Annotated in this window: 35 protein-coding genes and 3 tRNA genes; 12 read left to right on the top strand and 26 right to left on the bottom strand. The window is 70.4% G+C overall.

What is annotated here, in order from left to right; all coding sequences use genetic code 11:
• On the top strand, positions 1-270 hold a 270-nt coding region (locus C503_RS0125675; protein ID WP_026316698.1), incomplete at its 5' end, for an ISAs1 family transposase.
• Positions 271-483: 213 nt separating this feature from the next.
• On the opposite strand, the gene C503_RS0125680 is transcribed toward C503_RS0125675, so the two are convergent.
• The 6 genes from C503_RS0125680 to C503_RS0125705 form a co-directional block, all read right to left on the bottom strand.
• Complete coding sequence (locus tag C503_RS0125680; RefSeq protein WP_156893479.1) at positions 484-1,272, bottom strand: serine hydrolase; 789 nt, start codon at positions 1,270-1,272, stop codon at positions 484-486.
• Positions 1,273-1,507: 235 nt separating this feature from the next.
• Positions 1,508-1,981: a thioredoxin-dependent thiol peroxidase gene (gene bcp / locus C503_RS0125685; RefSeq protein WP_018685094.1), complete on the bottom strand. Its 474-nt coding sequence runs from the start codon at positions 1,979-1,981 to the stop codon at positions 1,508-1,510.
• A 21-nt stretch (positions 1,982-2,002) separates the two neighbouring features.
• The gene (locus tag C503_RS40835) at positions 2,003-2,539 is read right to left on the bottom strand and encodes a hypothetical protein (protein WP_018685095.1); all 537 of its coding nucleotides are present in this window, start codon (positions 2,537-2,539) and stop codon (positions 2,003-2,005) included.
• A 192-nt stretch (positions 2,540-2,731) separates the two neighbouring features.
• A complete protein-coding gene (locus C503_RS40840) occupies positions 2,732-2,914 on the bottom strand; it encodes a hypothetical protein (RefSeq protein ID WP_018685096.1) in 183 nt (60 codons plus the stop codon).
• Between the two features lie 31 nt (positions 2,915-2,945).
• Positions 2,946-3,431 carry an SsrA-binding protein SmpB gene (gene smpB, locus C503_RS0125700; RefSeq protein WP_018685097.1) on the bottom strand — a complete coding sequence of 162 codons (486 nt, stop codon included), beginning with the start codon at positions 3,429-3,431 and terminating at the stop codon, positions 2,946-2,948.
• Between the two features lie 313 nt (positions 3,432-3,744).
• Positions 3,745-3,818: transfer RNA gene (locus tag C503_RS0125705), tRNA-Leu, on the bottom strand.
• Positions 3,819-3,919: 101 nt separating this feature from the next.
• On the opposite strand from C503_RS0125705, the gene C503_RS0125710 reads away from it, so the two are divergent.
• Positions 3,920-4,141 carry a DUF3618 domain-containing protein gene (locus C503_RS0125710; RefSeq protein WP_018685098.1) on the top strand — a complete coding sequence of 74 codons (222 nt, stop codon included), beginning with the start codon at positions 3,920-3,922 and terminating at the stop codon, positions 4,139-4,141.
• Here the strand turns inward: C503_RS0125710 and C503_RS0125715 are convergent.
• Entirely contained in the window at positions 4,138-4,476 is a 339-nt protein-coding gene (locus tag C503_RS0125715; protein WP_018685099.1) for a hypothetical protein, read from the bottom strand. The two genes, C503_RS0125710 and C503_RS0125715, sit on opposite strands and share 4 nt — an antisense overlap.
• Before the next feature lie 118 nt (positions 4,477-4,594).
• Positions 4,595-5,230, bottom strand: coding sequence for a TetR/AcrR family transcriptional regulator (locus tag C503_RS0125720; RefSeq protein WP_018685100.1), 636 nt, complete (start codon positions 5,228-5,230; stop codon positions 4,595-4,597).
• Positions 5,231-5,307: 77 nt separating this feature from the next.
• On the opposite strand from C503_RS0125720, the gene C503_RS40845 reads away from it, so the two are divergent.
• Positions 5,308-6,819 (top strand): flavin-containing monooxygenase, encoded by a 1,512-nt coding sequence (locus C503_RS40845; RefSeq protein WP_018685101.1) that lies wholly within the window; start codon positions 5,308-5,310, stop codon positions 6,817-6,819.
• Between the two features lie 29 nt (positions 6,820-6,848).
• On the opposite strand, the gene C503_RS0125730 is transcribed toward C503_RS40845, so the two are convergent.
• The 3 genes from C503_RS0125730 to C503_RS40855 all read right to left on the bottom strand — a co-directional run bounded on the left by C503_RS0125730 (position 6,849) and on the right by C503_RS40855 (position 11,717).
• Positions 6,849-7,307, bottom strand: coding sequence for a helix-turn-helix domain-containing protein (locus C503_RS0125730; protein ID WP_026316700.1), 459 nt, complete (start codon positions 7,305-7,307; stop codon positions 6,849-6,851).
• A gap of 145 nt (positions 7,308-7,452) precedes the next feature.
• Positions 7,453-9,087: an LCP family protein gene (locus tag C503_RS40850; protein ID WP_051114940.1), complete on the bottom strand. Its 1,635-nt coding sequence runs from the start codon at positions 9,085-9,087 to the stop codon at positions 7,453-7,455.
• Positions 9,088-9,596: 509 nt separating this feature from the next.
• Positions 9,597-11,717: a phospholipase A2 family protein gene (locus tag C503_RS40855; protein ID WP_018685103.1), complete on the bottom strand. Its 2,121-nt coding sequence runs from the start codon at positions 11,715-11,717 to the stop codon at positions 9,597-9,599.
• A 501-nt stretch (positions 11,718-12,218) separates the two neighbouring features.
• Between C503_RS40855 and C503_RS40860 the strand changes: the two genes are divergently transcribed.
• Positions 12,219-15,698 (top strand): BTAD domain-containing putative transcriptional regulator, encoded by a 3,480-nt coding sequence (locus tag C503_RS40860; RefSeq protein ID WP_018685104.1) that lies wholly within the window; start codon positions 12,219-12,221, stop codon positions 15,696-15,698.
• Positions 15,699-15,888: 190 nt separating this feature from the next.
• Here the strand turns inward: C503_RS40860 and C503_RS0125750 are convergent, their stop codons facing one another.
• On the bottom strand, positions 15,889-17,112 hold the full coding sequence (locus C503_RS0125750; RefSeq protein WP_018685105.1) for an MFS transporter: 1,224 nt from the start codon (positions 17,110-17,112) through the stop codon (positions 15,889-15,891).
• 561 nt (positions 17,113-17,673) lie between these two features.
• On the opposite strand from C503_RS0125750, the gene C503_RS0125755 reads away from it, so the two are divergent.
• Together C503_RS0125755 and C503_RS46920 are read left to right on the top strand one after the other, a co-directional pair.
• Entirely contained in the window at positions 17,674-18,585 is a 912-nt protein-coding gene (locus tag C503_RS0125755) for an SDR family NAD(P)-dependent oxidoreductase (protein WP_033401068.1), read from the top strand.
• 1,832 nt (positions 18,586-20,417) lie between these two features.
• Positions 20,418-21,617, top strand: a complete 1,200-nt coding sequence (locus C503_RS46920) for a GGDEF domain-containing protein (protein WP_169514612.1) — start codon at positions 20,418-20,420, stop codon at positions 21,615-21,617.
• A 158-nt stretch (positions 21,618-21,775) separates the two neighbouring features.
• Here C503_RS46920 and C503_RS0125765 read toward each other — a convergent pair whose 3' ends face one another.
• The 4 genes from C503_RS0125765 to C503_RS40875 form a co-directional block, all read right to left on the bottom strand.
• The gene (locus tag C503_RS0125765; protein ID WP_026316702.1) at positions 21,776-23,242 is read right to left on the bottom strand and encodes a S1 family peptidase; all 1,467 of its coding nucleotides are present in this window, start codon (positions 23,240-23,242) and stop codon (positions 21,776-21,778) included.
• A gap of 232 nt (positions 23,243-23,474) precedes the next feature.
• Positions 23,475-24,470 (bottom strand): LysR family transcriptional regulator, encoded by a 996-nt coding sequence (locus C503_RS0125770; protein ID WP_018685109.1) that lies wholly within the window; start codon positions 24,468-24,470, stop codon positions 23,475-23,477.
• A gap of 531 nt (positions 24,471-25,001) precedes the next feature.
• Complete coding sequence (locus tag C503_RS43600; RefSeq protein WP_018685110.1) at positions 25,002-25,832, bottom strand: DUF4184 family protein; 831 nt, start codon at positions 25,830-25,832, stop codon at positions 25,002-25,004.
• 129 nt (positions 25,833-25,961) lie between these two features.
• On the bottom strand, positions 25,962-26,927 hold the full coding sequence (locus tag C503_RS40875; RefSeq protein WP_033401058.1) for a M28 family metallopeptidase: 966 nt from the start codon (positions 26,925-26,927) through the stop codon (positions 25,962-25,964).
• A gap of 609 nt (positions 26,928-27,536) precedes the next feature.
• Between C503_RS40875 and C503_RS0125785 the strand changes: the two genes are divergently transcribed.
• Entirely contained in the window at positions 27,537-27,956 is a 420-nt protein-coding gene (locus C503_RS0125785; RefSeq protein ID WP_018685112.1) for a hypothetical protein, read from the top strand.
• Positions 27,957-28,534: 578 nt separating this feature from the next.
• Here the strand turns inward: C503_RS0125785 and C503_RS0125795 are convergent.
• Positions 28,535-29,908 carry a helix-turn-helix domain-containing protein gene (locus tag C503_RS0125795; protein WP_156893480.1) on the bottom strand — a complete coding sequence of 458 codons (1,374 nt, stop codon included), beginning with the start codon at positions 29,906-29,908 and terminating at the stop codon, positions 28,535-28,537.
• Between the two features lie 251 nt (positions 29,909-30,159).
• Here C503_RS0125795 and C503_RS46210 point away from each other — a divergent pair, with 251 nt between their 5' ends.
• Together C503_RS46210 and C503_RS48615 are read left to right on the top strand one after the other, a co-directional pair.
• On the top strand, positions 30,160-30,474 hold the full coding sequence (locus C503_RS46210; protein WP_156893481.1) for a hypothetical protein: 315 nt from the start codon (positions 30,160-30,162) through the stop codon (positions 30,472-30,474).
• Positions 30,475-30,530: 56 nt separating this feature from the next.
• Entirely contained in the window at positions 30,531-30,662 is a 132-nt protein-coding gene (locus C503_RS48615) for a hypothetical protein (protein WP_281170535.1), read from the top strand.
• 294 nt (positions 30,663-30,956) lie between these two features.
• Here C503_RS48615 and C503_RS48945 read toward each other — a convergent pair whose 3' ends face one another.
• On the bottom strand, positions 30,957-31,133 hold the full coding sequence (locus C503_RS48945; protein ID WP_018685116.1) for an NUDIX hydrolase: 177 nt from the start codon (positions 31,131-31,133) through the stop codon (positions 30,957-30,959).
• Positions 31,134-31,485: 352 nt separating this feature from the next.
• A tRNA-Lys gene (locus C503_RS0125810) sits at positions 31,486-31,558 on the bottom strand.
• Between the two features lie 160 nt (positions 31,559-31,718).
• Between C503_RS0125810 and C503_RS0125815 the strand changes: the two genes are divergently transcribed.
• A complete protein-coding gene (locus C503_RS0125815) occupies positions 31,719-32,927 on the top strand; it encodes a L,D-transpeptidase (protein ID WP_084477320.1) in 1,209 nt (402 codons plus the stop codon).
• Here the strand turns inward: C503_RS0125815 and C503_RS0125820 are convergent.
• The 4 genes from C503_RS0125820 to orn form a co-directional block, all read right to left on the bottom strand.
• Positions 32,924-33,136, bottom strand: coding sequence for an RNA-binding S4 domain-containing protein (locus C503_RS0125820; protein ID WP_018685118.1), 213 nt, complete (start codon positions 33,134-33,136; stop codon positions 32,924-32,926). The two genes, C503_RS0125815 and C503_RS0125820, sit on opposite strands and share 4 nt — an antisense overlap.
• Before the next feature lie 62 nt (positions 33,137-33,198).
• Entirely contained in the window at positions 33,199-33,975 is a 777-nt protein-coding gene (locus tag C503_RS0125825; protein ID WP_018685119.1) for a S1 family peptidase, read from the bottom strand.
• Between the two features lie 392 nt (positions 33,976-34,367).
• Positions 34,368-34,440, bottom strand: a tRNA-His gene (locus C503_RS0125830).
• 73 nt (positions 34,441-34,513) lie between these two features.
• A complete protein-coding gene (orn, locus tag C503_RS0125835; protein ID WP_018685120.1) occupies positions 34,514-35,119 on the bottom strand; it encodes an oligoribonuclease in 606 nt (201 codons plus the stop codon).
• 141 nt (positions 35,120-35,260) lie between these two features.
• Here orn and C503_RS0125840 point away from each other — a divergent pair, with 141 nt between their 5' ends.
• A complete protein-coding gene (locus C503_RS0125840) occupies positions 35,261-36,736 on the top strand; it encodes a glutamate-cysteine ligase family protein (protein ID WP_018685121.1) in 1,476 nt (491 codons plus the stop codon).
• 24 nt (positions 36,737-36,760) lie between these two features.
• Here C503_RS0125840 and C503_RS0125845 read toward each other — a convergent pair whose 3' ends face one another.
• The 3 genes from C503_RS0125845 to C503_RS0125855 are packed head-to-tail and all read right to left on the bottom strand — an operon-like array spanning position 36,761 to position 39,009.
• Positions 36,761-38,260, bottom strand: coding sequence for a PH domain-containing protein (locus C503_RS0125845; protein WP_018685122.1), 1,500 nt, complete (start codon positions 38,258-38,260; stop codon positions 36,761-36,763).
• Positions 38,257-38,781 carry a PH domain-containing protein gene (locus tag C503_RS0125850; protein ID WP_018685123.1) on the bottom strand — a complete coding sequence of 175 codons (525 nt, stop codon included), beginning with the start codon at positions 38,779-38,781 and terminating at the stop codon, positions 38,257-38,259. Before C503_RS0125850 ends, C503_RS0125845 begins: the two co-directional genes overlap by 4 nt.
• Before the next feature lie 9 nt (positions 38,782-38,790).
• Positions 38,791-39,009 (bottom strand): hypothetical protein, encoded by a 219-nt coding sequence (locus tag C503_RS0125855; RefSeq protein WP_018685124.1) that lies wholly within the window; start codon positions 39,007-39,009, stop codon positions 38,791-38,793.
• Between the two features lie 380 nt (positions 39,010-39,389).
• Between C503_RS0125855 and C503_RS0125860 the strand changes: the two genes are divergently transcribed.
• Entirely contained in the window at positions 39,390-40,763 is a 1,374-nt protein-coding gene (locus C503_RS0125860; RefSeq protein WP_063710845.1) for an NsdA family TPR-like regulatory protein, read from the top strand.
• The last annotated feature ends 107 nt before the right edge of the window (positions 40,764-40,870 follow it).

Raw genomic sequence — 40,870 nt, forward strand, 5'->3', positions numbered from 1 at the left:
ACCCAACACGCACACCCCACCAGGGTCGCCACCTACATCCGCAACCACTGGCACATCGAAAACCGACTCCACTGGGTCCGCGACGTCACCTACACCGAAGACGCATCCCACGTCCGCACCGGCAACGCACCCCGCGTCATGGCCAGCCTCCGCAACCTCGCCATCAACACCCTGCGCCACCACGGATGGAACAACATCGCCCAAGGCCTACGCCACATGAGCCGCAACCCACACCGACCACTCACACTGCTCGGAATCCCCACCCACTAACAAAACGACTTTGCCGACCCCCTGCCCCACCAGGGGGCGGGCCGACTAACGGGACGCTAGGCGATCATGGAGGCTGTCGATATCCCCCGATCGGGACCTGTGGATGAATCGGAGGGATTGTGGACAACTCCCCGGGAACCCCCGATTCCAATCCTACCGGGCACCCCCGACCAGCAAAAGCACGAACGATCTTGCCTGTGGACAGACCCAAGCTCACCGCAGCAACGGCGCCAACACCTTCATCCCCGCCGTAACCGACCGAGCCCCAGTCCCGAACCGGACACTCAACGGATGGGACGTCAGCACGATCACGATGTACCGCCAATCCCGCCCCACCAACCCCGTACTGTGCAACACGATGTCATTCGTACTATTTGACCACCCCTGCTTGATAGCCCACGGCTCCACCCCCGCCGACGGAATGCCGAAATACTGGTCGAACCCATCGGCCGCCGAACGCGGAGCCGCCGCCAATGCGTCGACGATCAGGGAGCGGTCGTCGGCAGGCAGATCATGGAGAATGTACTGATAGACCGTCGCCACATCATGGGCGGTCAGGATGACGTCACCCCAGCGGCCGATGATGGCCGGGGGTTTGGTGGCGCGCAGGCCCAGTTTTCGGGCGGTCTTGGTCACGAGGGCGGCCCCGCCCTCGCGTACCCACAGGGCGCTGGCGATGTCGTCGTCGGAGAGGCTCAGCATGCGGGCGATCTGTTTACGGGTCAGCGCGTCCGCGCCGTCGGACAGGGTGGCGATGGCGATGAGGAGTTTCACCACGGACGCCGAGCGGAACTGGCGGTCCGGGTCGAGCGAGACGATCTCGGCGCCGGTGGTCCGGTCCACGACCAGCGCGCTCACCTTGGCCGACCGGTCCACCGCGCGTACGGCGGCGGTGATGTCGCCCGTCGCCGGTGCCGCCGCGGGGGCGACGGCGGGTCTGGCCGGGTCGGTCGGGACCACGGTGGGTGACTCGGCTGTGGGCTGTGGTGGTATCTCGATCAACTGTGGTGGTATCTCGATCAATTCGGGTGCCGCGGAACCTACCGCGGTCGGGCTGCCACAAGCTGTGGCGAGTACGGCGATGAGACTGAGTAACGCGAGTGAACGGCGCACGTGGGGAATACGAGGGTTCCGAACGGGAAAGTTGACCCGCTCGGCTGCCAACTTTCCCGGTCGGAACGACGTATACGGCGCTCGCCCTATTCAGGTTGCCTGGCGTCTGGAATATCCCGGGAAATCAGATCTTCAGGTCCTTGCGCAGTTTCGCCACGTGCCCGGTGGCCCGCACGTTGTACAGCGCGTGCGAGATCACACCATCGGCGTCGATCACGAATGTGGACCGGATGACCCCGGTGACCGTCTTGCCGTAGAGCTGCTTCTCGCCGAACGCGCCGTACGCGGTCAGGACCGCCTTGTCGACGTCCGACAGCAGCGGGAACGTCAGCCCCTCCTCGGCCACGAACTTCGCCAGCTTCGCGGGCTTGTCCGGGGAGACGCCGAGTACCGCGAAACCGGCGTCGTTCAGCTCGGCCAGGTTGTCCCGGAAGTCGCAGGCCTGCTTGGTGCAGCCGGGCGTCGACGCGGCCGGGTAGAAGTACAGCAGCACGGAACGGCCGCGGAGGTCGGCCAGCGTGACGTCGTTGCCCTCGCTGTCGGGCAGCGTGAAACCGGGCGCCGGGTCGCCGGGGGAGAGGCGGTTCTGGTCAGTCATGCGGCTGACGCTAGCGCGGGTTCAGACCTGGCCGTCGAACACGGTCGCCACGGCCGCGCTCGACGGGTCGGGTTGGGCGCTGACCAGCATGTTCACCCGTTCCTCCGGCACCGCGAACGCCACCGAGAACCGCACGCTGCGGCCCGGCGGCACATCGTCGGTGCCGACCGCGCCGGTGTAGCCCTGGGTCGCGTCGATCACCTGGCGGATCTGCAGGCCGTCGGCCGTCGCGGTCAGCGACAGCAGCGTCGGCCGGTACGAGGTGGTGCCGTCGTTCTGCACGGTCATGTCGAACCCGACCGCGCGCGGCGTCTCCGGGGACGGCGGCTGGGTGGGCGCGAACGCGCGCGGCGCGGAGATGGTGAGGGTGAGACCGTTGCCCAGCGGCTTGCGCTCCTCGGCGCGCGAGGTCGGCACCTCGGCGCGGGCGAGGTTGTCGCTGGGGCCCGCCGCGGTGGGCGGCCGCTGCGGCGCCTCGGAGTACGCGGTGCCGCTGCCGCACCCGGCGACGGCCACCAGGAGGGCGCAGGCTGTCACCGCCGATACGACGGTCTTCACGGTCGTGTGCCTCTTTCATGTGCGCGGCCTGTTCCTGGCCGGGGGACTCGGGGGAGGTACGACTCCACCATGACGGCCCACCCCCCGCGTCGCCGAGCCGAATGGGCCGTTGAGTCGTACCTGGTTCCGCACTGTGGCCGAGCCGTGATCACCGGTATACCGGCGGTGACCGCCGACACTGCGCCGGACGGCTCAGGCGGCCAGCGCGAAGAACAACACGAAGAACCCGATGGCCAGCAGCCAGATGGCGAACAGCCAGCCGAAGTCGCGCAGCGGGCTGATCGGACCGGTGTCCTCGCCCGGTACGTGGACGCCGTGCTCCTCGAACTTGTCGACCAGGCCCAGTAGCGCGCCGAGCAGTCTTGGCACCCGCACCGAACGATGGTGACACAGCGGGCCAACCCGGCTACGCCCTGCCCTCGACCCGGCGCCTGCCCTTGAGGTGCCGCGCGAACGCCCGCTCGACCTCGCGCCGCGCGTCCCGGGTGGCCAGGTCCTGGCGCTTGTCCCAGGTCTTCTTGCCGCGCACCAGGCCAAGCTCGACCTTGACCCGCCCGTCGGAGAAGTACATCGACAGCGGCACCAGCGACAGCCCGCTCTCCCGTACCCGCGTGTCCCACTTGTCGATCTGCCTGCGGTGCAGCAGCAGCTTGCGCACCCGGCGCGGCGTGTGGTTGGTCCAGGTGCCCAGCGCGTACTCGGCGATGTGCAGCCCGCGCAGCCAGACCTCGCCGTCGTCGATGGTGGCGAACGCGTCGACCAGCGACACCCGCCCCAGCCGCAGGCTCTTCACCTCGGTGCCCACCAGCACGACCCCCGCCTCGACGGTGTCCAGCACGGCGTAGTCGTGCCGTGCCCGCCGGTGCGTGGCGATGGTCCCCTTGCCGCTCATATCCCCGAGCTTAAGCGCGGGCCGCAACCGAGATTATGGTCATGACGGCCACGCGCATTCCCACGAACGGGCGGGGAGCGGCCGCGGACCGCTGCTCCCCATGGACCGGATCCGGATCGTGGTCGGACCTGTTCTCACTGGTCGGACCATCACGTGGACCTTCCAGGGTCTTACTCGAACCCCTCCCCACCAGACGCAACCACAGCAGGGGGTCCGGGGGCTCGCCCCCGGCTGGGGTTTGGGGGCTCGGCCCTCAAAGAACACACGAAACAAGAAAGGCTCGCGCTCTCCGCGAGCACGAGCCTCCCACTTGTGGGGCCGGAGAGACTCGAACTCTCACTGGCACGGACCTAAACCGTGTGCCTCTGCCAATTGGGCTACGGCCCCGTCGGGGTGAGACAAGCCTAATCGGCGTGGCCCGTGCGCGGCCGGGGTGGTGGGTGATCTACCGTGGTCCACGCCGACGGCGTGCTGTGCGAGGAGGACAAGTGGCCCGCGATCCCGACACCATCCAGCGTGAGATCGAGCAGGCGCGGGACGCCCTGGCCGCGACGCTGGACCAGCTGGGCGCGAAGGCGAGTCCAAAGCGGCTGGTGGACAGCGCGAAGTCGAGCGCGCGGTCGCGGCTGGACGACCCCAGGGTGAAGTACGCGCTGGTCGGCGTGGGTGTGCTGGTGGGTCTGCTGGTCGTGCGCAGGCTGTTCCGCTAGGTGAGCGCGGCGGGCGGCGGCGCGGCCTCCTGCCGGTCGTCCTCCCCGGCCGCCTGCGGCGGGATCGCCGGTTCCGCGGGCTCCGCAGGTTCCTCGGCCGGGCTGTGCCGGGCGGCCAGATAGGCGGCGGTGAAATCCACCGCGTCGCCGTTGAGGGTGTGCACCACGGTGCGCTTCTTGTCCCCCGCGGCGATCTTCTCCACCAGCTGGTCGGCGCGGTCGCGGGCGGCGATCAGGCCGGGCGCGGTGCCGGTGAGGGTCTGGCCCTTGCCCTTGACCTCGACGGTCCAGTCGTCGCCATCGGGGATGTAGTTCGCCAGGATCGGTTCGTACATGACTGGCCCCTCCTTGCCGTGGGCTCGGCTGCCCCACACCTGGCAGCTAACCCGCAGCAGGCCGATTCCGCTCGCCGATTTCCGTCACCCGGGTCGGGCATCCCACCCGGGCGGGCGACTACCGAGCGGTACCCCGGCCGGGTGTGTCCACGGTCACCCCGGCAGCCAGTCCGGTCCACAGTGTCCGCATGAGGTGGTCGGCGGCCTGCTCGGCGCTGACATCCGCCCGGGTGACGTACCAGAGCGAGAGCCGCTCGCAGGCCCCCACCACGATGTGCGCGGTGGCCTCCAGCGCGGCGGGCGGCGCGTCCGGCAGGTACCCGGCGAACAGCGCCATGTCGATCTCCACCTGCTCCCGCCGGGCGGCCTCCACCTCGGCGACCGCGGCCGGACCGGCCACCGCGGCCTCGTTGCGCAGGATCAGCGCCCAGGACCGCCGGTGCGCGTCGGTGAACTCGAAGAACGCCACCAGCCCCCGGCGCAGCGCCTCGGCCGGGCCGGACGCCCCGGACGCCGCCGCGGTGGTGGCCCGCGCCAGGTCGGCGCGTGCCGCCCGGATACAGGCGACGAGCAGGCCTTCCTTCGACCCGAAGTACTCGTAGAGCATGGGCTTGGACACCCCGCACCGCTCGGCGATCTCGTCCATCGAGGCGGCCAGGTACCCGCGCTCGGCGAAGATCTCCTCGGCGACCGCGCGCATCTGCCGCTCCCGCTCGGCGCGGGGCATCCGGCGGCGGGGCGCGGTGTCGGTCACGGACCGGACTCTACCGAAAGTAACCTACTTGAAGTAAGGTTGACTCCCGGTAACACCTGAGTGAGGGAGGGGCCGCCGTGGGCGAGCACATCCACACCGGCGTGGTGATCGTCGGGACCGGGTTCTCCGGCCTGGGCATGGCCATCCGGCTGCGTCAGGCGGGCCGCGCCGACTTCGTGCTGCTGGAGAAGGCGGACGAGGTCGGCGGCACCTGGCGGGACAACACCTACCCGGGCTGCGCCTGCGACATCCAGTCGCACATGTACTCGTTCTCCTTCGAGCAGAAACCCGACTGGACCCGCTCCTACGCCCCCCAGCCCGAGATCCGCCAGTACCTCCACGACGTCGCCGCCAAGTGGGAGCTGCCCCGCTTCACCCGCTTCGGCGTCGAGGTCACCGGCGCGCGCTGGGACGAGCAGGAGAACCGCTGGCACGTGGCCACGGCGAACGGCGACACCTACGTGGCCCGGTTCCTGGTGGCGGGTATCGGCGCCCTGCACATCCCGTCCGTCCCCGCCCTGCCCGGCATCGAGCGGTTCCAGGGGCGCACATTCCACTCGGCCCGTTGGGACCACGACTTCGACCTCACGGGCAAACGCGTCGCGGTCATCGGCACCGGCGCCAGCGCGGTCCAGTTCGTCCCCGAGATCGCGCCGAAGGTGGCGGAGCTGACCCTCTTCCAGCGGACACCCCCCTGGGTGATGCCCAAGCCGGACCACCCCATGCCGGACTGGTCCCGGCGCCTGTTCGCCCGGGTTCCCGGCACACAGCGTGCCTACCGGCACTTCCTCTACTGGGTGAACGAGGTCCGCGCGGTCGGCTTCAACGGCCACCAGGGCATCCTCAAGTACGCGTCCAAGGTCGCCGCGCACAACATCCGCCGGTCGGTGCGGGACCCCGAGCTGGTCCGCAAGCTCACCCCGGACTACGTGATGGGCTGCAAACGAGTCCTGATCTCCAACGACTACTACCCGACCTTCAACCGCGCCAACGTCCACCTGGACACCACCGGCATCGCCGAGGTCCGCGAACACAGCGTGATCGGCAACGACGGCCGCGAACACCAGGTCGACGCCATCATCTACGGCACCGGCTTCCACGTCACCGACTCCTACGACTACCTGTCGATCACCGGTGTGAACGGCCTCGACCTGGCCGGACACTGGCGCGCGCACGGCATCAACACCCACCTTGGCATCACCGTCGCGGACTTCCCGAACCTGTTCTTCCTGCTCGGCCCGAACACCGGCCTCGGGCACAACTCGGTCGTCTTCATGATCGAGTCCCAGGTCGGCTACATCGCCGACGCGATCCGCCTGACCGACCGCCACCGGGCCGCGGCACTGAACACACGGCACAGCGCGCAGGAGTCGTTCAACGCCGACATCCAACGCAAGCTCGCCAACGGGGTGTGGAGCAAGGGCGGCTGCACCAGCTGGTATCTGGACTCGCACGGCGTCAACCGGACTGTGTGGCCGGGCTTCACCTGGCGCTATTGGCTACGCACCCGAAAGCTCGACCCGGCGGACTTCGAGCTGACGGTTCAGGCACAGGGCCGGAACAGCACTCAGGCGCTCACGACCCACTAGCGTCGGCCCAGCCCGTGGTGCCCACGGACTTATCGAGCGGACAGCTCCCGCAGCTCCTCGACCAACACCCCGGTCTCCATCCCGCACAGCTCCGCCAACCGATCCAATGCCACCTTGTCCAGATGCACCTCTTCCTGGCCCGTCAACAACTCCGCCGCCCACCTCCGCAGCGGCAACAGCTCCGGCCGCGTATCGGCCACCGCACGCTTCAGATCCACCCGCACCCGCCCGATTGGCGTGTCCGCGAACACTCTGTCGTGCACCCGCGCCATCAGGTCGTGCGGTAGGGCGTCCAACGCCACGCAGATCTCCACGAACCGCACCACCGAGCACTGCCGTGTGCCCAGCTCGTACGTGGCCAGGGTCTGCAGCGAGATGTCGCTCTGCAGCTTGCTGTTGAGCTCCTTGCGGGTCCACCCCCGCTGCTTGCGCAGCTTGCGGATCTCGTCGCCGAGCACCTTCTGGTAGGTCGCCCCATCGATGCGCACGGTCCGCCCCTTCTCGACGATCGGCCCCTGGTCCGATCCCTCGACAGTGGAAGTGGCGAACCGACTGCCCATTACGCGAATACGGGTGAAGTTGCTCCGAACGGGTGAGGAAAACCGGTCGAAATCCTCAGGTCCGCCCGTCGGCTCAGTTCACGCAGGGCGGGCCGCCCTGCAGCGCCGCCAGCCGCGGCCCCGGGTCCAGGTCGAGCAGGGCGTCGCCCGCCAGCCGCTGGCCCTGGGTGCCGGTGGTCGGGAAGTCCTTGCCGATCAGCACGGTGACCTTGCCCTTGCCCAGGTTGGCGTCCGGCTCCGCGGCGATCTTGCCGCCGAGCGCCTTGACGACCGCGGTGCCGTTGGCGTCCTCGCCCGCGGCGTATCGGATCACCGACTTGGCCCTGGTGGCCGCGGTGCCCGGCTCGCCGGTCTTGAAGCCCTGGCCGGACAGGGTGTCGGTGACCTCGGCGGCCAGGCCGCTGTGGCTGGTCCCGTTGAGCACGGTCACCGTGGGCTTGGCCGCCTGCTGGTCCGTGCCGGGCGCCGGGGCGCCGCTGGTGGTGGTCGGCTGCGCGCCACCGCCGAGCAGGCCCTGCACGAAGTTGCGCACCTCGGTCGGGTTGATCTCGATGGCGTCGCCGTCGCCCGGGGTCTTCAGGTCGGGCCTGCCGGTCGGGATGGTGTCGAAGGTCAGGTTGCCGCCGGTGATCTTCAGCATCTGCTGGGCGAACCGCATGATGTCCCAGTTGCGGTCCAGCACCACCGACTTGGCGATGGCCGCCTGCAGGTTGTCCAGGGTGTCCGAGCCGGGCGAGAGCGCGTCCCCGGAGATGACCTTCTTGGCCATCCCGCTCATGAACACCTGCTGCCTGCGCACCCGGTCGAAGTCGCTGTTGGGCAGGCCGTGCCGCTGGCGCACGAAGGCCAGCGCGGGCGCGCCCTGCAGGGTCTGCACGCCCGCCGGGAAGTTCGCGCCGGAGTAGCTGTCCTTGACCGCCTTGTTCAGGCAGACGTCGATGCCGCCGATGGCGTTGGTGATGTCGTAGAAGCCGAGCAGGTTGACCTCGGCGTAGTGGTCGATCGACACGCCGGTGAGCTTGTTGACCGTGGTGATCAGGTTGCGCGCGCCGTCCTTGTTGGACTCGACCTCCAGCTGCGCCTGGTCGGTCATGCCGTCCTTGCGCAGCCGCTTGAGCGCGTCCAGCTTGGCCCGCAGATAGGCCGAGTTGATCTTGTGCTGGCCGTAGCCGGGGATGTCCACGTAGGAGTCGCGCGGGATGGACACGCCGACGGCCTTGCCGCCGTCGTTCGGGATCCGGATCAGGATCAGCGTGTCGGTGTTGAGCTGGCCGTCCTCCTTGCCCGCGTTGAGCATGGCCAGCTGCTCCTTGGACAGCGGGTGCCCCTGCGCGTCGACCCGGCTGTCCATGCCGACCAGCAGGATGTCCACCGCGCCGTCGGCGGGCTTCTCGCCTGCCGGGGTGTCGATCAGGTCGGCCTTGGTGACGCCGTTGGCGAACGAGTCGGTGATCCGCCAGTAGTAGCCGGTCGCGATCAGGACCGCCGCGGACAGCAGGCTCAGGAACACCTTCCCGCCGATCCGGCGCGACCGTTCCGGCGCGCGTTCCCGCGGCGGCGTCGACCGCGGGCGTGGCCGTGCTCGCTCGGCCTCGGCGGCCGACTCGACGACCGGACGGCGCCGTGGACCGGAGTCCTCGCGGCCGGGCGCGCTCTGCAGCCGGGTCGCGGCCGGGCGCTCGGCCCGCGCGCGATCCGGGCGGGGCACCGGGGCGCCGCGCTCTGGCCTGGGTCGGGGGGTCTCGCGGCCTGCCTGGTCCCGGCGGCCACGGTCGTCGCGCGGGTCGCGCGGGTCGCGGGACGGACGCGGCGGCTCGCGATCGGGCCGGGGGGCACGGCGGCCGTCACCCCCGCGCGGCTGGTCGTCGCCTCTCGGGTCGCGCGCGCCGCCGGGTGGGACGCGGCGCGCGGGGCCCGGGGTGCGCGGCCCCGGGCGGTCGCCCGGTCCCGTGCCTTGCCCTGCCCTCGGCGGCCGGTGCTCCACGCCTGCTCCTCCCTGTCGCGCCGCGAACGGCCGGTGCTCCCGGCCTGGCCCGTACCTACCCCCGGACGGTCGGACTCGACCGGTTCCGGGCGGACCGGGAACGCCGTGAGCGCATGGGTGCTCTCCGGTATGAGACGTGCGAGACCGTTCCCGGGTTGTCCCGTAGCGTGGCACACGGCGCCGAGTCGCCGGTCACGGCACGCGCTCCCGGCGACACGCACCGCCCTATCGAGTCACGCCCGCGAACCCGGCCGAGCGGGCCTGAGCAGGCGGATCCGGCGGGCCAGCCGGGGCGCGGCGCAGCCGCAGGCGGCCACCAGCGCCACCGCCGCGGTCGTGCCGTAGAGCACCACCGCGGGGCCCTCGGCGGTGGACATCGGCGGCACGCAGGCGAGCGCGGTCAGCAGCCACGGCCACGGGGTGGCCGAGCCGCCGGTGCGCACCGAGTGCAGCAGGTACCAGCCGAGCAGCAGGTGGATGATGCTGGTCATCGGGTCCATCGGCAGGCCGAGCAGGACCGGGCCGTGGTGCGTGCCGGTGAGGCCGCTCACCGCGAACCCGATGATGCCGAGCGACCCGTAGCCGGTGCCGACCGCGGCCGCGACCGGGTCCCAGCGGTGCACCGGCCGGTCGCCCGGCCGCACCAGCCCCGGCTCGGCCCGCGCGCGCCACTCGAACAGCAGGAACGCCAGCGCGGTCGGCACCCCGAGCAGGGCCAGCGCGAGCAGCGTGCGCGGCCGGATCAGCCAGTCGACGGCCGAGGCGGGCAGGCCGACCGAGGTGGCCGCGCCGACCAGCCCGGCGAGCAGCAGCATCGCCCACAGGTACACCAGGTAGACGGTCATCGGCGCGGTCCGCACCCGGCACACCGCCAACGCCAGCCGTCCGTGGGCGATGGCCCGCACCCGATCGGGGCCGGGCGCCACCACCAGGCACAGCTGGGCCAGGCCGAGCAGCAGCACGCCCAGCGCCGACGGCACGAAGCTGGCCGTGCCCGTGGGCTCGGCGATCAGCTCGCGGGTGTGCCCGCCGACCGTGGTCACCAGGACCAGGCAGACCAGCGCGCCCAGCCCCACCGCCAGCAGCGCCCGGCGCGGCAGCCCGGTGAACGCGCCGTCCGCGTAGTGGAAGGACAGCTGCCCGAATAGGCAGGCCAGCACGATCCCGCCCGCGTAGGCCGCGATCGTGCCCGAACCGAACAGCCCCAGCCCCACCACGACCAGCAGCAGCGCGGCGGGCGTGGCGACCGGCAGGTGCCGGTGCAGCCAGTGCTGGACCGGGGTCACGCCCACCACCAGCAGGTACAGCCCGAGCAGCCACAGCGGCTGGGCGACCAGCCTGCCGAACGCGTCGATCCCGGCGTCGGAGGCGTTGAGCAGGTCCAGCGACAGCGGCACCACCAGCCACGCGGTCACGAACGCCAGCACCGGCCGGATCAGCCAGCACACCCGCCCGGCCAGGTAGCCGCCGTAGCCGGAGCCGTCGGCCACCGCGGCCCGCCAGGCCAGCAGGTTCGAGTCGCCGCCCGCGAAGAAGAACAGCGGCACCAGCTGCAACACCCAGGTCAACGGCCACAACGCGCCGATGTCCACGCCCAGCACCGGCGCGAACGCCAGCACCGACTCGGCCAGCAGGAACGCGCTCAGGCTCGACACCCGCAGGAAACCCAGATAGGCCGCCCTGTCCCCGGCGCGCGCGTCCAGCGGAGGCACTGCACGCGGGACTCCCGTGCGGCGACGGGCGAACGCGGGCACGCGCACCGCCAGCAACACCGCGACCACCAGCAGCGCCAGCGCCCAGGTGCCGATCGGCTCCGCGCGCGGCGGACCCCAGCGCTGGTGCCACGAGTTGGCCACCAGGCCCGCCGAGAAGAACGAGGCGACCAGTTGGCACGTGCCCGCCGACCCGCGTGGGTTGGTCCCGCAGCGGGCGTGCATGTCCTGGGAGAGCCGGTCGTCCAGCGCCCGCCGCACCGCGGGCGCCAGCGGCTGGCCCTTGGTGGCGGCGTAGCGGAGCAGGTCGTAGCCGAGGTCGTGCGCCTTGCACCCGACCGAGAAGTCCCACCGGGTGTTGTCGTCACCCCACGGTGTCGAACAGCCACCGTCCACATGCACCGCGCGGATTGTCCCGTCCGGCGCGGGCAGCCGCCCCGGGGCCACACCGGACACCCGGGTGAAGTCGGCGGGCAGCAAGGCGATCGGGTCGACCCCGGAACCCGGGTGCAGCAACGCGTCCACCGCGGCGGCGGCACGGGCCACGTCCCCTGTGGGCGGCCGTGTCGGCTCGTTCGGGGCCCGCGAGGCGACCACCCCGAACCCGCCCGCGACCAGCACCACCAGCAGCAGCCACCCCACCCGGCCGCGCAGTCTGATCGGCAGCCGGTGCTCCGCCCGTGATCCCGTCGCAGCGGACGGTGTCGCCGTGGACTTTGCTGTGGACTGTGTAGTCGTCAGGATGTCGTCCCCAAACCCACCGAGCGGTCATCGCGTGCCCCCACCGGGGGAGGCTACCCGGCCGGGGTGGCGGCAGCGGGCGGACGAGCGAACCGGGTACGTGGTCCGGGGTGGACCGGGGGGACGTGGCACGGCGCACCCCCAGGACGCCGCGCCACGGTGGTCCCCCCTGGTCCTCCGCGGACCCCCGGTCCCCCCGAGAACACACGCTACGGCCTGACCTGGCAGCCGGCCTGTACCGCGCATAGATCCGGGTACACGCCGAGAAGACCCCGCCCACCTGGGCCAATTCGGGTAGCCGATGCACTACGATGAGGAACCGGCAACTCTGTTGCCGGTGCGGCGGCAAGTTCGGCCGCACATCCGTGCGGTATACCGGCCGACGCCGGGGGAGGGGGCGGCATGGGCGACCCGCCCGGCGCGTTCGGCGAGCTGCTCCGCTCGCACCGCACCCGGGTGGGCCTCACGCAGCAGCAACTGGCCGAGCGGTCCGGGGTCAGCGTGCGCGCACTGCGCTACATCGAGCGCGGCGAGGTCGGCATGCCCCGCCCGGACTCGCTGCGCAGGCTGGCCGACGCGCTCGGGGTCACCCCGGAGGCGCTGGCCGACGGCGCCGCCGCGGCCCCGGTCCGGGCCCCGCGCGCCGAGCTGACCGTCGGCGTGCTCGGCCCGTTCGACGTCGCCCAGGGCAGCCGGGAGATCAACGTGGGCGCGCTCAAGCAGCGCGGCCTGCTGGCCCTGCTCGCCCTGCACCCGAACCGGGCGGTGGGCCGCGAGGAGATCATCGACGTGCTGTGGGGCGACGACCCGCCGGACAGCTGCCACGGCCTGATCCACAACTACGCCTCCCGGCTGCGCCGCGTGCTCACCGAGGCGGGCAAGCGCAACGCGGGCGCGATCACCACCACCCCGGCCGGCTACCGGCTCACCGTCCGCCCCGACCAGCTCGACGCGCTGCGCTTCGACGACCTCACCCGGCAGGCCCGGCTGGTCCGCGGCACCGACGCGGAGACCGCCGCCGAGCTGTTCGCCGCCGCGCTGGCCACCTGGCGCGGCCCGGTGCTCGCCGACCTGCCCACCCGGCTGCGCAAGCACCCGGCCTCGGTGGCGCTGGCCGCGCGCAGGCGCGAGGTGGCGCTGGCCTACGCCGACGTGGCGCTGGCCCTGGGCAAGCACGCCGACGTGGTGGCGGGCATCCGGCCGCTGGCGCACGAGGAGCCGCTGCACGAGGGCCTGCACGCCCGGCTGATGCTGGGCCTGGCGGGCACCGGTGAGCAGGCCGAGGCGCTGCGCGTGTTCGCCGACATCCGCACCCGGCTGGACGAGGAGCTGGGCGTGGAGCCCGGCCTGGAGATCCAGGACGCGCACCTGCGGGTGCTGCGCGACCGGCCGCCCGCGCCGCTGCCCGAGCCGGTCACCCAGCGCCCGCCCGCCCAGCTGCCCGCCGAGACACCAGGGTTCGTCGGCCGGGCCGCCGCCATCGCCGAGCTTGACGAGCTGCTGGACCGGGTCGGCGAGACCCCGGGCGTGCTGATCGCCGTGCTGTCCGGCACCGCGGGCGTGGGCAAGACCGCGCTGGCGCTGCGCTGGGCGCACCGGGCCCGCGACCGGTTCCCGGACGGTCAGCTCAGCGTCAACCTGCATGGCTACGCCGCGGCCGCCCCGCCAACCACCCAGGAGGTGCTGGTCCGTTTCCTGCACGCGCTGGGCGTGCCGCCGGAACGCGTGCCGATCGACCCGGACGAGGCCGCCGGCCTGTACCGCACACTGCTCACCGGCAAACGCCTGCTGGTCGTGCTGGACAACGCCGCCACCGCCGAGCAGGTGCGCCCGCTGCTGCCCGGCTCGTCCGGCTGCTTCGTGCTGGTCACCAGCCGCGACCGGCTCACCGGCCTGACCGCCCAGGACGGCGCCTACCAGGTGCCGCTGGATGTCCTGGACGCGGGCGAGGCCATCGACCTGCTGGGCAGGCTGGTCGGGGTGGGCCGGATGCGGCGCGAGCCGGACGCCGCCGCCGAGATGGCCGCCATCTGCGGGCACCTGCCGCTGGCGCTGCGCATCGCGGGCGCCAACCTGGCGATCCGGCCGCTGATCAGCATCGCCGACTACACCCAGGAGCTGCGCGAGCGCGGCCGGATGACCGGGCTGGCGGTGGCGGGCGACGAGTCCGGCGCGGTCCGCGCCGCCTTCGACCTGTCCTACGAGAAATTGGTGCCCGCCGCGCGCAGGCTGTTCCGGCTGCTCGGCCTGGTCCCCGCCACCGACGTCGACCCGGCCGCGGCGGGCGCGCTCAGCGGCCTCTCCCCCGGCGACGTCACCCGGCTGCTGCGGGTGCTCGACCACGGCAACCTCATCCGCGAGCACAGCCGCGGCCGCTACACCTTCCACGACCTGCTGCGCGAGTACGCCTCCGGCCGCGCCGCGGCCGAGGACGCCGAGCCGGAGCGCGCCGCCGCCGTGGTCGCCCTGTTCGACCACTACCTGCGCGAGATCGAGGCCAACAGCGCGGTGCTGTGGCGGGTGGTCGGCACGGTGCCCGAGCAGGGCGCCGAGGAACGCGCCATGGCCTGGCTGGACGCCGAGCGGGCCAACCTGGTCGCCGCCGCCACCGCCGCCTCCGGCCTCGGCCTGCACCGCTACGCCTGGCGCTTCGCCGAGGCCATGCGCCAGTACTTCTGGAACCGCGGGCACGGCGCGGACGGCCTGGCCGTCGGGCACGCCGCGCTGGCCGCCGCCCGCGAGGCGCGCAACCTGGACGCCGAGGCGTCCGTGCACGACCTGCTCGGCCTGATCCACACCAACCTCAGCGACTACGTGGCCGCCATCGAGAGCCACCGCTGGGCGCTGGAGCTGAGCCAGTCCACCGGCAACCGCATCGTCGAGGCCGCCGCCCTGCACAACCTGGGCCGCGCGCACTCCCAGCTCGGCCAGCCCGCCCAGGCGTCGGCGTTCTACGAGCAGGCACTGGAGCTCAACCGGGTCATCGGCAACCGGTTCGGCGAGGCGGGTGCGCTGAACTACCTGGGCAGCACAGCGCTGTCGCTCGGTCGCCCGCAGGAGGCCATCGACCGGCACACCGAGGCGTTGGAGCTGAGCACCCGGATCGGCAACCGGCACGTGCAGGCCGCCGCCTGCCAGGGCCTGGGCCTGGCGCTGTGGGCGATGGGCGAGCTGCCAAGGGCCGCCCGCCGCTACCGCGAGGGCATGGCCATCTGCCGCCGCTACGGCTACCGACACGGCGAGGTCAGCATGCTCATCTGCCTGGCCGAGACCGGCTGCGACGCGGGCGACTACGCCACCGCCGCCGCCCAGGTCCGACAGGCCATGGAGGCGGGCAGGCAGCTCGGCGAGCGCAGGCACGAGGTCAGCGGCCTGGACATCCTGGCCACCATCCAGCAGCGCACCGGCGAGTGGTCCTCCGCCGCCATCCACTACACCCGGGCGCTGAGCCTGGCCCGCGAGATCCGGTTCGGCTACGGCGAGGCGTCCATCCTCACCGGCCTGTGCGCCCTGTACCGCCGCACCGGCGACCCGCGCTCGGCCATCGAGCACGGCATCGGCGCGCTGGCGTTGATGCGCGACACCGGCATGCGTGCGCTGGAGGCACGGGCACTGACCGAGCTGGCACACGCGCAACTGGACAACGGCGACACCGAGGCCGCGGTCGAGCACATCGAGCAGGGCCTGGACATCGCCGTCCGCACCGACCAGACCCTGGCCGAGGCGCGCGCCCGACACGTGCGCGCACTGGCCCGTCAGGTCACGGGGGACCGGGCGGGTTCCTTCGCCGACTGGCAGGGCGCGCTGCCCACGTTCGAACGGCTGGGCGTACCGGAGGCCGCACACGTGCGCGCCCTGTTGGCAGCCCTCACATTGGACTAGTGGTGCGACCCAGAACGTCGACCGCGTCTCGACCCGCCCACGACGTGCCTGACGGCACCGCCGAAACGACCAAGTACATCCAGTACGAGGCCGTCCCGGCGGCACCGCCAGACACGCCGTGGACCCGCCGATACACGGCCGACGTTCTGAGTCGCACCACTAGTTACCGGGACTAGCTACGCGGGACTGGCTACGCGGCTTCCGGCTGGTCGGCCGAAGCGGAAGTGGACCGTCGTGGTGTGCCGGTCGTCTCGTGCATCCCCGACCACACCATCGACATCGGCACCGCGATCAGCACGCCGAGCAGGCCCGCCAACGCCACCGTCTGCATCGCCGAACCCAGCAACTCGGCCACCGCGCCACCCAACGCCACACCCAGGCCCTGCGACACCCGCAGCCCGGTGCGCGCGGCCCCGAACGCGGCACCGCGGATCTCGTTCGGCACCAGTGTGTTGAACACGGCCATCACCGTGATCTGGTACGCGCCCACCGCGCCCGCCAACGCGAGCAGCAGCAGCGCGAGGATCAGGCTCGGCTTGAACACGAACAGCACCAGCACGCCCACCGACGCCGTGGCCAACGCGCCGATCAGCCGCGGCCGGTGCCGCGCGGGCACGAAGTGCGAGATGACGAACGTGCCCACGATGAAGCCCAGCGGGTCGGCGGCCAGCAGCCAGCCCACCGCCTCCGGGGCCGCGCCCGCCTCCCTGGCCAGCGGCGCGGCCAGGCCTTCCGGGATCACCGCCAACCCGACCAACCAGGACAGTGTCAGCAGCACCCGCAGCCTGCGGTCGCCGAACACCCACTTGGCGCCGTCGAACCAGCGGTCGTTCTTGGACCCGGCGGGCGGCCGGTTGCGCACGTCCCGCCACACCAGCACCGCCGACACCGCGAACGTGCCCGCGTCGATCAGCAGCGCCGGGGTGATGCCGATCGCGGTCACCAGCACGCCGCCGCCGCCCAGGCCCAGCAGCATCATGGTGTTCGTGGTGATCCCGCGCAGGTCCTGGCTGCGCAGGTAGAGCGCGTCGTCCGGGAACACCTCGCGGGTGGTGGCGTTCTGCGCGGCCATCGCGGGCGCCTGCACCATCGGCACGATGATCACCAGCACGAACAGCGCCCACAGCGGCATGTGCGGGATCGCCATCAGCCCGACCACGGCCGCCTGCACCACCGCGCAGATCACCATCAGCGTCCGGCGTCGGTAGCGGTCGGCCAGCCAGGACAGCCCGAGCCCGCCCGCGAGCGCGGGCAGGAAGGTGAGCGCGTAGATGCCCGCGGAGTAGAACGCCGAGCCGGTTCGGTTGTAGACGAGGATGGCCAGCGCCACCCGGGTCAGCTGGTCGCCCGCGACCGAGATCGCCTCGGTGAACCAGAGCGCGCGGAACTCCCGGTCCGCGAGTACCGCGGACATTCTCGGCGCTGCTCTGCCCACGTGTGCTCCCGTCCGGCGGGCGGGTGGCCCGCTCGGCTGACTCCATCCTCCGCCCCCTGGGTCTGGGCGCGGTGAACCCGGTGACGCCTGCCGCAGGGTCATCGCGGCGTCGCACAGAGTACCGGCAAGTTCGGCCGGTATCGGTACTGGTGAAGGTTCCCAGTTCCACAAAACCGACCGATGCGCCCGTCCGGCGCAATCCCGGTGACCTGTGGGTGTCAACCGGCGAGCTGAACGGCTCAGCGCGTTCGGCGCACGCCCTCGGCCACTCGGCGCCGCCCCCGCCGGGCGACCCGGGTGGCGACGGATGGTGACCAACACTGTCGGTAGCCGGTGGTGGGCTCACGGTTCACCGCCGCGGCCGGTGGGATCCGGTCGCGGGACAGGGGCCGGCGACGGGCGAGTCGGGGTGACACGGGTATGGACGGCTTGGACGGCAGGGGCTTGGACAGTGCTGTGGACGGCGGGAGCCTGGACAGTGCTGTGGACGGTGGGGGCTTGGACGGCATGGACCGGAACGGCCTGGACGGCCTGGCGGGGATGGTGTCGGCGGGGGCGGGCGGCGCGGGCCTGACCGGCAAGGCGGTCGTGGTGACCGGTGCGGGCCGGGGGCTGGGCGAGGCGTTCGCGGTGCACCTGGCGCGGGCGGGGGCGGCGGTGGTGGTCAACGACGTGGACGCGCCGCAGGCCCGGCGGGTCGCGCGGCTGATCCGGGACGCGGGCTTCCCCGCGGTGGCGAGCACGCATTCGGTCGCCGACCCGGCGGCGGCGGCCGCGATCGTCGAGCTGTGCGTCGCCGAGTACGGCGGCATCCACGGGTTGGTCAACAACGCCGGGCTCACCTACGAGGCGCTGCCGTGGGAGGACGACCCGGCGCGGGCGCGCGCGGTGGTCGAGGTGAACCTGCTCGGCGTGATCCACACCGGGTTGGCCGCGATCCGCCGGATGCGCCCGGCGGGCGGCGGCTCGATCGTCAACATCTCCTCCGGCGCCTCGCTCGGCCAGCGGACCATCGGCGTCTACGCGGCCACCAAGGGCGCGGTCTGCACCCTCACCTGCTCGTGGGCGCTGGACCTGGAGGACTGTGGCATCCGGGTGAACGCGGTCTGCCCCAAGGCCTACACCAGGATGGTGTGGACATCCGAACGCGCCGCCCGGCACACGCCGCCGGACCGCACCCCGGACCGGGTCGCGCCGCTGGTGCACTTCCTGCTCGATGACGACCGTTCGGCGGGGATCACCGGACAGATCATCCGGTGCACCGGACCGGAGTTGCACATCGTCGGACAGCCCTACCTGAAGGCGCCCGTGCTGTATCGGGACGAGTGGGACGTGGACGCGGTGACGACCGCCTTCGCCGAGGTGCTCGGCAGCCACCTGGAACCGTACGGCCTGGAGAAGCGTTCACCTTCCAGGCTGCGGAAATGGCTCGCGCCCGCGCGCACCGCCTGAACCCGGTGAGTTCGATCACGCCCGGACGGTCGGTGTCGGGAGACCGCCTGCGTGGGGCGCGCGGAACACACTGCGGTACCACGGTTGGATCTCCGCGGGCTACGACGAACGCCGCAACGGCTTCGGCGACACGTCCGAGTAGTGTCATGCTCCATTCGGGCGCTGCTTGGCGTAGCGGGGTCGCTACTGTCGGCGCAGGACGTACGGTGGAGACAGTGCCGCGCCCCCGCTGGACCGGCTCACGGCGGGGCGTGACACACGGCAGGAGCGGGACGCGATGTCCTGGGCAGCACGCGTTATCGAGCGGCAGGCGTGATCGGGAGAGCCGATCGGCCGGGGCCCGCCGGGCCCCGGGAGGGAATCCGGACACACGGGACCGTCACGGTGGACAACCGGCGGTCGGACCCGGGCGTCCCACGGGACGCGGGAACGGAAGGGAGGCACCGATGGATCTCACCCGGCACGGGAACACGGGCACGCCTCCCGGCGGCGTTCCCGGGAACCCCGGTGGGGACACAGGGGACAGTACGGTCGGGATCACCGGTCACGGGACATCGCGGGCTCCTTCGGACGATCCGGTCGACGAGTCGGCTCCGGACGGGGCGGGGGTCACCAGTCGCGAGAGCGCATCGGCTGCTCCTTCGGTCTCCGGGGGTATGGGGGACGGCGGGCTCACCAGTCGCGGGAACGCATCCACGGCTCCTTCTGGCTCGGCTCGGGCGGGGACTCTCGGGTTCACCAGTCACGAGACATCAGGCGCTCCTCGGGGATCGAGTGACGGGGCGGGGACTGATCGGGTAGGGACTACCGGGTTCACCAGTCGCGGGACATGTGCGGCTCCTCGGGATTCGGGTGGGGTAGCGGGGACTCTGGGGTTCACCAGTCGCGGGACATTCGAGACTCCTTGGGGGGCTGATCGAGTGGCGGGGACGGACGGGTTCACCAGTCGCGGGACATCTGCGGCTCCTCGGGGATCGACGGACTCGGCGGGGGCTTCCGGTCTCACCAGTCGCGGGACATCGGGGACTCCTCGGGGATCGAACGACTCGGATCGGGCGGGGACTGATCGGGTAGGGACTACCGGGTTCACCAGTCGCGAGAGCGCATCTCGGGTTCCTTCCGGGTCGGGCGGGGCGGTCGAACGGGACGGTCTCACCAGTCACGGCTGCGCATCGGGTGCTTCTCCTCGGATTCCGGTCGGTACGGACGATGCACGGTCCACTGAGGCGGGACCGGACCTGCGGGTCACCAGTCGCGGGACATTCCGGGCTCCTTCGGACGGTCGGATCGGCGGTGTGAACATGGGCGGGGAGGGGGACCTCACCAGTCGCGAGAGCGCATCACGGGCTCCTTCCGCTGCGGCGGGCTTCGGGCTGACGGACTGTGGACCGGTGGACTGCGGATCGGCTGACTGCGGGCCGGTGGACGTCGAGGGCGGTGTCACCGGTCACCGGGACGCATCGCTCGCGGCTCCTTCGCTCGATGTGGACGGTCGGTCGGCGGACACCGGTCCCCGGGCCGCGTCGGGCACACCGCCGCGGGGATCCACGCTGGACGAAACGGCTGACGGACCGGAAGGTGACGCCATGGCCGCGGATCGCAACCAGGACGACGCCGACCACGTACCCGCATCGGGGCCACCTCCTCGTGACGACCCGCGCCCCGAGACCGACCGGACCCGGGCCGCGCGCGCCGGGGCGCGGGTGTGGCGCGGGCGGTGGTTCCGGTCACGGCCAAGTGTGACCGACTCGCTCCGCAGTGAACACCCTCCGGCATGGCTCCGGTTCCGGACCTGGGGGCTGTGGACGCTTCCTCCCGCCGCCAGACGCTACGTGATCATCTTCGAGCTTGGCACGCTGGTCGCGGTTTTCCTCGCCTGTGTCACCGCGCGGGCCGCGGGCGAGTTCGACTGGCGCAGGCTCGCGGTGCTGGTCGGCGCGGGCGCGGCGCACCTGTGGCTGTCCCGGCGCACCGAGGAGACGCGCCGCGACAGCGGGCCCGGCCCGCACATGGACACCAGCGTGGTGTGGATCCTGCCCGCGATGGTGCTGCTGCCCGCGTGGATGGCCGTGCTGTCGATGTTGCTGCTGCGCGTGCAGCTGTACCCGGTGGCGCGCCGACCACTGTTCCGCTACACGTTCGGCACGGCGGCCATCCTGCTGGCCGCGATCACCTCGTACGGCGTCATCCGCTGGGGCGGGGTGGACGTGAGCGCCGAGTTCGGTGCCCGCGACGCGGCGGTGCTGGCGCTGGCCGGGCTGGCCTACTTCGTGGTCAACGCGATCGCCATCGGCGGCGTCATCGCGCTGTCCACCCCGCAGCCCACCTGGACCGCCGTGGTCGGCGGCAGCCGGGACAACGCCATGGCCGCGCTGACCACCTGCCTTGGCGCGCTGGCCGCGCTGGCCATCGCGCACGCCTGGCTGGCCCCGCTGTTCCTGGTGCCGCTGCTGTGCGCGCTGGACTGGGGCGCCCTGCAGATCGAGAACCTGCGCGGCGACGCCCGCACCGACCACAAGACCCAGCTGCTCAACTCGCGCGGCTGGCACGAGCAGGCGGGCCGCGAGCTGGCCCGCGCGCACCGGCTGGGCACCACGCTGTCCGTCGCGGTGCTCGACCTGGACTACTTCAAGCAGGTCAACGACACCTGGGGCCACCCGGCGGGCGACGCGGTGCTGCGCGCGGTCGGCAAGGTCCTGCGCGAGACCACCCGCCAGGGCGACGTGGTCGGCCGCTTCGGCGGCGAGGAGTTCGTGCTGCTGCTCCCGGACACCGACGCGGCGGGCGCGGTCCAGGTCGCCGAGCGGATCCGCCAGGGCGTCGCGGCGATGACCGTGGCGGCCACGGACAAGCGCGGCCAGCCGGTCGTGATCTCCGGCCGCACCACCTCCATCGGCGTGGCCGCCGCCCCGGGCGCGCTGGCCGACCTGGAGCTGCTGCTTCGGCATGCCGACGCGGCGGTCTACGAGGCCAAGCACGCGGGCCGCGACCAGGTCCGCTGCGCCGAACCCCCGGCCGACGTGGCCGTCTGAACGCCGCGACGCGACGGTGCACCCCGCGGGGGATTGGCGCACCGTCGTTCGGCGCGACAGCCCGAGTGGAGGTATTCCCCCGAACCGCATTCGGACAGGGGTGAGGGGGAGGTCCGTGTGGACCTCCCCCTCACCCCTGTCATGAGCCGGTCGGCGGACTACGGGCGCGAGGTGCGCAGGGTGTAGCTGCCGCCGCCGCTGTAGGCGTGGACCTGCCAGCGGTAGTAGCCGGAGGTGCCGGAGTACGACACGGACTCCGCGTTGGTCGGCGTGGTGCCACTGGCCACGTTGGCCCACGTGCTGCCGTTCCACTTCTGCAGGTACAGGTCGAAGTCCGTCCCGGCGGGACCGCTCAGGCAGCCGCGGTGGGTGCCCGACGCCGTGGTCTGGTAGTAGCTGTTGTTCGGCTGGATCGCGGTACCGCCGCCTGCCAGCGTGCCGGTGTAGGACGCGCCGGTGCAGTTGCCGGTGGGCGGCGTGCTGGTGGGCGGGGTCGTGGTCGGCGGGTTGCCGCCGTTGGTCACCAGGGTCAGCCCGTACACCTGGAGAATCTCGTTGACCGGCTGAAAGTACGTGGTGCCGCCGGAGGTGCAGTTGCCCGAGCCGCCGGAGGTCACGCCCTGGGCCTGGCTGCCGGAGATGGCCGAGCCGCCGGAGTCACCGGGCTCGGCGCACACGTTGGTGCGGATCAGGCCGGTGATGGTGCCCTCGGCGTAGGTCACCGAGGCATTGCGGGCCTGGATGGTGCCGCAGTGCCAGCCGGTGGTGGAGCCGGAGCGGCAGATCGACGAGCCGACCGGCGCGTCGGTGGAGCCCGCCACGGCCACCCGGCCGCCGGAGTAGTTGTTCACGGCGCCGACCGGCGTGTTGCCCGCGGCGACCCGGACGAACGCGTAGTCGTTGCCCGGGAAGCTGGACCCGGCGAACGAGCCGCTTGGCTGCGTGGTGCTCGCGCCGGAGGTGCCGCAGTGCCCGGCGGTGACGAACCCGCCGTTGACCGAGAAGCCGACCGAGCAGCGGGTGCCGCTGCCGATGTAGTAGGCGTTGCCGCCGACCACGTCGATCAGCTTGCGCGGCGCCTCGTCGGAGGCGACCACGCTGACCGCGTCCGCTGGCACGCCGCTGGCGGCCACGAACGCGCGGGCCGCGGACAAAGCGTTCCCGCGGGACTGGACGACGATCTTGTTGCCGGTCGGGTCCACGTACCAGCCGGGCACGGTCCGCGGGCTCTTCGCCAGGTTGGCGTCCAACCTGGCCTTCAGCTCGTCCAGCTGGGCCTCGGTGCGGCCGACCACGACGGTGTCCGCCCCGGCTGCCCGCGCGGTGGCCGCGGCGGCGTTGTCGGTGACGGCGACGACGAGCCTGCCCCGGCCCGCGTCGTACCAGGTGCCGCCGAGCCGGTTCGCCAGCTGCTTGCGCAGGCTCCGGTCGGCCTTGCTCGCGCGGTCCTCACTGGACAGCCGGGTGTCCGCCTGGGCGGCCGACAGCCCGAGGTCGCGCTGCATCGCCACGCGCATGCCGTCCTGGGCAGCCGGTGCGGCCTCGGCGGAAAGGGTGATCGCCACCGCCGTGCTCGCGACCGCGGTGGCGACCGCGAGCACAGCGGGGATTCTCGTTCTGGCCATGCCGTTCTCCTCGTGCAGGGAAGGTGTACGGATGGCCTGCGAACCGGCGCGTCGAAGCGGACCGGGTGGCTGGTCCGGTCTGGGAAGGTGCCTCGGATACGCGTCCGACGGATCATGATCAACCGGACGAAACGGTCAGCAGGGTGCCTGCGACAGTAATCCGGGTCACACACTTTTCGGACATAACATTTCGCCATAGCGGTGCGCGCTGCGCGCAGCGGCCCGCACCGGATCACATCGGCGGCACCTGCTGCTCGGGGCGCTCCACCCCGAAGCCCGGGTGGTCGCGGAGGAACTCGGTGTAGCGGCTGCTGCGCGCGATCACGTCCGCGTAGGCGGTGCTGGCCAGCTTGACCAACTGGTCGGAGAACGCGGCGGTGGCCCCGTCCGGGTGCCACCCGATCAGGTTGCGCCAGCGTAGCGGGTTGCCCGCGATCGGCACCGCCACCACACCCGGCATCTGCCGGAACATCGGCTGGCAGAGCACCACGGCGTCGCCGGACTCCACCAGGTCGATGCAGCTCACCACGTCGGTCTCGTAGAGCGTGCGCGGGGTGAACCCGGCGCGCGCGCAGGCCGCGGCGAAGCAGTCGGCGAAGCAGCCGTCGCCGGGGGTCGCGCCCCACTGGGCGCCCGCCAGGTCGGCCAGTTCCACCTCGGGCTGCTGGGACAGCGGGTGCTTGTCCGAGAGCAGCACGAACACCGGGTCGGTGGCCAGCGTCCGCCAGATCAGGCCCGGCTGGGACGGCGGCGGGGCGTCCCCGCACACGCCGACCAGGGTGTAGTCCACCCGGCCGTCGGCGACCATCGCGGCCAGCTCCTCCGACGACCAGGACACGTGCGTGGTCACGTGCAGGTCCGGGTAGGCGGCGTTGAGCTGGTGCACCAGGCCGCCGAGCACCGGTCCGGTGGCCGACCCCAGGCGCAGCCGGGACGGGGTGTCCCCGGGCAGCGCGGCGTTGTTGGCGAACCGGGCGGCCTCCTCGCGCAGGCCGGAGACCGCGGGCAGCAGCAGGCGGGCCCGCTGCAGCACCAGCTCGCCCAGCGGGGTGGGCCGGGCTCCCTTCCGGTCGCGCTCGAACAGCGGCCCGCCCAGGGCCCGCTCGATCCGGTGGAGCTGAGCGGTCAGTGCCGGTTGGGCGAGGCCGAGCGTGGACGCGGCCTTGGTGATGCTGCCCGCCTCGGCGACCGCAACGATGATTTTGAAGTGGCGCAGCTCCAGCTCCATAGGACAAAGCTAGGCCGAAGGATCACCGACGCCAAGCTTTAGGACCAGGGCGCACGAGTTCTGTCGATTGTTGAGCGCGGGTGCGCTGAACGGTGCAACTCTGAACACACAGAATACGTCGGACGGTGTTAAGCCGCTGCGCACCGTCTCCGGGCCGTCATCGGGGGTATACGTCCGTAGACTATCCCGAATCTGCAAGTTGCACGATGGAAGTCGACGGATTGCATGCTCCCGGCTGCCACTGTCGCGTTCCGCGATCCGTTGGCGCGCGGGCGTAACCGGGAGTGGCGAACTGCTTCGTGGCGAAGCAATCGACCGGCACGCCACCCGTCCACACGCGTTGACCCGGTGTTGGTTCAGACAACTGGGAGCGTGTGTCCGGCTGTTCGCGCTGCGTGACCACCGGAGTTGTCGATCAGCGCACAGCTGCTTGCGGCGCCTGGGTTTTCGGTCGTACACAGCACGGAGAACGGCGTGAGAGCGCTCCACCGGAAGACCGCAGTGGACAGTCCACCCCAGACCGACCGCTACCTACTTCCCGGTCGGTTCCGGCCCTCGGCGGGCGCGCAGGTAGCCGCCGACGATCGCCAGGGCGACGAAGATGCCGGTCACCACGCAGATCGACACCTGGATGAGCCCCTCGCGCAGCTGCGTCGAGCTCGGTGCCACACCGGCGGCCAGCGTGCGCGCGAAGCCGCCGACGGACACGTCCGCGGTCGACGCCATCACCGTCACGGCCCGCACGGCGGCCAGCGCGAGTCCCGCAGCGACCACGCCGACGACCGTCCGCCACGGCCGCCGCGGCGGCGCGTAGCGGGGCGGGATCGTCTCCACCGGTAGGCGTTTACGGAGGTTGCGGGCGGCCCACCAGGCGAGCACCACGACGCCTACAACGCTGCTCAGGTACTGCAGGAAGTTGTACCGGGGCATGCCGACCCACAACCATTCCCGCAATGACGGAAAGTGCTCGACACCCCACCCGTAGTGGTGCGTGAAAGAGTCCCAGACGATGTGGGTGACTCCGCCGAGCAACACCGACACCACTACCCACAGCACACCCATGGGGTTCAGCCGGGGCGCGGGCGGCAGCGGCAGCATCCGCGACCGCAGCCAGGCCGGGGCCAGCGCCACCACGGCGGGCAGGACGAACGCCCAGTACAGCGCCAGCACGACCAGCGCGACCGGCAGGTCGTTGGTCACCAGCCCGAGCCAGGTGTGCGACCGCTCGTCGACGCCGGGTTCGAGCGCGATGAAGTACAGCAGATCCGGCGACATGGACCCGACCACCAGGGCCGACCCGACGAACGGCGTCCGCCGGACCAGCGGCAACACGGCGGCGGCATGCGAGATCGTGTACGGCACACCTTCACCATGCCGGCGCCCCGTGTCCCCGATGGGGTCGAGTGGTGGACATCCTGTGCAGGTGGTCCGGGCAAAGGAAGCGGGCCGCCCCTCCCGGTGGAGGAACGGCCCGCGACCGGTTTCCGGTGCTTACGCGATGCCCGCGAGCTTCCAGATCGCGTAGGCGATGGCGTCGGTGTGCCGGTCCAGCGACTGCACGTTCACGTTGCTGATCTTGTCGCAGGACTTGTGGTAGCAGGCGTCGAACGCGGTGTTCGCCGTCCCACCCCACTTGCGCGCCTGCGCGGCCGTCTTGCGGTCCTCGGCCCCGCTGAACAACCCACCGGTCGGCACCCCGGCCCGCGCGAACGCCGCGTGGTCCGACCGCCCGCCGACGGTCACCGTCTCGGTCTGCACGTTGATCCCGACGAAGTACTCCTCCAGCGTCTTCTGCAGGGTGGTGGAGCCGGTCGGCTGCCCGCTGGACGAGTACACGAAGTAGCCCGGGTTCGGCGACCCGGTCATGTCGAAGTTCAAATATCCCTTGATCTTCGACTTCTCCGCCGCGGACAACGAGTTCACATAGGCGGTGGACCCCACCAACCCCAGCTCCTCCCCACCCCACCACGCGAACCGCAGGTGCTTCGTCGGCTTCGCCTTCGCCTGCGACACCGCCAACGCCACCTCGATCAACCCGGCCGACCCGGTCCCGTTGTCATTGATCCCGGGCCCCGCGGGCACGCTGTCCAGATGCCCGCCTGCCATCAGGATGTTGTTCGCGTCCCCACCGGGGTAATCGGCGATCAGGTTGTACCCGGTCGCCCCCTGCGACGAGAACGTCTTGATGGTGGTGGTCCACCCGGCCCCGTCCAGCTTCCCCTTCACATAGTCGATGGAAGCCTTATACCCACTACGCCCATGCGCCCGGTTCCCTCCATTCGAATTGGCGATACTCTGCAACTGGTTCAAATCGGCCTGCACAGCCTGCACAGAGATATCCGGCGCCGCCACCACACCCTGCCCGGCAGCGGAAGCCCCACCCCCCAACGGCACCACGACCCCCGCCGCCCCGGCAGCCACCGCCGCGACCACGACCCCGATCCGCTTCGTTCGCATATCCCCGACCTCCTCAGGATGGAAGGAACAACCCGTCCATCCTGGGTCCCGAACGCGGCCGCCCGAAAGAACTGTTAATTACCCTTCTTCCCACTCCATAACAGACCCCACAAAACCCCAAGTCAAACCCGCTGCGGATGTTGACATTGGCAAAAGTGAACAACTCAAAGGCTTGGCAGGCTGCCTGCGCACCCCGAGTTCCGACTCTTGGGCGCTCTTCGCATCTCGATCGTCGGGCCTCGATGTCATCTGTTGGGCCGCGAGGACGCAGACCTCATGTCGTCCGGGTGGCAGTCTTGCCTGCGCGGAATCTCTGCGCCGCAACCAGAGGTGGTGCATGGCGCGTTGATTGTGGCCACTCGCTCTGGATAAGGGGTATCCCGCCCGAAATATCGCGCCGCCCGCGCGGTTTTTGTTTCACCGCAGTCCTGCCTGGTAACCGATCGGGGTACTGGTTGAGCCGATCGTGTATGGCCTCGGCATCGTCTGGACGGAAACCGGTCGATCTTCGACCATGGGTGTTACGGGTGCGAAGGAGAGTGCGATGTGGGTGTCGGGTCGACAGCAGGATGTCGTGCACCATGCGGGGCGGCACGGAGGTTACCGACATTGCAAGAGGTCGCAATCACGATCGCTTTGGCGGTGGGTACCGCCTTGATGCAGACGTTGATGAAGGGGATAAGCAGGACCAACCTGCCCGGAAAAGCTCACGGGCTCACCCGAGACGATGCATTGTTCTGGACGGATTGGACGGTCGCGGCCATGGTCGCCTTGTCCGGGTCGGTGATCGCCGCCGCAGTGCAGAACAAGGTCGTCCCGTGGAAGCAGCCGCTGGCGATGGCCATCGTGTTCCTCCTCAGCTGCAGCGTCCTGCCGTTCTGTCTGCGGGTATTCGCCTATGAGAAGCACGCTCGACTTAGGAAATGGGGATACAAGGGGCTCGGGTGGATCTTCGTCTGCAATTCGATCGGTATTCTGATCCTGCTCGGCGCGGTATTCGCGGGAGTGAATGTATATGAATTCAAATGATCCTGACGAGATCGGCAGGGGCGAGGGTGCGTCAGAATGTGATCCGACACCTCGGCATTCACGCGCGATCGAGGTCACGGCGGCGATCGGTGGTATCTCGACCGTGGGTGCCGCGGTCGCTGCCGTGGTGCTGGCCGCAGGCGTGGACGCGGTCCCTTCGATCGCGGCCACCATCGCTGCTGCCGGGGCCATCACGGCCGCTGTGGAATCCCAGAGGATTCTCCGAATGAAGAGAAGGGGCGAGGGCGAGGGATAGCCTTCCGCCTGGGACGACCCTGGTCATGCTCCCTTGAGTGGTGGGCGCCGCACGACAGGTCGTCGGACCCAGGGCACACGCCGCCATCGACGCATGACCTCCGTAACGCCCCACGCACTTGCTGTCGTGCTGCCGAGTGAAGCATCTGTGTGCAACTTTGGAATCATATGGTGCAGTTTCTAGGAAACCGAGGGTTTGCGGACCTTCCTCAGGCGCCGGGGTTCTCGATAGTGCCGCTTGCTGTTTATCGTACGATTCGCGTTGTTGGTGGAAAGGCTGAACTATCTCACCTGAATCCGACAACGGTGTGAATCCAGGTGGGTTACTTCTGGATTGCGCCAATTCGGTCGGCGAGCTCTGCGGCGTCTGAATTGTTCGGCTGGCGGCCGGTCGCGTCGCGTAGAATGGTGAGGTCATCGATAAGACGTTTGGAGCGAATATTTGCGGCCAAGTCGGCAGCCTGGTGGCCCATATGAATGCCGGTTACGGCGTCTCCGCCCGTGAGGTGGCTCGTGGCAAGGGAAGCGAGAAGAAAGGCGAGGCGTTTGGTGCGACGACTGTGGGGTTGGTTAGTGGCTTCGGTGAGGGTGTCGATGGCTTGGGTGGCGTGGGCAGGGTTGTGAGTTGCAAGGATGGTGTGGACTAGGCCGGTTTCGCCGGTGAGGAGGGTGCGTGTATATGTGCGAGGTGCGGGAAGTGGATTTACCGTCAGGTTGTCGAGGGCTGATTCGGCCCGGGCGAGGGTGTCTACGGCGAGAGTGGGGTTGTTCGTTTCGGCGTGAACTCGTGCGTGGGAGGCCAGGATGAGCGCGCGAAGTTCGCCGGAACTAGCGTGGTCGGCTGAGAGAGTGGCGAGTGTGAAGGCGCTGTGAGCATCGGTGTAGTGGCGTTGTTGGGTATAGATGCGGCCGATTTGATTGAGAGCCAGGGCAGCGCGCATGTGGTCGTCGGCCTGACGGGAGATGGCCAAGGCTTGGCCGGAGTAGCGGAGGGCCGGGCCAGAGAGGCCCACACCGTGGGAAGACCAGCCTGCCAATGTCAACAGATCAGCGAGGACGGCGCGGAGTTGGTCGCCTACTTCGTCTGAGTGGCTTGCCCCGAGGAGGCTGCGAGCCCAGCCAAGTTGAGCGATGACCGCGTCGCGGACGGCGCCACCGCCTAGTTGTTGTTCCTGGGTCCAGAGGACGCGGGTAAGTTCGCGGAGCTGGTCGACCTCGGTGTTGCCGACGCGGGACGGTGCTGGCGTGGCGACGGCGGTGCTGGCGAGCAGGGCGAGGTCGGCGCCGGTGAGAGTGGCGCCCATGGCGATCTTGGCGAGCATGCCCATGAATTCTCGGCGGTCGGGCACAGTGGACACCGCCTCTCTCGGGGTAGGTGTGTTGTCTGCGGATGTGTGCGCCAGCCCCATGAGACCACGGGGGATGGCCAGGCCGTCAGCAATGCGGGCGAGAAGGTCGTAGGTGATGACCTTGCGCCCGCGCATGATCAGCGAGACCTCGGGTTGCGCTTGGCCTGCGAGAATCGCGATGCGACGTTGAGAAATTCCGTGTCGCTTGAGTAGCTGGTACACCGTGGTGATGTCGCGCTCGGCCAGTGCGGAGCGCATGACCGGGTGGTCCCAGATCACTGGGTCGGGTTGTTCAACCGGGTTGCCCCATGTCTTCATGGCTGATTGCTCCGCGTCTGCCCTGGTCATGCTGTTGGTAGCACATCTAGTACCCACGGTAACCCCAGCGCGGGCGGCAGGTCATCCGCAAGGTTCCGGCCCTATATGTCGGGCATATCAGTTGGTGGTCTTAGGTCGATCGCATGCTCGCGGGCGCTTGCGTGCCACCTGTTTGCGTAACCCTGCGTAATACCCTATATGGCCATGGGGCTGGGCTCTCCTCTAGCCCGCCCCCTTCTCCAAGCTCGGTGTCCTAACCGACAATCCCTTTGGAGACAGGCATGACCGAGCAGCAGCGCCCGCGACCAGTGGCCCCCAAAGGGGGTGCTGATTACCTCCTGTCCCGCCTACCGCAGGCCACCGCCGAGATCGTCAAGAACGCCGACCCGACGCAACCATGGCCGGTGGGGGTGCCCTCGCTGGTCGACGATCTCAACGACCTGATCAAGTACGCCGAGGCCATCAATCGAGTCTTGGAACTCGGTAGCCTCGGTGACGGCCTTGAGGTCGCCTTCCGTCCGGCCGCGTGGAAATCCACATCGCAGGCGATCGCGCCGAATCCTGTTCACACCTGCTGGCCTGGCGCGACACGCTGACCGATACCTCGCTCTATCTCCAGCTCGGCGACGGCTTGGCCGAACCCCATGTCGACATGTCCGGACGCTTCTGCGACGGAACCGCTGTCACCATCACCGCGCCGCTCGGCGAGGACGACGTCACCGATCTGACCAGCAACCAGGTTGGCGACCAGGTACTGAGCTGGCTCACCACGCACGCACTCTGAGAGCCTTGCCCCCACCCCACTGGGATTCGAGGGGTTGGGGTGGGGGCATTCCTCAGGTGTAGAAGGGCGTCGCTGCTGAGTCGCGGGCGTGGCCGAGTCGGAGGCGAATCGAGGGGTGGATCGCGTCCCCCAAGCCGTCAATGTCGCTCTGGGAAATCCAGAGGGCTTCCTTGCTCTCGCTGCTGGTGCGCAGCTCCCCGCCGAGAGCGTTGGCGCGGAAGCAGATCGAGAACTCTTGGCGGACTTCGCCGTCGGTGTAAGCGACGACGTGGTGGGGGTTGCTGTAGATGCCGATCAGGCCTCGATGTCGCCGAGTTCGTGGGTGCCGCCCGGGATCGAGTACAGGTTGTTGTCGGAGCGGCGGATCATGAGGACACGGCCTTGGTCGTCCTCGACGTAGGCGCTGCACGCGATGGCGATGCTGTTGGCCTGTGGGGCGTCAGGGGCGTTGAGGTAGTCCTTGCGGGCCAAGAGGTGCCGTCGGCGGCCTTGGCTGCTGGCTGTTTGATGAACTTGGGGCGTTCCACCAGGAACAATGCCGCGTGCATCAGCAGTTCGACGTGTTCGGTGGCGTCCTCGATGACCCACGACGTCTACATGGGACGGGGTGCGGTGAGTCGTGACCCGGCCGTGGCGTTGGAAAAGGCCTGCGGGCAAAGTGGCGAATAAGTGGAAACTTTGATCATGGACACCATCGCGCGCACAGCCCGGGGGTCCGGGGGCGAAGCCCGCCGGGCGGGGTCCGGGGGCCGCGCCCCCGGAAAACACAAGAGACCGAGGACGGTTCGCGCTTTACCGCGAACAAGCCTCGGCCACTCGGTCGTGCGCCGCCAGGGACTCGAACCCCGAACCCGCTGATTAAGAGTCAGCTGCTCTGCCAGTTGAGCTAGCGGCGCCCGCGAGGTTCGCTCCTGGTGGAGGTCCCCTGCTGACGGGTGAAAAGTTAGCACAGGGTGTCGCGGAGGCTGAAATCCGGGGGTGGTGTCGGCCGCCACTCCTTCGTGTCTGGGCGGTCGGGCACACTGTTCCCAGAGGTCGGGGCGAGTAGGGAGCGGTATGTCGAGGGGTGGGCGCGCGCTGGGGTGGGGTGCGGGGTTCGTGGTGGCGGGCCTCGTGGTCACGGGCTGTTCGGTTGAGGAGGGGCCGGTGTCACCCGGTCCGGTGAGCGCGACCGCGTCCGCGACATCCGCGGCGCCCGTGCCCGCCCCGGTTCCGTTGGCGTTGGCGTTGACGCCGGTGGACAAGGCGGCGGATGTGGCGCCGGGGGAGCCGGTGACGGTGGCGGCGACCGGGGGGAAGCTGACCGAGGTCGTGGTGACGGGGCAGGACGGTCGGGCGGTCGCGGGTGCGTTGGCGGCCGATGGCGGGTCGTGGCGGAGTACCGAGGTGCTCGGGTACGGCAAGACCTACACCACCACCGCGAAGGCGCAGGACGGTTCCGGCAAGCCCGCGACGTCCACGTCCACCTTCAGCACGGTCAAGCCGAAGCGGCAGACCGCGCTGTCGATGAACCCGTTGGACGGGCAGAAGGTCGGGGTCGGGCAGCCGTTCGCGTTCTACTTCGATGCCGCGATCGCGGACAAGGCCGCGGTGGAGAAGTCCATCCGGGTCACCGCGTCGCCCGCGGCGGAGGGGGCGTTCTACTGGTTCGGGGACAAGGAAGTGCACTGGCGGCCCAAGGATTACTGGAAGCCGGGCACGACGGTCACCGTGGACGCGGCCGTCTACGGGAAGAACCTCGGCAACGGCGTGTTCGGCAAGGAGGACCGGAAGGCGACCGTCACGATCGGCGACTCGGTGGTCGCGGTGGCCGACGGCGGCACGCACCAGATGACGGTCACGGTCAACGGTGTCGTGGCGCGCACGATCCCGGTGTCGCTGGGCAAGAAGGGCCACGAGACCCCGTACGGCACGTACACGGTCATGAGCGAGCACACCGACTACACGATGGACTCCTCCACCTACGGCGTCCCCGCCGACGCCGCGGGCGGCTACCGCACCAAGGTGGCGGTGGCCAGCCGGATGTCCAACAGCGGCATCTTCTACCACTCGGCGCCGTGGTCGGTGCGCGACCAGGGTGTCCGCAACGTCAGCCACGGCTGTATCAACATGTCCACCGAGAACGCCGCCTGGTTGCAGAGCATCTCGACCAAGGGCGACGTCATCGTCGTGCAGAACTCCGGCGGACCCGCCCTGGAGGCCTGGGACGGCCTGGGCGACTGGCAGATCCCGTGGGAAACCTGGCAGCAGGGCGGCAAACGCTAACGAGTCACGACGCGGAGCTCGTCCCGGCCGACCGTGACGTGGTCGCCGGGGTGGACCTGGCGGCCGCGCCGCTGTTCCGGCTCGCCGTTGACGGCGACCTCGCCCGCGTCGAGAAGGTCCTTGGCGTGCACCCCGTCCTCGGCGATCCCGGCCAGCTTGAGCAGCTGGCCGAGGCGGATCATGTCGTCGCGGATCTCGATGTCACGCATGCACCGACCCTAAACGCAGGTGCGGGCCGCCCGGTGCTCGGGCGGCCCGCACCCGGTTCGGCCTACAGCGCGCCGGTGTAGCCCTGGATCCAGGACCGGTGCGCGACCACGTCGGTGTAGATCGACGGCGCCTGCGCGCACTGCGACCCGCCGCCGGACCGGCTGGTGGCGCCGGTCAGCTGCCAGCCGCCGCCCGCGGAGATCACCTGCGGGCCGCCGGAGTCGCCGTAGCAGGCGCCCGCGCGGCCGCCGGGGTTGTTGGTGCAGATCTCGATGGAGCCGGAGATCCCGCCGCACCGGCTGTCCGCCACGACCGAGGTGTCCAGCTGCTGCAGCTGCACCGGCGCGCCGCAGCCGCCCGCCGCCGGGCAGGTCTGGCCCCAGCCGATGATCCGGCTCGCCTGCCCGGTCGCCCCGGAGCTCGCCGCGATAGCGACCGGGGCCTGCGTCACGCTGCTGCTGAGCTGCAACAACGCGATATCGTACGACGTGCGGTAGCTCGGGTGCACGATCACCCTGGACACCCGTGCGAGCGTGCCCCCGCTGGTCCGGTTCGTCGTCCCGACCCGGACCTGGATGCTCGCCGCGGACCGGCCCTGCACGCAGTGCGCCGCCGTCACGATCCAGTTCGCCTTGATCAGCGACCCGCCGCAGAAGTGGCCGCCACTCGTGCTCTGCAACGACGCCATGAAGCTGTAGGTCTGGCTCGCCGGGCTCCCGCCCACGATCGCGGGCGACATGACCGGCCCACCGTCCGCCGCCGCGTCCGCCACGGCGGGCGCCGAGACCACCGTCGCCACCGCGGCCACGAACCCGAGCAACAAGCTGCGCACCTTCATCGGGACTCCCTTCCGCGCCGGGGCCCTCACCCAGCGCCGAACCCCCAAATTAGGTACATACCGGACACTCTGACCACACCCCGGCACTCATCCCCAGTTGCCAGACGCGATGTACCAGTTACCAGACAGCTCGCCCGAAACATGACCTAGTGTCCGAATAACAACACCCATCAGCCCATATACCGAACACCAGCCCCAACATTGGCTCACCCATGAGCCGCGCCGGCTCACCCGGCGGCTCTGCGCCAGGCCCTGCTGGTTCCCCGTCGACTTTCGATGCCCGCCAGGGCGAGAAGCCCGCACCGTGGGGGTCTGGGGGCTCGGCCCCCAGAAACGACGAACGGGCGATCCCCGCTCGCGCTTTCCGCGAGCATGGATCGCCCAATCGCCCGGGTGAGTGACGGGACTTGAACCCGCGACTTCCTGGACCACAACCAGGTGCTCTACCAGCTGAGCTACACCCACCATCGCTCCACGAGGGCTTGGCCCCGTGGTGCTGGAATATCGTAGCGTGCCTCCCGGCCCGGGTTGAACCGGGTTACCGGTTCTCGGCGAGCAGGGCGCCCGCGACGGCCTTGGCCTCCTCGGTGCTGGGGCCGGGGTCGGGCACGAACACGGTGCCCCGGTAGTAGCGCAGCTCGCGGATGGACTCGCGGATGTCGGCCAGGGCGCGGTGGGCCAGGCCCTTCTCCGGCTGCGCGTAGTACACGCGCGGGTACCAGCGGCGGCACAGTTCCTTGATGGAGGAGACGTCGACCATGCGGTAGTGCAGGTGGGCGTCGAGCAGCGGCATGTCGCGGGCGATGAAGCCGCGGTCGGTGGCGATGGAGTTGCCGCAGAGCGGGGCGGTGCGCGGCTCGGGCACCCACTGGCGCACGTACTCCAGGACCTGCGCCTCGGCTTCCTCGATGGTCAGCGTGGAGGCGCGGACCTCCTCGGTGAGGCCGCTGCGGCCGTGCATGTCGCGGACGATCTCGGGCATGCCCGCGAGCCGGTCGTCGCCGGTGTGCACGACGAGGTCGATACCGTCGCCGAGGATGTTCAGTTCGGAGTCGGTGACCAGGGCGGCGATCTCGATCAGGGCGTCGTGGCCCAGTTCGAGTCCGGTCATCTCGCAGTCGATCCATACCAGGCGGTCGGTCACCCGGCGAAGCTTAGTCCGACACGTCGGATGTTCGGCCCGCTCACCCGCGCGCCGCGCCGGACCGGGAGTGTCGCGGGTGGACTGGGCCGCTTGGAGTAGGCCCTGTGGCGGCGGGCCCGGGGATGGATCACGCTGGTCGCCATGGGCAAGGATGTCGAGCCGACGGAGTTCACCGGAGCGGACCGGGCACGGTTCCGGCAGAAGGTGCGGCGCTGCCTGGACGTGTTCGCGCAGATGCTGGCGGAGTCCCGGTTCGAGGCGGACCGCCCGATGGCGGGCGTGGAGATCGAGCTGAACCTGGTGGACGACGCAGGCGAGCCGTCGATGCGCAACGCCCAGGTGCTCGACGCCATCTCGGACCCGGCCTTCCAGACCGAGCTGGGCCGGTTCAACATCGAGATCAACCTCCCGCCGCAGCGGCTGGGCCCGGACGGCCTGCGCCGGTTCGAGGACCTGGTCCGCGCCGACCTGAACGAGGCGGAGGCGAAGGCGGCCAGGGTGGGCGCGCACATCGTGATGGTCGGCATCCTGCCGTCGCTGCGCCCGGAGCACACCGGCTCGGGCGCGCTGTCGGCGAACCCGCGCTACCGCCTGTTGAACGAGCAGGTCCTGGCCGCCAGAGGCGAGGACCTGCAGATCAACATCGGTGGCGCCGAACGCCTGGTCACGGCGGCCGACTCGATCGCCCCGGAGAGCGCGTGCACGAGCGTGCAGTACCACCTGCAGGTCGCCCCGGACGACTTCGCGCGGTTCTGGAACGCGAGCCAGGTGGCGGCCGGTGCCCAGGTGGCGGTGGGGGCGAACGCGCCGTTCCTGTTCGGCAAACACCTGTGGGCGGAGACCAGGGTGGCCCTGTTCGAGCAGGCCACCGACACCCGCCCGGACGAGCTCAAGGCCCAGGGCGTCCGCCCGAGGGTGTGGTTCGGCGACCGGTGGATCACGTCGATCTTCGACCTGTTCGAGGAGAACGTGCAGTACTACTCGGCCCTGCTGCCCCTGTGCGACGAGGAGGACCCGGCGGAGGTCCTCGACCGGGGCGACATCCCGCAACTGCACGAGCTGCGGCTGCACAACGGGACGGTCTACCGCTGGAACCGCCCGATCTACGACGTGGTGCGCGACCGGCCGCATCTGCGCGTGGAGAACCGGGTGCTGCCTGCCGGGCCGTCGGTGGTGGACACGATGGCGAATGGGGCGTTCTACTTCGGACTTGTGCGGGCGTTGGTGGACCAGGATCGTCCTATCTGGACTCAGATGAGCTTCGCCGCTGCCGCGGACAATTTTCATGCTTCTGCGCGTAATGGGATTGACGCGCGGATGTATTGGCCGGGGGTGGGGGAGGTGCCTGCCACGGAGCTGGTGTTGCGGAAGTTGCTGCCGTTGGCCTATGAGGGGCTCGATGCGTGGGGGGTTGCGACCGCGGATCGGGATCGGCTGCTGGGGATCATCGAGCAGCGGTGTCTGACGGGGCGCAATGGTGCTACTTGGCAGGTGGATGTGGTGCGCTCGTTGGAGCGGGGGGACGTGGACCGGCGGGAGGCATTGCGGGAGATGACGTGTCGGTATCGGGATCTGATGCATACCAACGAACCTGTGCATACGTGGCCGGTCGACTGAGCTTGTCCACAGCGGAGGGATGCCTCAGGGCTTGATCAGGAATTGGCGGATGAGGTCGGGAACGGCCTCGTCCGCCACCGCCAGCCCCTGTGCGTCGCCAAGATCCCGGATCGGGTAGGCGCCGTTGCCCGCGGCGGTGATGGCGGTGAGGGTGAAGAGGTGGGCGCGGCGTTGGAAAAGGGTGCGAGTGAGCTTCCAGCCGATGATGCCGGTGCGTTGCAGCGCGACCGTACGACGATCCAGCGTCCCCGAGCGGGAGATCAGGTAGCGGTCCGTGAGGGCGTGACCGAGCACGCGGTACCGGTCAAGTCCGACAAGGACCGACAGCGGCAGCAGTACCAGCGACAGCAGCCACACCCAGCTCGGCCAGTCCGCAACGACGTGCAGTCCATACAGCACAGCCACGAACACCACCGTCGGCACGACCGCACGCACGATCCGGCGGGTGCGTGCCCGCAGCGGGTGGCTGGTGATCGGTTCGGCGGTCGGTGTCGTGGATACCGCGAGTACGTCGGCGGCGACGCGTTCGGCTTCCGTGCGTGGAGCGGGTGGGACCAACAGGTTGCTGCCGCCCTGCCGGTTCAGGCCCGTGGTGATCGCGGTGAGCCGCGCGCCGTCCGCGGTGCGCAGCAGCAGTGGTTGGTGCAGGGCCACCCCGCGCAGCCGCTTCTCCTCGATTGACACCGAGCGGGTGGTGAGCAGGCCGCGGCGGACGCGGACTGTGCCGTCGTGGTGGCGGGTGAGGTTGTAGTTGTGGTTCTGCAGCAGATACCCCAACAGCGATGCGAGCACGGACAGCACAACCACCACCCCGGCCGTCACCGGCACGAGAGTGGTCCAGTCCGTGCGGCCGAGCCAGCCGAACACCCTGCGGATCAGGCCGACCTCGGAGAAGCGCAGGTTCAGCTCGTTGGCCAGGTTCATCAGGAACCCCACCAGGATGCCGATACTGACCAGCCCCGACAGCGACAACGGCGCGTACCGGCACCAGCGTTTGTCCAACGTGGACAGCCGAGTGCCCGCGTCCCCCTGCGGTGCCTGCACGCTCGTGCGTTGCAGGAACACCTTGCGGAGGCGGTCGGCCTCGGCGGCCGTGACCGCGTCCAGGACGACGACGCCCTCGCCCGGTTTGCGCTCGTGTTGGCCGGTGCCGACGCGCACGGCGGACAGGCCGAACAGGCGGTGGCCCAGCTTGGCGGTGAGGTCGACGGTGCGGATGCGGTCGCGCGGGATGGAGCGGCGGCGGCGGACGATCACGCCGTGGTGGAGCTCGACCTGGGTGTCGGTGATCCGGTACTTGGTCGTCAGCCAGGACAGCAGGCCGAACAGGATGATCACCCCGGCGGCGGCCGCGCCGACGATCACCCGCCAGGTCTCCGCGTTGCCCAGGAAGATCAGCGCGAACAGCGCGGGCAGCAGGCCGAGCAGCTCGTTGAGCGGCCGCACCACGATCATCCGCGGGTCCAGCCTGCCCCACTCCGGCGCCGCCTCCACGTACTCCGGCGCCGCGGGCAACGACGTCACGTCGCGTCCCCTGGCGTGGCCTGCGTGGTGGCGCTGAGCTCGTCGACGATCCGGGCCGCCACGTCCGCGTCCAGGCCCTCGATGGTGACCGGCCCGCGCGCGGACGCGGTGGTCACGGTGACGGTCGACAGCTTGAGCAGCTGCTGCAACGGCCCACGCCCGGTGTCGACGGTCTGGATCCGCGAGATCGGCGCCAGCCGCCACTCCTGGGTGACCCACCCGCTCCTGGTGAACACCGCATCCGCCGTCGTCTCCCACCGGTGCACCCGGTACCGCCACAGCGGCATCACCACGATGTGCGCGACCCCCACGACGGCGGACACCACGGCCGTGTAGCCCAACCACCGCGGCGGCGAGTCCGACACCGCCCAGACGACGCCCTGCGCCCCCAGCAGAACCACCCACAGCACCACGGCCTGCAACGCCCAATGCGCCACGGCGCGCTTGCTGACCAGGTTCGCTGGCGCCCGCAGCCCCCACTCCGACTCACTCACAAGTACCAGTGTGTCCCCGGCGGGCATGATCCCGCATCAAACCTGGGACGTACCTGGCAGCCGAACCCCACGCGCCCGCGCCCAGGCCCGCGTCGCGTCGAAGACCCAACCGGTCGCCCAGCCGGGGTCGACGTGGTCGATGTAGGTCAGGATCCCGGACAACGCGACCGCGAACGCCGTCGCGTGCGTCTCCCGCAACGGCCCCACCAGCCGTTCCGCCGCCAGGGGGTGGTGTCCGGCGGCGATGAGCGCCAACGCCAGGTAGGCGCGGTCGAGCCAGGGCGCGGCCCGGCGCGGCCTTGGTGGCAGCCGGTGGGTGGCCGGGGGTCTCGTTGCGGATCGGCTCGGCCTGGCGTTTCTCGGTTGCGCCGTTGTTTCGCAAGTAGCGCACGAGGCGTGTGCAGACCTGTGCCCGCGCAAGGCATCGTCCATTGCCGCGGGGAGTTTCATTCGTTGTCACGTGGCCAGCGAACCGGTTTCCGCGAGGGCGCGGGAGTGTGCGAGCGATGCTGGACGCGGGCCGAGGCGGGCAAAGGGTGTCACTTGGGGTGCTACTTGGCCGAAGCCCGGCTCGCCGGTTCTTCCCGGCGCTACCCTCGATTCCTGGTCGGCTACCGACTGCCGGAGAGGTACGTATGGCCGCAGGTCAGGGTAATCGGGCGCTGCGTGGATTGCTCGCCGAGGCCGAGACCAGCAACTCCGCGCTGGCGCGGGCGATTGTCCGCTCGGGTGCCGCCGAGGGATACCACCTCGGTACCTCGGCCGGATCGGTCCGGCGCATGCTCGACGGCGCGCAGCCGCGGTCGCCGGTGCCGAGGATCGTGGCGAGAGTGCTATCGCGCAAGCTCGGTTACCGGGTCTCGGTCGCCGATTGTGGGTTCGTGGTTTCCTCGGAAGTGGTAGACACGTTCGACGGGTTCCGCACCTCGCCGACCCTGGATGGCACGATCGCCATCGTGACCGAGCTTTCGAAACGTGATCTGCACCGGCGCAACTTCATGCTCGGCTCGGTCTTCGCGGCCGCCGCCTTCGCGGGGCCCGCGTGGTTCGCGATCACCGCGGCGGCGCCGGGGGACCTGGCGCGGGCGGGCGGCGCGCGGGTCGGCCCGGCCGATATCGAGGTGCTGCGGGACACCGTGCGGCATTTCGAGGCCATGCACCGCAGGCACGGTGGTGGGCTGGTACGCGGCCAGGTCGTGCAGTTCCTGCACCAGCAGGCCAGGATCTTCGGCGACGCGAGCTACACCGACGCCGTTGGCAGGCAGATGGCCGGGGTCCTGGCGGAGATGGCGTTCCTGGCGGGCCTCACCACGGTCGACAGCGGGCGGGCGGCCCTGGGGCAGCGGTACTACGCGCAGGCGCTCGGGTTGGCCGTGCGCGCGGGGGATCGGTCGTTCGCGGCGAACCTGCTCGCCGAGATGGGGCGGGAGACCATCGATATCGGCATGAACAGCGGCGACATCCCCGGCAACGGGCAGCACGCCGTCGCGCTGGCCAGGTCCGCGCTCCAGGTGATCGGCGACCGGGCGACGCCCGCGAGCACCGCGTACTTCCACGTCATCGAGGCGCGGGCGCTGGGGATGCTGGGTGACACGCGGGCGACGGTCCACGCGCTCGACCAGGCGCGGCGGGCGTTCGACCAAGGGCCCGCCGAGGAACCCGCCTGGCTCGGGCACTACACGGAGGTCGACCTCGCCTCGGACGTCGGCCAGTGCCTGCGCGACGCCGACCGGCCGCGGCAGGGGTTGGCCCTGCTGGAGCGGGCGCTGGCGACATTGCCCGCGGGGCGGGTGACCTCGAAGGCCAAGACCCGCATCCACATCGCCGCGGCGCACATCGAGCTGGGGGATTTCGACGCGGCCGACCACGCCACGGTCATCGCACTGGACGCCGTCAACGCGTTGTCGTCGGAGCGGGCCGTGGAGCGGGTGCGGGCATTGCAGAAGCGGGCGCGGAAGGCGGGCGCTCGTCAGGTGGACGAGCGTATCTCCGCCTTCCTCGCCACCTAGTGGTGCGACCCAGAACGTCGACCATGTCTCGACCCGCCCACGACGTGCCTGACGGCACCGCCGAAACGACCAAGTACATCCAGTACGAGGCCGTCCCGGCGGCACCG

Source organism: Actinokineospora enzanensis DSM 44649 (genome assembly GCF_000374445.1).
Taxonomy (GTDB): Bacteria; Actinomycetota; Actinomycetes; order Mycobacteriales; family Pseudonocardiaceae; genus Actinokineospora; species Actinokineospora enzanensis.

Excerpts from the sequence above, each read along its gene's own strand:
- bcp (WP_018685094.1), bottom strand. The coding sequence starts at position 1,981 with ATGACTGACCAGAACCGCCTCTCCCCCGGCGACCCGGCGCCCGGTTTC.
- smpB (WP_018685097.1), bottom strand. The coding sequence starts at position 3,431 with ATGAGCGGCAAGGGGACCATCGCCACGCACCGGCGGGCACGGCACGAC.
- C503_RS0125715 (WP_018685099.1), bottom strand. The coding sequence starts at position 4,476 with ATGTACGAACCGATCCTGGCGAACTACATCCCCGATGGCGACGACTGG.
- C503_RS40860 (WP_018685104.1), top strand. The coding sequence starts at position 12,219 with ATGGGCGACCCGCCCGGCGCGTTCGGCGAGCTGCTCCGCTCGCACCGC.
- C503_RS0125750 (WP_018685105.1), bottom strand. The coding sequence starts at position 17,112 with ATGTCCGCGGTACTCGCGGACCGGGAGTTCCGCGCGCTCTGGTTCACC.
- C503_RS0125755 (WP_033401068.1), top strand. The coding sequence starts at position 17,674 with ATGGTGTCGGCGGGGGCGGGCGGCGCGGGCCTGACCGGCAAGGCGGTC.
- C503_RS0125765 (WP_026316702.1), bottom strand. The coding sequence starts at position 23,242 with ATGGCCAGAACGAGAATCCCCGCTGTGCTCGCGGTCGCCACCGCGGTC.
- C503_RS0125770 (WP_018685109.1), bottom strand. The coding sequence starts at position 24,470 with ATGGAGCTGGAGCTGCGCCACTTCAAAATCATCGTTGCGGTCGCCGAG.
- C503_RS40875 (WP_033401058.1), bottom strand. The coding sequence starts at position 26,927 with ATGCGAACGAAGCGGATCGGGGTCGTGGTCGCGGCGGTGGCTGCCGGG.
- C503_RS0125795 (WP_156893480.1), bottom strand. The coding sequence starts at position 29,908 with ATGACCAGGGCAGACGCGGAGCAATCAGCCATGAAGACATGGGGCAAC.
- C503_RS46210 (WP_156893481.1), top strand. The coding sequence starts at position 30,160 with ATGACCGAGCAGCAGCGCCCGCGACCAGTGGCCCCCAAAGGGGGTGCT.
- C503_RS48615 (WP_281170535.1), top strand. The coding sequence starts at position 30,531 with ATGTCCGGACGCTTCTGCGACGGAACCGCTGTCACCATCACCGCGCCG.
- C503_RS0125815 (WP_084477320.1), top strand. The coding sequence starts at position 31,719 with ATGTCGAGGGGTGGGCGCGCGCTGGGGTGGGGTGCGGGGTTCGTGGTG.
- C503_RS0125820 (WP_018685118.1), bottom strand. The coding sequence starts at position 33,136 with ATGCGTGACATCGAGATCCGCGACGACATGATCCGCCTCGGCCAGCTG.
- C503_RS0125825 (WP_018685119.1), bottom strand. The coding sequence starts at position 33,975 with ATGAAGGTGCGCAGCTTGTTGCTCGGGTTCGTGGCCGCGGTGGCGACG.
- C503_RS0125840 (WP_018685121.1), top strand. The coding sequence starts at position 35,261 with ATGGGCAAGGATGTCGAGCCGACGGAGTTCACCGGAGCGGACCGGGCA.
- C503_RS0125850 (WP_018685123.1), bottom strand. The coding sequence starts at position 38,781 with ATGCCCGCCGGGGACACACTGGTACTTGTGAGTGAGTCGGAGTGGGGG.
- C503_RS0125860 (WP_063710845.1), top strand. The coding sequence starts at position 39,390 with ATGGCCGCAGGTCAGGGTAATCGGGCGCTGCGTGGATTGCTCGCCGAG.